At 63.0% G+C, this 56,969-nt stretch carries 52 protein-coding genes (1 of these 52 running past the window's edge); 27 read left to right on the top strand and 25 right to left on the bottom strand.

Annotated elements, in window-relative coordinates:
* Positions 1–165 carry the end of a nitroreductase gene (locus tag NKI96_RS28860; protein WP_023670762.1) on the top strand. 540 nt of this gene lie to the left of the window's left edge, so 165 of the gene's 705 nt are visible here — the last part of the coding sequence; its start codon lies beyond the left edge, outside the window; it ends in the stop codon at positions 163–165.
* A gap of 18 nt (positions 166–183) precedes the next feature.
* Here NKI96_RS28860 and NKI96_RS28855 read toward each other — a convergent pair whose 3' ends face one another.
* The 5 genes from NKI96_RS28855 to NKI96_RS28835 form a co-directional block, all read right to left on the bottom strand.
* The gene (locus tag NKI96_RS28855; protein WP_352807358.1) at positions 184–1,626 is read right to left on the bottom strand and encodes an MFS transporter; all 1,443 of its coding nucleotides are present in this window, start codon (positions 1,624–1,626) and stop codon (positions 184–186) included.
* 153 nt (positions 1,627–1,779) lie between these two features.
* The gene (locus NKI96_RS28850; RefSeq protein ID WP_050588071.1) at positions 1,780–2,397 is read right to left on the bottom strand and encodes a sarcosine oxidase subunit gamma; all 618 of its coding nucleotides are present in this window, start codon (positions 2,395–2,397) and stop codon (positions 1,780–1,782) included.
* Positions 2,390–5,383 (bottom strand): sarcosine oxidase subunit alpha, encoded by a 2,994-nt coding sequence (locus tag NKI96_RS28845; protein ID WP_352807355.1) that lies wholly within the window; start codon positions 5,381–5,383, stop codon positions 2,390–2,392. Before NKI96_RS28845 ends, NKI96_RS28850 begins: the two co-directional genes overlap by 8 nt.
* Positions 5,380–5,676, bottom strand: a complete 297-nt coding sequence (locus NKI96_RS28840) for a sarcosine oxidase subunit delta (protein WP_023670367.1) — start codon at positions 5,674–5,676, stop codon at positions 5,380–5,382. The genes NKI96_RS28845 and NKI96_RS28840 overlap by 4 nt, the downstream gene beginning before the upstream one ends.
* A gap of 11 nt (positions 5,677–5,687) precedes the next feature.
* Entirely contained in the window at positions 5,688–6,947 is a 1,260-nt protein-coding gene (locus tag NKI96_RS28835) for a sarcosine oxidase subunit beta family protein (protein ID WP_023670368.1), read from the bottom strand.
* A 319-nt stretch (positions 6,948–7,266) separates the two neighbouring features.
* Between NKI96_RS28835 and NKI96_RS28830 the strand changes: the two genes are divergently transcribed.
* The 14 genes from NKI96_RS28830 (at position 7,267) to NKI96_RS28765 (ending at position 24,619) form a co-directional block, all read left to right on the top strand.
* Entirely contained in the window at positions 7,267–9,756 is a 2,490-nt protein-coding gene (locus NKI96_RS28830) for a mechanosensitive ion channel family protein (protein WP_023670369.1), read from the top strand.
* 145 nt (positions 9,757–9,901) lie between these two features.
* Positions 9,902–10,165, top strand: a complete 264-nt coding sequence (locus NKI96_RS28825) for a hypothetical protein (protein WP_023670370.1) — start codon at positions 9,902–9,904, stop codon at positions 10,163–10,165.
* Positions 10,166–10,371: 206 nt separating this feature from the next.
* On the top strand, positions 10,372–11,805 hold the full coding sequence (locus NKI96_RS28820) for a UbiA family prenyltransferase (RefSeq protein ID WP_352807352.1): 1,434 nt from the start codon (positions 10,372–10,374) through the stop codon (positions 11,803–11,805).
* A 3-nt stretch (positions 11,806–11,808) separates the two neighbouring features.
* Entirely contained in the window at positions 11,809–13,161 is a 1,353-nt protein-coding gene (locus NKI96_RS28815; protein ID WP_023681795.1) for an FAD-binding oxidoreductase, read from the top strand.
* 124 nt (positions 13,162–13,285) lie between these two features.
* Entirely contained in the window at positions 13,286–13,729 is a 444-nt protein-coding gene (locus tag NKI96_RS28810; protein ID WP_023741597.1) for an EamA family transporter, read from the top strand.
* Positions 13,726–14,733, top strand: coding sequence for an NAD-dependent epimerase/dehydratase family protein (locus NKI96_RS28805; protein ID WP_023681794.1), 1,008 nt, complete (start codon positions 13,726–13,728; stop codon positions 14,731–14,733). Before NKI96_RS28810 ends, NKI96_RS28805 begins: the two co-directional genes overlap by 4 nt.
* Before the next feature lie 67 nt (positions 14,734–14,800).
* A complete protein-coding gene (locus NKI96_RS28800; RefSeq protein WP_245274147.1) occupies positions 14,801–16,231 on the top strand; it encodes an aspartate aminotransferase family protein in 1,431 nt (476 codons plus the stop codon).
* A gap of 33 nt (positions 16,232–16,264) precedes the next feature.
* Positions 16,265–17,491 carry a glycosyltransferase 87 family protein gene (locus NKI96_RS28795; RefSeq protein WP_023739099.1) on the top strand — a complete coding sequence of 409 codons (1,227 nt, stop codon included), beginning with the start codon at positions 16,265–16,267 and terminating at the stop codon, positions 17,489–17,491.
* Positions 17,488–18,243, top strand: a complete 756-nt coding sequence (locus NKI96_RS28790; RefSeq protein ID WP_023688101.1) for an FkbM family methyltransferase — start codon at positions 17,488–17,490, stop codon at positions 18,241–18,243. Before NKI96_RS28795 ends, NKI96_RS28790 begins: the two co-directional genes overlap by 4 nt.
* A gap of 154 nt (positions 18,244–18,397) precedes the next feature.
* Complete coding sequence (locus NKI96_RS28785) at positions 18,398–20,959, top strand: GcvT family protein (RefSeq protein WP_352807348.1); 2,562 nt, start codon at positions 18,398–18,400, stop codon at positions 20,957–20,959.
* Positions 20,960–21,050: 91 nt separating this feature from the next.
* A complete protein-coding gene (locus tag NKI96_RS28780) occupies positions 21,051–21,896 on the top strand; it encodes a DUF1194 domain-containing protein (RefSeq protein ID WP_352807345.1) in 846 nt (281 codons plus the stop codon).
* Between the two features lie 99 nt (positions 21,897–21,995).
* Positions 21,996–22,946 (top strand): ABC transporter substrate-binding protein, encoded by a 951-nt coding sequence (locus NKI96_RS28775; RefSeq protein WP_352807343.1) that lies wholly within the window; start codon positions 21,996–21,998, stop codon positions 22,944–22,946.
* A gap of 105 nt (positions 22,947–23,051) precedes the next feature.
* Positions 23,052–23,825: an ABC transporter permease gene (locus NKI96_RS28770; protein WP_352807340.1), complete on the top strand. Its 774-nt coding sequence runs from the start codon at positions 23,052–23,054 to the stop codon at positions 23,823–23,825.
* A complete protein-coding gene (locus NKI96_RS28765; RefSeq protein WP_352807338.1) occupies positions 23,822–24,619 on the top strand; it encodes an ABC transporter ATP-binding protein in 798 nt (265 codons plus the stop codon). The genes NKI96_RS28770 and NKI96_RS28765 overlap by 4 nt, the downstream gene beginning before the upstream one ends.
* Positions 24,620–24,632: 13 nt before the next feature.
* Here NKI96_RS28765 and NKI96_RS28760 read toward each other — a convergent pair whose 3' ends face one another.
* The 3 genes from NKI96_RS28760 to NKI96_RS28750 form a co-directional block, all read right to left on the bottom strand.
* Positions 24,633–25,571 (bottom strand): GlxA family transcriptional regulator, encoded by a 939-nt coding sequence (locus NKI96_RS28760; RefSeq protein ID WP_348524244.1) that lies wholly within the window; start codon positions 25,569–25,571, stop codon positions 24,633–24,635.
* Between the two features lie 349 nt (positions 25,572–25,920).
* A complete protein-coding gene (locus tag NKI96_RS28755; protein ID WP_023681787.1) occupies positions 25,921–26,055 on the bottom strand; it encodes a hypothetical protein in 135 nt (44 codons plus the stop codon).
* 363 nt (positions 26,056–26,418) lie between these two features.
* Entirely contained in the window at positions 26,419–26,604 is a 186-nt protein-coding gene (locus NKI96_RS28750; RefSeq protein ID WP_023681786.1) for a hypothetical protein, read from the bottom strand.
* Between the two features lie 202 nt (positions 26,605–26,806).
* Between NKI96_RS28750 and NKI96_RS28745 the strand changes: the two genes are divergently transcribed.
* Positions 26,807–27,706 carry a LysR substrate-binding domain-containing protein gene (locus NKI96_RS28745; protein ID WP_023670389.1) on the top strand — a complete coding sequence of 300 codons (900 nt, stop codon included), beginning with the start codon at positions 26,807–26,809 and terminating at the stop codon, positions 27,704–27,706.
* Positions 27,707–27,830: 124 nt separating this feature from the next.
* Here the strand turns inward: NKI96_RS28745 and NKI96_RS28740 are convergent, their stop codons facing one another.
* The 9 genes from NKI96_RS28740 to NKI96_RS28700 all read right to left on the bottom strand — a co-directional run bounded on the left by NKI96_RS28740 (position 27,831) and on the right by NKI96_RS28700 (position 36,200).
* Positions 27,831–28,796, bottom strand: a complete 966-nt coding sequence (locus tag NKI96_RS28740; RefSeq protein ID WP_023688109.1) for an alpha/beta hydrolase — start codon at positions 28,794–28,796, stop codon at positions 27,831–27,833.
* A 251-nt stretch (positions 28,797–29,047) separates the two neighbouring features.
* A complete protein-coding gene (locus tag NKI96_RS28735) occupies positions 29,048–29,215 on the bottom strand; it encodes a hypothetical protein (protein ID WP_196813564.1) in 168 nt (55 codons plus the stop codon).
* Positions 29,216–29,401: 186 nt separating this feature from the next.
* Entirely contained in the window at positions 29,402–31,531 is a 2,130-nt protein-coding gene (locus tag NKI96_RS28730) for an ASKHA domain-containing protein (protein WP_032902488.1), read from the bottom strand.
* Complete coding sequence (locus tag NKI96_RS28725; RefSeq protein WP_023670394.1) at positions 31,482–32,456, bottom strand: methyltetrahydrofolate cobalamin methyltransferase; 975 nt, start codon at positions 32,454–32,456, stop codon at positions 31,482–31,484. Before NKI96_RS28725 ends, NKI96_RS28730 begins: the two co-directional genes overlap by 50 nt.
* Positions 32,457–32,536: 80 nt before the next feature.
* Positions 32,537–33,628 carry a methylenetetrahydrofolate reductase gene (locus NKI96_RS28720; RefSeq protein ID WP_023744709.1) on the bottom strand — a complete coding sequence of 364 codons (1,092 nt, stop codon included), beginning with the start codon at positions 33,626–33,628 and terminating at the stop codon, positions 32,537–32,539.
* A complete protein-coding gene (locus NKI96_RS28715) occupies positions 33,625–34,248 on the bottom strand; it encodes a methylenetetrahydrofolate reductase C-terminal domain-containing protein (RefSeq protein ID WP_023688112.1) in 624 nt (207 codons plus the stop codon). The genes NKI96_RS28720 and NKI96_RS28715 overlap by 4 nt, the downstream gene beginning before the upstream one ends.
* Complete coding sequence (locus tag NKI96_RS28710; RefSeq protein ID WP_023670397.1) at positions 34,241–34,543, bottom strand: virulence factor; 303 nt, start codon at positions 34,541–34,543, stop codon at positions 34,241–34,243. The genes NKI96_RS28715 and NKI96_RS28710 overlap by 8 nt, the downstream gene beginning before the upstream one ends.
* Before the next feature lie 188 nt (positions 34,544–34,731).
* Positions 34,732–35,514: a formyl transferase gene (locus NKI96_RS28705; RefSeq protein ID WP_352807334.1), complete on the bottom strand. Its 783-nt coding sequence runs from the start codon at positions 35,512–35,514 to the stop codon at positions 34,732–34,734.
* A 110-nt stretch (positions 35,515–35,624) separates the two neighbouring features.
* On the bottom strand, positions 35,625–36,200 hold the full coding sequence (locus tag NKI96_RS28700; protein ID WP_023670399.1) for a DUF4893 domain-containing protein: 576 nt from the start codon (positions 36,198–36,200) through the stop codon (positions 35,625–35,627).
* Positions 36,201–36,211: 11 nt separating this feature from the next.
* On the opposite strand from NKI96_RS28700, the gene NKI96_RS28695 reads away from it, so the two are divergent.
* On the top strand, positions 36,212–36,850 hold the full coding sequence (locus tag NKI96_RS28695; protein WP_031198574.1) for a hypothetical protein: 639 nt from the start codon (positions 36,212–36,214) through the stop codon (positions 36,848–36,850).
* A gap of 15 nt (positions 36,851–36,865) precedes the next feature.
* On the opposite strand, the gene NKI96_RS28690 is transcribed toward NKI96_RS28695, so the two are convergent.
* A complete protein-coding gene (locus NKI96_RS28690; RefSeq protein ID WP_023733763.1) occupies positions 36,866–37,507 on the bottom strand; it encodes a DUF1638 domain-containing protein in 642 nt (213 codons plus the stop codon).
* A 65-nt stretch (positions 37,508–37,572) separates the two neighbouring features.
* Here NKI96_RS28690 and NKI96_RS28685 point away from each other — a divergent pair, with 65 nt between their 5' ends.
* Complete coding sequence (locus NKI96_RS28685) at positions 37,573–37,713, top strand: entericidin A/B family lipoprotein (RefSeq protein ID WP_023688117.1); 141 nt, start codon at positions 37,573–37,575, stop codon at positions 37,711–37,713.
* Between the two features lie 88 nt (positions 37,714–37,801).
* Here the strand turns inward: NKI96_RS28685 and NKI96_RS28680 are convergent, their stop codons facing one another.
* Positions 37,802–38,500, bottom strand: a complete 699-nt coding sequence (locus tag NKI96_RS28680; protein WP_023688118.1) for a cobalamin B12-binding domain-containing protein — start codon at positions 38,498–38,500, stop codon at positions 37,802–37,804.
* Positions 38,501–38,760: 260 nt separating this feature from the next.
* On the opposite strand from NKI96_RS28680, the gene NKI96_RS28675 reads away from it, so the two are divergent.
* From NKI96_RS28675 to NKI96_RS28645, 7 genes are all read left to right on the top strand, one after another.
* Entirely contained in the window at positions 38,761–40,335 is a 1,575-nt protein-coding gene (locus NKI96_RS28675) for a trimethylamine methyltransferase family protein (RefSeq protein WP_023739089.1), read from the top strand.
* Positions 40,336–40,424: 89 nt separating this feature from the next.
* Positions 40,425–41,111, top strand: a complete 687-nt coding sequence (locus NKI96_RS28670; RefSeq protein ID WP_023691016.1) for a hypothetical protein — start codon at positions 40,425–40,427, stop codon at positions 41,109–41,111.
* Between the two features lie 104 nt (positions 41,112–41,215).
* Positions 41,216–41,953 (top strand): dienelactone hydrolase family protein, encoded by a 738-nt coding sequence (locus tag NKI96_RS28665; RefSeq protein WP_352807330.1) that lies wholly within the window; start codon positions 41,216–41,218, stop codon positions 41,951–41,953.
* A gap of 95 nt (positions 41,954–42,048) precedes the next feature.
* Positions 42,049–43,227: a BaiN/RdsA family NAD(P)/FAD-dependent oxidoreductase gene (locus tag NKI96_RS28660; protein ID WP_023700323.1), complete on the top strand. Its 1,179-nt coding sequence runs from the start codon at positions 42,049–42,051 to the stop codon at positions 43,225–43,227.
* A 215-nt stretch (positions 43,228–43,442) separates the two neighbouring features.
* Positions 43,443–44,003: an RNA polymerase sigma factor gene (locus NKI96_RS28655; protein ID WP_023696454.1), complete on the top strand. Its 561-nt coding sequence runs from the start codon at positions 43,443–43,445 to the stop codon at positions 44,001–44,003.
* Between the two features lie 2 nt (positions 44,004–44,005).
* Positions 44,006–46,117, top strand: coding sequence for a vWA domain-containing protein (locus NKI96_RS28650; RefSeq protein WP_352807327.1), 2,112 nt, complete (start codon positions 44,006–44,008; stop codon positions 46,115–46,117).
* 240 nt (positions 46,118–46,357) lie between these two features.
* The gene (locus NKI96_RS28645; protein WP_023724232.1) at positions 46,358–46,624 is read left to right on the top strand and encodes a hypothetical protein; all 267 of its coding nucleotides are present in this window, start codon (positions 46,358–46,360) and stop codon (positions 46,622–46,624) included.
* A gap of 8 nt (positions 46,625–46,632) precedes the next feature.
* Here the strand turns inward: NKI96_RS28645 and bmt are convergent, their stop codons facing one another.
* A complete protein-coding gene (gene bmt, locus NKI96_RS28640) occupies positions 46,633–47,655 on the bottom strand; it encodes a betaine--homocysteine S-methyltransferase (RefSeq protein ID WP_023681769.1) in 1,023 nt (340 codons plus the stop codon).
* Positions 47,656–47,769: 114 nt separating this feature from the next.
* Positions 47,770–48,627 carry a helix-turn-helix domain-containing protein gene (locus NKI96_RS28635; RefSeq protein ID WP_023681768.1) on the bottom strand — a complete coding sequence of 286 codons (858 nt, stop codon included), beginning with the start codon at positions 48,625–48,627 and terminating at the stop codon, positions 47,770–47,772.
* Positions 48,628–48,850: 223 nt separating this feature from the next.
* Here NKI96_RS28635 and NKI96_RS28630 point away from each other — a divergent pair, with 223 nt between their 5' ends.
* Together NKI96_RS28630 and NKI96_RS28625 are read left to right on the top strand one after the other, a co-directional pair.
* Positions 48,851–49,861 carry a fatty acid desaturase gene (locus NKI96_RS28630; protein ID WP_031197693.1) on the top strand — a complete coding sequence of 337 codons (1,011 nt, stop codon included), beginning with the start codon at positions 48,851–48,853 and terminating at the stop codon, positions 49,859–49,861.
* 91 nt (positions 49,862–49,952) lie between these two features.
* Positions 49,953–50,780, top strand: a complete 828-nt coding sequence (locus NKI96_RS28625; protein ID WP_023681766.1) for a phosphate/phosphite/phosphonate ABC transporter substrate-binding protein — start codon at positions 49,953–49,955, stop codon at positions 50,778–50,780.
* Here the strand turns inward: NKI96_RS28625 and NKI96_RS28620 are convergent.
* From NKI96_RS28620 to NKI96_RS28605, 4 genes are all read right to left on the bottom strand, one after another.
* A complete protein-coding gene (locus NKI96_RS28620) occupies positions 50,745–52,052 on the bottom strand; it encodes a M24 family metallopeptidase (RefSeq protein ID WP_352807369.1) in 1,308 nt (435 codons plus the stop codon). The genes NKI96_RS28625 and NKI96_RS28620 overlap by 36 nt on opposite strands.
* A gap of 55 nt (positions 52,053–52,107) precedes the next feature.
* Positions 52,108–53,637 carry an ArnT family glycosyltransferase gene (locus NKI96_RS28615; protein WP_023670415.1) on the bottom strand — a complete coding sequence of 510 codons (1,530 nt, stop codon included), beginning with the start codon at positions 53,635–53,637 and terminating at the stop codon, positions 52,108–52,110.
* 84 nt (positions 53,638–53,721) lie between these two features.
* On the bottom strand, positions 53,722–56,292 hold the full coding sequence (locus NKI96_RS28610; protein ID WP_352807325.1) for a GcvT family protein: 2,571 nt from the start codon (positions 56,290–56,292) through the stop codon (positions 53,722–53,724).
* Positions 56,293–56,310: 18 nt separating this feature from the next.
* Positions 56,311–56,775, bottom strand: coding sequence for an endonuclease domain-containing protein (locus tag NKI96_RS28605; RefSeq protein WP_352807322.1), 465 nt, complete (start codon positions 56,773–56,775; stop codon positions 56,311–56,313).
* Between the last annotated feature and the right edge of the window lie 194 nt (positions 56,776–56,969).

Below are 56,969 nucleotides of genomic sequence, written 5' to 3'. Positions count from 1 at the left end.
GCCTTCGCGCCCTATCACCGGCAGATCCGGCCGGTGCTCAACATCCCCGACGAGGAGATCGTCGTCTGCGGCATGGCGCTCGGCCTCGAGGATACGTCGAAACCCGAAAACGACTTCCGCACCGACCGCGTGCCGCTGGAAGAGTGGGTGACGTTCAGCGGCTAGGCCTCGGCTACCGGGGCCTTATTCCACGTTCATCTGCGCGCCATGGCCGCTGACATGGGCACCGTCCTGCGGTGTCAGTCTGAGATAGGCGATCAGCGCGCACAACGTGATGACGCCCTCGACCACGAACAGGATGCGGAAATCGTTGGTCACCGCCGGCCTGCCGCCAGCCAGGAACGACAACAGCGCCGCCGCCAGGCCGACGCTGATCGCCACCCCCAACTGCCACAGTATGTAGTAGAGCGCGCTGAAGCGGGCGAGCTGGTCGGGCGCGATGTCGGAATAGGCGAGATTGCCGGTCGAAGCCCACTGCGCCGAGCGCAGAACGCCGAAGGCAAAGATATAGGCAAGCACGATCCAGACCGGCGTTGTCGCCTCAATCAAGGCGAAGCCCGCTACCATGGCAGCAACGATCGGCGTGTTGACGACCAGCACGCGGCGAAAGCCGAAACGGTTGAGCAGGCGCGGCATGAACACACGCATGATCAGCGAGCCGATTGCGGCGACGAAAGTCAGCGATCCCGCCTGCACCGCGCTCATGCCGAAGCCTAGCTGGAACATCAGCGGCAGCAGGAAGACGACCGAGCTCAGGCCGATCGTGTCCAGCCCACCACCGGTGAGGAATGAGATGCGAAAGGTGCGGATGCGCAGGAGTTTCAGGTCAAGCAAGGGGTTGCGGGCGCGCAGGCAGTAGAAGGAGGCAAGCGTCAGGATGACGATCGCCAGCGCCAGCTCGGCCGCGATCATGTTGCCGGCGGCGTCTTTGGCCGCAAGCGAATCCATGCCGAAGACCAGCAGGACCATGCCGCTGCCGACCAGCAGGAAGCCCGGGAAATCGAACGGCGTGCGCACCGGTTTGGTAACGGCCGGAAACAGCGACGCGGCAAGAACGGCCGCGGCCAGCGCGAACGGCACGTTGATGAAGAAGATCCAGCGCCAGGAAATGTAGGTCGTCAGCGCGCCGCCGACCAGCGGGCCGACCAGCGGTCCGGACTGGCCGGCCAGCGAAATATACATGTTGATCTTCAGCGTGCGGCTGCGCGGGAAGGTCGACAGGATGACGACCTGGCCGAGCGTCCCCATCAAGGCGCCGCCGAAGCCTTGCAGCGCGCGGGCGCCGACCAGCGTCCAGATGTCGTTGGACAATCCGCACAGCGCCGATGACGCGGCGAACACCAGCAAGGCGAAGCAGTAAACGTTGCGCAGGCCGAAGCGGTCGGCGGCCCAGCCGCCGAGCGGCATCGAGATGATCAGGCTGGCGACATAGACGGTGATCAACAGGCCGAGCTGGCTCGGCGGCCGGCCGAGGCTGTCGCTGATGCCGGGCAGGGCGGTGACCACGACATTCTGGTCGAGGCTGGTCATGAACACGCCGCAGGCGACCGTGAGCGGCAGCAGGAGCAAGGCTCTGGCCGACACATCGGCGCGATCCCTGGCGCCGGCGGATAGTTCTGCGGTCATGGGGATGTTCGAACCAAATGACGATGCCGACTCTGAGACGGGATCTTTGTAATCCCCTGGGCCGGTTGGGCCACGTTCCCCACCATGGGCTTCCATTGGAGCATTCTCTAGCGGCAGAACCGGCTGGCCTTGAGGCCAGAACGGCTGTCGGCCCTACTGAACCTCGTAGCCGACCTCCTCGCTGGCATGGCAGAGCGCCTTCCAGAACGAGCGGGCGAAGGAGCGGAAGACATAGATATCGAACTGGTCGGCGCCGGTGCGTTGGATCTGCGCAAAGACGTCGTGATGGGTGGTCGAACGGCCGGCGCCTATGGGGAAGGCAGGTAGGGCGAAGTCGATGGCGAAGAATTTCGCCAGCACCCATTCGGCCTTAGGGCCGGCGATGCGGATAGCGGTGCGGCCATGCGACAGGTCGGTGATCGTGCCGATTGCCGGGGTTACGTCCCCGGCAAAACTCGCCGCCAGGCCCTCGGCCTCGTCGACGACTGTGAATTTTCCAGGCGCGAAACCGAACACGGCCTTGCCGTCCTTGGCGAGACCGCCGCCGGCGCCATCGGGCAAATCGAGGCCGGTGACCTTGCCGATCACGTCGATCAGTTGCTTTTCCGCGCCCGGCCACGCGGCCAGCTGCAGGATCGAGCCCGGCCGGGTCTCGGTCAGGATGACTTCAACGCCATGCTCGAAATTGCCGTGCGAACCCGGATGGGACACCGGCTCGAGCGGCGAGAGGCGCTCGGGTGATTGGCGTTCGGGTGATTGGCGCTCAGCCATGCATGCGGCTCCCGTCCGGGTCGTAGAAATGGTTGGAGACGATCTCGACCGGCCCGAACCGCTTGCGCAGCGGATCGGAGACGAATGCCCGGGTGCCATGGCGCGCCTTGCCGCCCTCGACCAAAGCCAGCGCGATGTGCTTGCCCAGCGCCGGCGAGTAGCAGCAGGCGGTGATATGGCCGATGGAGTCGTGCGGATTGGCTTCGTCCAGTTCCTCGACGAGGTGGGCTCCGCCATTGAACGGCCGATTGTCGAGCGAGACTAGGCCGACCAGCTGCAGCCGCTCGGGCGCGATCAGGCCTTCGCGGTCCATCATCGCCGAGCCGATGAACGGCTTCTTCTTCGACAGCATCCAGTCGAGATGCAGGTCGCGCGCCGTAGTGCGCCCGTCGATCTCCGCGCCGGTGACATGGCCCTTTTCGATGCGCATCGTGCCCAACGCCTCCAGCCCGTAGGTGACCAGGCCGAACGGCTTGCCGGCTTCGATAAGGGCTTCCCAGACATGGGTGCCGTAGCCGGCGCCGCAATAGACCTCGAAGGCCATTTCTCCGGAGAAGGACAGCCGGCAAATCATCACCGGCACGCCTGATATCTCGCCGCGCACGATGCCCATGAACGGCAGGGCTGTGTTGTCGACCGCGGTGCCGGTGACACAGGCGGCGAGGATGGCCCGCGCCTTCGGCCCGCCGATGGCCGCGCCCGCCCATTCGTCGGTTACCGAGGTGACGTGCACTTTGAGCTCCGGCCAGATGACGTCGAGGAAATATTCCAGATGCTGCATCACCTTGCCGGCGTTGGCCGTGGTGGTCGTCATCAGGAAATCCTGTTCGCCAAGCCGCCAGGTGGTGCCGTCGTCGAAGGCCAGCCCATCCTCGCGCAGCATCAGGCCGTAGCGGGCCTTGCCGACGGGGAGGGTGGAAAACATGTTGGTGTAGACCCGGTCGAGGAATTCGCCCGCATCCGGCCCCTGAACGGCGATCTTGCCCAGCGTCGAGACGTCGACGATGCCGGCGCTTTCGCGCGTCGCCCTGGCTTCACGGACATAGGCCTGCTCGACCGTCTCGCCGGCAAGGCCGTAGATCATTGGTCGATACCAGAGGCCAGCGGAATACATCGTTGCGCCATTGGCGAGGTGCCAGTCATGCATGGGCGTCAGGCGCTCGGGTTTCAGATCGCCGAAGCGTTCGGCGGCAAGCGAGCCGATCGACACCGCGGAATAGGGCGGGCGGAAGCGCGTCGTTCCGACTTCGGGGATCGGTTTGCCCAACGCCTCGGCCATGATGGCGAGGCCCGGAACGTTGGAGTTCTTGCCCTGGTCGGTCGCCATGCCGAGCGTGGTGTAGCGCTTCAGATGCTCGACGGAGACAAAACCTTCGCGATGCGCCAGCCGCACGTCTTCAGCAGTCACGTCATGCTGGAAGTCGACGAAGCTTTTTCCCTTGGCTTTGATCTCGAACACCGGCGCCGGATCGGGGTTTCCCGGGGCTGCTTCGACATCCGGCAAAGCTGCCGGCGCAGCCGCTCCGCCCGCGGCGGACAGGCCGGCTGCACGGCCCTCAGTGATGGCTTCGACGGTCGAAAAGCTGCCGTTGAAAGCGCCGGCGCCAATCCATTGCCGAGTCGGTTTCGGCGGCAGGAAGGCCTGGCGGGCAGGGTTCCATTCGGCTCTGGCACCGGCCTGGCTGGCGAGATGGATGGTCGGCGACCAGCCACCCGACATCAGCAGGCTATCGGCGTGGATGCTGCGGGCGTCACCGCTGAGCGCGCCCGAGGTCATGTCGAAGCGCTGCACCTTGAGGCCGGAGAGCGCCTTGCCGCCTTCGGTGGCGACCACGGCATGGCCGGAGAGGATTTCGGCTTCGGCCTCGGTGGCGAGGCTGCGCATTTCGGCCGAAAGCTCGGGGCGCACATCGACGATGGCGACAATAGCCGCCCCGGCCTTCCTCAGCGCCAGCGCCGAGCGATAGGCGCTGTCATTGTTGGTGAACAGCGCGATCCTGTCGCCGGGCAGCACGCCATAATCGTTAGCATAGCGCTCGGCGGCATGCGCCAGCATGACGCCCGGCCGGTCATTGCCGGGGAACACAAGCGGCCGCTCGAAAGAGCCGGTGGCCAGCACCACCGTCTTGGCGCGGATCGCCCAGTAGCGATGGCGCGGCTCGCCCTTGCCGGGCGTTTCCTTGTGGTCGGTGACGCGCTCGAGCGCGGCTAGCGTGTTGCCGTCGTAATAGCCCCACACCGTGGTGCGCGGCAGCAGGCGGACCGTGTCATGTCCTTCGAGCTGGCTGACGGCGCGCGCCGCCCAGTCGGCGGCCGGCGCGCCGTCGATGGCCTCGCCGGACCAGTTGGCCGAGCCGCCGAAACGCGGCTCGAGTTCGGCCAGGATGACGCGCGCGCCCTGGTCGGCAGCGGCCTTGGCGGCTGACAGGCCGGCCGGGCCGGAGCCGACCACCAGCACGTCGCAAAACGCGTTCATGCGCTCGTAGCGCGAGGTGTCGGCGGCAATACCGGCGCGGCCCAGGCCGGCGGCGCGGCGGATGAAATGCTCGCAGAACATCCAGAATCTGGTGCCCTTCAGCGGGCCGAAGACCGGACCCATGAAGGTCTTGTAGTAGAAGCCGGCGGCCAGGAGCTTGCCGCCGAGCTGGTTGATGGCGTTGACGTCCCAGGCGAGCGAGGGAAAGCGGTTCTGGCTGACGGCCACCAGCCCGTCATAGATCTCGACCATGGTTGCGGCGATGTTGGGCTCGCGCACTTCGCCGCGCAGCACCGTCACCAGCGCGTTCGGTTCCTCGACGCCGGCCGAGAGCAGGCCGCGCGGGCGGTGGTATTTGAATGAGCGGCCGAAAAGCGTGACGCCGTTAGCAAGCAGCGCCGAGGCCAGCGTGTCGCCGGCATGGCCGGTGTAGGGCGTGCCGTCGAAGGTGAAGCGGATGGTGCGCAGCCGGTCGACGCGGCCGCCAGTCTCGGTGCGGCGCGGGCTCACGACTTGCCTCCGGCTTTGTGCCGGGCGGCGGCATTGTGGTCGCCGCGGGCGAAACCGGTGCTGGAAATCTCATGCGTGACCGTGTTGCGCACCATCCTCAGATGGGTGCGGCAGCCGCCCGAATGCTGCCAGATCTCATTGTGGTCGCCGGCCGGGTTCAGCCGATCGTAGACATAGGCGTTCCAGGCGTCGAGGTCCTGCGAGTTGGGCTGCGGGCGCTCGCGGTTGCCGTCGCCCTGATAGGTGAACTCGATGACGTCGCGCGGGCCGCAATAGGGACAAGTGATAAGCATTTGTTTGAACCCTAATGCAGCCGGGGCGTTGCGCCCTGGCCCTTGTCGTCAATCACTAGGCCGCGATAAAAACGGTCGAGCGTGAACGGCGCGTTGAACGCGTGCGGTTCGTCCTTGGCGATGGTGTATGCGAAGCACCAGCCCGAGGCCGGCGTCGCCTTGAAGCCGCCATAGCACCAGCCGCAGTTGAGATACATGCCGGGCAGCGGGCCGGTGGTGATGATCGGCGAACCGTCCATTGACATGTCGCAGACGCCGCCCCAGGAGCGCAGCATGCGTACACGCGCAAGGCCGGGAAACAGCGCCAGCATCTCGCTCATCACCTCATCGACGATGGGCAGGTTGCCGCGCTGAGCGTAGCTGTTGTAGCCGTCGATGTCACCGCCGTAGACGAGGCCGCCCTTGTCGGACTGCGACATGTAGAAATGACCCATGCCGAAGGTCAGCACCGTGTCGACGAAAGGTTTCAGCGATTCGGTGACGAAGGCCTGCAGCACATGGCTCTCGATCGGCATCCTGTCGATGCCGGCAAGCTGCATCACCCGTCCGGTGCTGCCGGCAACGGCCACGGCGACTTTCTTGCCGCGGATCTCTCCGCGCGTCGTCTGCACGCCGGTGATGCGGTCGCCGTCGCGCAGGAAGCCGGTGACCTCGCAATTCTCGACGATGTCGACGCCGCGTCGGTCGGCGCCGCGGGCATAGCCCCAGGCAACCGCATCGTGACGGGCGGTGCCGGCGCGCGGCTGCATCAGGCCGCCGACGATGGGAAAGCGCGCGGAGGCCGACATGTCCAGCGCCGGGACCAGGCGCGCGATCTCGGCGGTGCTCATCAGCTCGGCATCGACGCCGAGATGGCGCATGGCGTTGCCGCGCCTTGCCAGGTCGTCGAACTGGCCCGGCGTGTGAGCCAGATTCAGGCAGCCGCGCTGCGAGAACATGACGTTGTAGTTGAGGTCGTGCGAAAGGTTCTCCCACATCTTCATCGAATGTTCGTAGAAGCGGGTGTTGGACGGCAAAAGGTAGTTGGAGCGCACCGCCGTGGTGTTACGGCCGACATTGCCGGAACCCAGCCAGCCCTTTTCCAGCACCGCGACATTGGTGATGCCGTGCTCCTTGGCCAGATAGTAGGCCGTCGACAGGCCGTGGCCGCCGCCACCGATGATGATGACGTCATAGGAAGCCTTGGGGTCGGGCTTGCGCCAGGCCGGCTTCCAGTCCTTGTTTCCCTTGAGCGCGTTCGTGAGAAGCGAAAGGGCTGAATATTCCGCCATTCTTCATGTCATCCCTAGAGCATGATGCCGAAAAGTGTGAAGCGGTTTTCGGACGACATCATGCTCTATATCTTTGATTTTTAGAGCCGGATGATTTCATGTCCAACAGACCTGAAGCCATCCGGCTCGGGTGCGATGCGGCAGACTATAGAGCAGGCGGCGTGCGCAAAGCCAAGATTGCGCCATGGCTTTTCGACTGGCCGACTCCCGCAAGGCGCCTAACTGTCATGACTTCGCCACGACTTGCCCCACGGGATGAGCGTCTCTATCAAGGACCGCTTTAGAAGCGGCCTTTGCCGCCCTTTGAGTCGCCACCATTATGTCTTTTCGCTTCTTTCGCCTGATCTTGGTCCTCGCGCTCGTTGCCTTGGCGCCGCATTCGTTCGGCGCGATGGCGCAGGGGCTTGGCCAGGCGCCTGCCGGGCTGGTCGCCGACCAGCAGAAAATCCTGCAGGGTTTGACGACGAAAACCGACGCTCTGGAGAAGAAGGTCCAGGAGGACGGCGTCGACGACACCACCCTTGTCGAGATCCGCCTGCAGTTGGAAGAGCTGTCGCGCGCTGCGCTGAACAGCGCGCTGGCGTTTCGTTCGCGGCTGGGAGAGATCAATTCGAGGCTCGAGCAGCTTGGCGCCCCGCCGGCTGCCGGACAGCCCCCTGAACCGGACATCGTGACCGGCGAGCGCCAGGCGCTGGCGTCGGAAAAGGCGGAGATCAACGCCGTCATCGCCGGGGCGCAGAACCTGTCGATTCGCATCAATTCGCTGATCGAGAAGATCGGTAATATGCGCAGCGAGCTGTTTCGCAGCGGCCTAACCAAGCGCTATGTGCTGTCCGATGCACTGAGCCCCCAGGTGTTTTCCGACGCAAGGGACGAATACGCCAACTTCTACAGGGCGGTGTCATCGTGGCTGAGCTTTGCCTTCAAGTTCAAGTTCCAGGCGATGCTCGCGGCGACCCTCATGGCGCTTGCTTTGGCGGTGGTGCTTCTGGTCGGTGGGCGCCGCCTGTTTGGGCGCATCTTCGAGCCCGACGCGTCGGTTGAAGATCCGACATATCTCAGTCGCCTGTCGGTGGCGTTCTGGTCGACTTTGCTGCCGACGCTGGCGGTCAGCGCCTTCCTCGCCTCGACGGTGTTCCTGTACAACTACTACAATGTGCTGCGCGGCGACATAGGCGTTTTCCTCAACGCGCTGGCAGCCGTCATCGCCATAGTGTTCTGTGTCAACCGCCTGACCAATGCGGCTCTGTCGCCCAGCATGCCGAACTGGCGCCTGATCCAGGTCGAGACCGGCCCGGCGCGTTGGCTGGTGCGGCTGACGACGGCCATGGCAGTCGTCATCGGCATCAACAATTTCCTGTCGATCGTCAACGACAAGATGGGCTCGCCCCTGTCGCTGACGGTGGCCAGGAGTTTTGTCGCCACCGTCATCGTGGGCGTCATCCTGATCCTTATGGCGCTGCTGAAGCCTTACAAGGACGCCGACGGGCGCTGGCGCCCCTGGCCGGCCTGGCTGCGCTACACCTGTGTCGCGCTCGGCCTGTTCACGATTGCGGCGGCACTGTTCGGCTATATCGGTCTTGCCATCTTCGTCTCGTTGCAGGTCGTGGTCACCGGCACCATCCTGCTCACCGCCTATATCGGCTTCCTGTCGGCGCGCGAGATCGGCGAGGAGGGTGGTTTCGCCGGCACGTCCATCGGGCGCTGGCTGAAGACCAATTCCAGCTATGAGGACACCGCGCTCGACCAACTCGGCCTCGTCGTCAGCGTCGCCATCAACCTGATGATCGTGCTGGTGTTCCTGCCGCTGATCCTGTTGATGTGGGGCTTCCAGCCCGGCGATATCCAGGCCTGGGGCTATAAATTGGCGACAGGCGTCACCGTCGGTTCGGTGACGATTTCGGTCACCGGCATCCTCACCGGCATCGTCGTTTTCATCATCGGCTATTTCCTGACCCGCTGGTTCCAGGGCTGGCTCGACGGCTCGGTAATGGCGCGCGGCAAGGTCGATACCGGCGTGCGCAACTCGATCCGGCTGGCGGTCGGCTATGCCGGCGTCGCGCTCGCTGGGCTCGTCGGCATCTCGGCGGCGGGCATCGATCTCTCCAACCTGGCGCTTGTTGCCGGCGCACTTTCGCTGGGTATCGGCTTTGGCCTGCAGAATGTCGTGTCCAACTTCGTGTCCGGCCTGATCCTGCTCGCCGAGCGGCCGTTCAAGGTCGGCGACTGGATCGTCGCCGGCGACACATCAGGCACGGTCAAGAAGATCAGCGTGCGCGCCACCGAAATCGAGACCTTCCAGCGGCAATCGGTGATCCTGCCCAATTCGAACCTCATCAACAACGCCGTCGGCAACTGGACGCACCGCAACAAGCTCGGACGTGTGGAGATCAAGGTCGGGGTCGCATATGGCAGCGACGTCAAGCGGGTACACGCGGTCCTGCTTGAGATTGCGCGCGGCCATGCGCTGGTGCTGAAGAACCCGGAACCCTTCGTCCTGTTCACCAATTTCGGGCCGGCAGCACTCGAGTTCGAGATCCGCGTGTTCCTGGCCGATGTGCTGAACGGCGCCATCGTTCAGAACGATATCCGCTTTGCCGTTCTCGATGCTTTTGACGCCGAGCACATAGAAATCCCCTCGACGCCGCGCGCCGAGGTCAAGGTCAAGCAGACCGACGCATGGCCGATCGACGACGACAAGATCGAGGTCGAGTTCGCCGAGAAGGAGCAGGCGGAGGCCAGAGCCGCCGCCGAGGCGAAGCGGCTGGCCAAAACTGGTCGCAAGGCCCGCAAACCCGATCCCAGCTAAGGCCCCAAGCTCCTCCCAAACCAATTGCGGCATGAATGCGGCATTCAGTTGCGGTTCAGCTTGCATCTCCTATAAGCTCACATGCAAAGGCGAGAATGCCTTGCGAAATGCAACAGAGGCGGTGTGGAAACACCGATATTGCAAAATGTGGAAGTCGCTCGTCGTCGCCATCGCTCTTACCGCAGCGAGTGGCTCGGCCTTTGCCGCCAGCGCGGTCAACAAGGATGCTGAGACCCGTACGCTGATCGTGACGGAAGGCGGCGGCAAGACGGAGCTGGCGCTGGCCGCCGGCGAAACCGTGGAATTCTGCCCGAACGGCTGTTTCGTCACCTTGCCCAATGGTGACCTCGAGGCCCTGACCGGCTCGGAAACGGTCGAAATCTCAGGTGGCGTTGCCCGCATCAAGTAAAGTCGGCAAGCAGATGTAGTAAAGGCCGGGCAATGCCCGGCCTTTTATTGTTCGCGGTAGCGATTGCTTAACAATGACGCGGGAAATATCGTGGCGCCTACCGGCTGCAACCGTGCGTTTTAACGTTCAATACGCCGTTCCGCCGCTATACCGGTGCGAAGACGCCGAAACACGGCGCAACCGGTTATGAATAGGGCAGAACGGACATGGATGCGCGGTCGGACAAGAACGCAATCCCGCTTGCGGTCGACCTCGACGGCACGCTGATTGCGACCGATCTTCTTTGGGAAGGCCTGTTCATCCTGCTCAAGAAGAATCCGCTCTATGTTTTCCTGGTCCCGTACTGGCTGGCCGCCGGCCCGGCGCGGCTGAAACAAGCCATCGCCGACCGCATCGATATCGATCCGGCCTCGCTGCCCTATCGCGAAGCGCTGCTGCAGCGGCTGCTCGCCGACCATAGCGACGGACGCAAGATCGTGCTGGCGACCGGTACGCCACGCAAGTTCGCCGAGGCGATCGCGGCGCATCTGGGCGTCTTCGACTATGTGCTGGCGACCGACGGTCCCCACAACATGACCTCGGGCCGCAAGCGCGACGCGCTCATCGCCGCCTATGGCGACGGCGGTTTCGACTATGCCGGCAACAGCCGGCACGACCTCAAGGTTTTCGGAGCCGCACGCAACGCCATCGTCGTGGCGCCCGACCGCCATGCGAGGCGCTGGCAGGCCGCGCATAGCGCCGAAAGGATGCCGGCGCCGAAAAGGACATTGAAGACATTCGTCAAGATGCTGCGGGTGCATCAGTGGCTGAAGAATTCGCTGATAGCGGTGCCGATGGTGCTGTCGCATGAATACTTCAACATCAACATGATCTGGCAATGCCTGCTGGCGTTCGTCTCCTTCAGCGCCGTGGCTTCCGCCATCTACATCCTCAACGATTTCTTCGACCTTGCGCTTGACCGCAAGCACCCGACCAAACGCAACCGGCCTTTCGCCAGCGGCGCGCTGTCGATACCGTTCGGTCTCGGCGCGATGGCCGCTCTGCTGACGATCGGCATCGCCGCCGGGCTTCTGTTGCCGATCGAGTTCCTGGGCGTGCTCGCCGGCTATCTGGTGGTGACCACAGCCTATTCGCTGTCGTTCAAGCGCATGCTCCTGGCCGACGTACTGACGCTGGCGGGGCTCTACACAGTGCGTGTGCTGGCAGGTGCTGCGGCGACCGGGGTCGAAGTCTCGTTCTGGCTGCTCGCCTTCTCGATTTTCTTCTTCCTGTCGCTGGCGCTGGTGAAGCGCTATGTCGAACTGCGCACCACAGCCATTCCGGTGGGCGAGCGCATTGCCGGTCGCGGCTACCGCATCGAAGACCAGGAGATCGTCGCCCAGGCAGGAATGGCGTCGGCCTTCTCCTCGGCGCTGGTGCTGGCGCTGTACATGGACAGCGTCGCGGTACGCGAACTCTATCCGCATCCCTGGCTGGTCTGGCCGCTGGCGCCGATCGTGCTGTATTTGACCATGCGGGTCTGGATCCTGGCGCGCCGCAACGAGATGAATGACGATCCGGTCATCTTCATCATTCGCGACTGGCGAAGCCAGATCGTCGTGGTGATCGGCGCCGCCCTTCTGGTCGCGGGAGGCTGGTAGGGGATGGCCGGCGAACGGTACCGGAGTTTTGGCCTCGCCACGCCGGCCGCAAAGCGAGCCATCGCGGCCGACGATGCCATCGCGCTGATGCGAAGCGGCAAGGCGACAAAGAACGCTCTGCTCGCCTATGGCAATGGCCGCTCCTACGGTGATTCCTGCCAGAACGGGCCAGGTGCGGTCGTGGACATGCGGCCGCTGAACCGCATCGGCGCCTTCAATGCCGAGACCGGCCTGCTCGAGGCGGAGGCCGGCGTGTTCCTCTCCGATATCATTGCGCACACTGCACCTTACGGTTTCTTTCCGACTGTCGTCCCAGGCACCCAGTTCGTCACCCTTGGCGGCGCGATCGCCAATGACGTCCATGGCAAGAACCATCACCGGCGCGGCACCTTTGGCTGCCATGTCGAGTCGTTCACGCTGCTGCGCTCGGACGGGCGGACCTACACCTGCTCGGCAACCGACAATGCAAGGCTGTTTGCGGCGACGATCGGCGGCATGGGGCTGACCGGCCTGATCCTGTCGGCCTCGATCCGGCTGATGCGGGTGCATTCGCTCGACATCGCCGAGAAGGTAACGCGGTTTGCCGATCTCGGCGAATTCTTCGAACTGGCCGAGGCCGCCGACCAGGCCAATGAATATGCCGTCGCCTGGATCGACCAGCTTGCCGGCGGCCATGGCCGCGGGCGCGGCCTGTTGTTGACAGGCAATCATGCCGAGTATGGCTCGCATGCGGCGTCTCGCGCCGGCTCCCGTTTTTCAGTGCCGTTCCAGCCGCCGTTCAATGTGCTCAACCGGCCGTTCCTCACCGCCTTCAACGCCGCCTATCGGTGGAAGAAGGGGCGCTCGCCGGGGCCGAGCCAAACCGGCTACCAGGGCTTTTTCTTTCCGCTTGATGGTGTCGGCGACTGGAATCGGCTGTATGGCCCGAAAGGTCTCTACCAGCACCAGAGCTTGGTGCCGGAAAATGTCGCGCGTCAGACCGTGCCGGCGCTGCTCGATGCGGCGCGACGGGCCGGGCAGGGCTCTTTCCTCACCGTGTTGAAGCGCTTCGGCTCGATCCGCTCGCCGGGGCTGCTGTCCTTTCCGCGGCCAGGCTTCACGTTGACGCTGGATTTCCCCAATCGCGGCGACAGGACGCTGGCCCTGCTCAGCGAACTCGACCGCATCACGGTCGCGGCCGGCGGCGCGGTCAACCCGTACAAGGATGCGCGCATGGGCGCTGATACTTTCGCGGCCTCCTTCCCGAATTGGCAGCGGCTTGAAGCGCTGCGCGACCCGGCTTTCGTGTCCAGTTTCTGGCTGCGGACGGCGAAAATGCTCAACGTCCGGCCAAGGCGTGTCGAGGCAGCTGAATAGGTACAATCCGAATAAGTCATGGTGAATAGATCGTAAGTTCCGTAGTTTACTCAAAGCATTGTCGTGACTTCACGAAATGTTTGCAGGTTAGTAATAGGACCGTTGCGAGTGGCGGGTGCAAAATATGAAATACATCGTCTTCATTCTGTTCACGGTCATGACCAATGCCGCCGCGCAGCTGATGCTGAAGCAAGGCATGATGTCGCTCGGTCCCATTTCGTTCGAAGGCACCAATCCGCTGTTGAGGCTGTTGCAGGTCGTTTTCAGCCCATGGGTGTTTCTCGGCCTGTGCACCTTCGTCATCTCGATGGCTTCGCATCTCTACGTGCTGTCCAAGGTCGAGCTCAGCTTTGCGTATCCGTTCCTCAGCCTTGCCTATGTCGCGGTTGCGATCTTCGCCTATTTCATCTTCCGCGAGGACCTCAATGCCTGGCGCATTGCCGGCATCGCCTTCATCTGCGTCGGCACCGTGCTGATCGCGCAAAGCGGTCGAGACTTGGGCGGGCGCGGGCATGACGACCAAACCGCTTCCATCATCCCCGACAAGACCAGCGAGATCGTTCGATGAGACATGTTATTTTCGGCGGCGACGGCTTCGTCGGCCGTCATCTTGCCCCGAAGCTTGTGGCCGATGGTGAAGAGGTTGTCGTTGCCGACATCGTCAAGAGCGACCTGACGCACTATCGCAACGTTCGCTTCGTCACCTGCGATGTCACGGATACGGCCTCGGTGGCTAACATCGGATTGAAGGCCGACGACATGATCTACAACCTGTCGGCCAAAATGCTGTCGCCGATCCAGGTGCGGGCCAAGCGTCACGACTTCTTCTTTCCGGTGAATTTCCATGGCACCGAACACATCATGCAGGCGATGGACAAGGCCGGCGCGTCCAAGCTCGTCCACTACACCACCGACATGATCTACGGCCACACGGTCACCCAGCCGATGACCGAGGAGCACCCGGTCGCACCGCTCGGCGAATATGGCTGGTCGAAGCAGAAGACCGAGGAGCTCGCCGCTCAATGGCGCAAGCGCGGCATGTCGATCTCGCTGTTTCGCCCGCGTCTGATCATCGGTCCCGGCCGGCTCGGGATCCTGGAAAAGCTGTTCAAACTGATCGACTGGAATTTTCCTGTGCCGATGATCGGCTCGGGCAAGAACCCCTATCAGTTCATCTCGGTGTTCGATTGCGCGGAAGCTGCCCGCGCGGCCTGGAAGGCAGGCGTGCCCAACCAGGCCTATAATCTGGGCTCCCTCAATCCGCCGCCGGTGAAGAAATTGCTGGGCGACCTGATCAAGCATGCCGGCTCGAAGTCGCTGCTGATCCCGACGCCGGGCTGGGCGGTCAAGCGCACCCTCGACCTGCTCGATCTCATGAACATGCCGATCATGGATCCCGAACAATATCTGATCGCCGATGAGGAGTGCGTGCTCGACGTATCCAAGGCCGAGCGCCAGCTCGGCTGGGTGCCGCAATATCGCGACGAGGACATGCTGATCGCCGCCTACAGCGAATACCGCGCCAAGAAAGACGGGCTTGCCGTCACCGCAAATCATGTCCCCGCCGAATAGGTGGGACGACCAGGAGAACTCCGAAATGACCGTCATGGCCAAGCCTGAGCAGACGAACGCGCGCACCATGGTCGGCGCGCCGGCGTTGTCGCCTACCGCCATCGCCAAGCCCGACCTGATCAGCGTCGAGCAGGCGAAGGCGATGGATGTCGCGCGCATGACCGACCTGTTCAAGGCGCATCTCAATCCGGGCCAGCTGCATTTCATGAAGCTGCTCGGCTTCCACAAGATCAAGATCGAGCGTGCCGAAGGCATGTTCTACATCGACCAGAACGGCCGCAAGATTCTCGACTTCTTCGGCGGCTTCGGTTCGCTGGCCTTCGGCCACAACCATCCGCGCATCCTGGAGGCCCGGCGCAAATTCCAGGAGGAGAAGCGCCAGGAAATCGCCATCGCCTTCATGTCGCAATATGCATCGGCGCTGGCGCACAACATCGCCAAATGCTCGCCCGGCGATCTCGACATGGTGTTTCTGGGCTCGTCGGGTTCGGAAGCGATGGAAGCGGCGGTGAAGCTCGCCGAGCGCGCCGCCGGGCCGAAGAGGCCAAAAATCGTCTATGCCGAGAATTCCTTCCACGGCAAGACCAAGGGCGTGCTCGGCATTACCGATGGCCAGCTCTACCGCGCGGACTTCAAGATGGCTGAGAACACCGTTCGCATTCCGTTCGCCGATATCGAAGCGGTCGAGCGGCTGTTCCGCTCCGACCCGGAGGTCGGCGTCATAGTGCTTGAGACAATCCAGGGCGGCGGCGGCATCATCCAGGCAGAGGCGCAATACTGGCAGAAATTGCGCGTGCTCTGCGACCAGTATGGCGTGCTGTGGGTGGCGGACGAAGTGCAGTGCGGCTATGGCCGTTCGGGACGCTTCTATGCCTTCGAGCATTATGGCGTCGTGCCCGATGTGACGGCGCTGGCGAAATCGCTCGGCGCCGGCAAGGCGGCGGTCGGCGCGATGATCGCCCGGCGCGAGGTCTATATGAAGGCCTATGGCACGCCGAAGACGGCGATGATCCATGCCATGGCCACCTTTGGCGGCATGGGCGAGGCCTGCGTCACCGCGATCGAGGGCATCAACGTGCTCTATGATGAGGGGCTGATCGACAACGCCGCCACTACCGGCGACTATCTGCTTCAGCGCCTGCAGGCGCTGAAGCAGAAGTACCCGAAGATCATGAAGGATGTGCGCGGCAAAGGCTTTATGGTCGGGCTCGAGTTCCACGACTTCTCGCAGACCTTGCCGATGGTGCTGCGTCCGATCGTCAGCGTCCTCGACGACAAGCTGAAGGGCTCGCTGTCGGGCTTCGTCGGCGCGCTGTTGCTGCGCGACTATGACGTGCTCGTCGCCTTCACCGAATACAACCGCAACGTCATCCGTCTCGAGCCGCCGCTGATCTGCCAGCGCGAGCATGTCGACCATTTCGTCGATGCCTTCGATAGCCTGCTGTCGCGCGGCATCGTGGGGATCGTGAAGGATTTCGTCAAAAGCCAGGTCCGTTAAAGAAGTCCGTTGAGCGAAGTCCCGAGTCCGACAATGCTGAGCAAGTCTCCCGCCCCGCAAAACACACTCGACCGGCTGACCGCGGCCGCTCTGGCGTGGGGCGAGGGGATTTATGCGCGATGGGCCGCGCCAATCGGCGCGATCGCGTTTTCGCTCTATATCCTGCTTACGGCGTTTACCGCCTGGACGATGCCCGATGCCAATTGGGACATGCTGCCTTATCTCGCAATCGCCGAGGAGGGCGCTTACCCCGATGCGCAGGCATTGCATGACTATGCCTACAGGACGGTCCAGGCCGGCGTTTCGGCCGCCGACTACAAGGCGCTGACAGACGATGGCGGCGGCTTCCGCAGCCATATGGCGCAAAATGCCGCCGACTTTCACTCGCTGCTTGGCATGTACCGGATCAAGTTCCTCTACGCCGAGATGCTGTCGACGATGAGTTCGGTGATGTCGCCGGTCGAGGCGATGCGGGTGCTGCAGGTGGTCTCGGTGCTGCTGTTCGGGATGATCACGCTGCTCTGGTTGCGAACCGAAGGCGCGTTGGCGCTGGCGCCGGTGGCCGGCGCGGTGCTGATCATGGCCGATTTCGGCGACGCGGCACGCGCCTCGACCCCGGATCTGTTGTGCTCGGCCCTGTTCCTCGGCGGCCTACTTGCCTATATGCGCGGCCGCGAGGCAGCGACCGCTGTCCTGCTTTTCCTCGCCTTCATGGCGCGGCCGGACAACATCGTGTTCCTGGCCGTTTTCGCCGTGCTGCTGCTGGTCTTCCGGCAGCGGGCGTGGGGCGCGCTGGCCGGCTTTGCCGCGTCCTTCGTCGCCTATTTCGCGATTTCGCACTGGGCCCAGCATCCCGGCTGGTGGCCGCATCTGTGGTTCTCCAGCATCGAGCAGCACTACAATATGGATGGCTTCGAGCCGCCGTTCTCGGTTGGCGCCTATCTCAAGGCGTTTGCCGCATCCTTCATTCGCGCTATCAGCATCAACAGCTGGGTCGGGGTCTCGGTTCTGGCGCTGGCCGCGTGGTTTGCGCTCGGCCGCGCCGGCTTCCGGCTCGATCGCCGCGCCGGCATCCTGCTTGCAGCACTGGTGCTCGGCGTGCTGGCGAAATTCACCGTCTTTCCGATCCACGACACCCGCATCTACTTCCCGAACCTTCTGCCGCCCTACCTTTTGCTTGTCGGCCCGATCATGGCGCTGTGGGCGTCGGCAAGCCTGAATGGAAGGCGGCCCATCGCCATACCTGGAGGTAAGCCATGAGTTCCATTTCCGGGCTGGCGCGCATCGCCCTTTCGCTCGGCCTGCCCGCCGGCCTGCTCGATCGGGGGCCGGCGTTGCGTGGCACGAAATTCCTGGCCAAGGCGGCGCTGAAGGCGCGGTTTGGCGGTGGGCAAGCCTTCCAGATGGTCAATGTCGGCGCTTGCGACGGCGCGCTGTTCGACGACGTCACGCCGTGGCTGCACCGCATTCCGCGGGCGCGGGCCGTGCTGGTCGAGCCGATCCCGTACAATCAGAAGCGGTTGCGGGCCAACTATCCCGACACGGAACGCTTCGTCATCGAACCGGTCGCGGTGACGAAGACCAAGGGCACGATCACCGTCCACACTTTCGATGCCGCGGCACTCGAGGCCGGCACGCTGCCGATCGAGTTCATCGGCTGCTCGTCGGTCACCGACACCAATCTGATGTCGGGCAAGAATGCCTGGGGCGAGGACGACGCCAATTTCAACAAGTTCGCGCCGCACGTGAGGGATATCGAGGTGCCGTCGGAAACGCTGCAGACGCTGCTCGACCGCAACGGCATCACGCATATCGACGCCTTCCTGGTCGATTGCGAGGGCGCCGACTGGATCGTCTTCGAACAGCTCGATCTCAAGCGCTATCGTCCGGGCATGATCAAGGTCGAGGTCGGCGCGCTGCCGGCGGCCGAAATCGGCGAGGTAGTGGTCAAGCTCAAGACATCAGGCTACCAGGTCGGCTTCCAGGCCGAGGACATCTGGGCCTTCGCCTGAGATAGATCGCCACTGGCGGCACGCCGGCGCGCCGGGTCGCGTCGCATCCGCGACGTGTCGCAAACAGGCGGTAGCTCCATCCACGTCCTCTGCATATTGTGCGCCATTCGAACGGGCGCGGACACGCCCGCTTTATCCCCTTGGAGTCGCGGCAATGGCAGAGTTTCCGAAACAGGCGAAGGTCGTCATCGTCGGCCTGGGTGGCATTGTCGGCGCGTCGATCGCCCATCATCTGATCGAACGCGGCTGGACCGACATTGTCGGCATCGACAAATCGGGCATCCCGACCGACATCGGCTCGACGGCGCATGCCTCGGACTTCTGCTACACCACCAGCCATGATTTCCTGTCGTGCTGGACGACGCTCTACTCGATCGATTTCTACGAAAAGATGGGCCATTATGCCCGCATCGGCGGCCTCGAGGTGGCGCGCGTCGGCGACGACAGCCGCATGGACGAGATCAAGCGCAAGATCGCCTCGGCCAAATCCTTCGGCACCCGCGCCCGGCTGATCGAACCGGCCGAGATCAAGGAAAAATTCCCGCTGATCGAAGAGTCCATGGTGCAGGGTGGCCTTTGGGATCCCGATGCCGGCCTGGTCATCCCGCGCTCGCAGACCGTCGCCGGCAAGCTGGTCGACCAGGCGGAAGCTACGGGGAAACTCAAATCCTTCGCGAACACGCCCGCCAAATCTCTCATCGTCGAGGAAGGCCGCATCAAGGGCGTCGTCACCGACCGCGGCACGATCATGGCCGATTATGTCATCGTCTGCGCCGGCATCTGGGGCCGGCTGATCGCCGAGATGGTCGGCGAAGACCTGCCGGTCATGCCGATCGACCATCCGCTGACCTTCTTCGGGCCTTACAATCAATTCGCCGGCACCGGCAAGGAGATCGGCTGGCCACTGTTGCGCGACCAGGGTAATTCGGCCTATATGCGCGACACCGGCGACCCCAGGACCGCCGAAGGCGGCCAGATCGAATGGGGTTACTACGAAGAGACCAATCCGCGTCTTTGCCATCCGCGCGATTTGCTGGAAAAGGATCAGGCGCGGCTGTCGCCGTCGCAGCGCGATCTCGACATGGAGCAGATCCTGGCGCCGCTGGAGCGCGCCATGGAACTGACGCCGATCCTGGGCGAACTCGGCTACAACGAAAGCCATTCCTTCAACGGCCTGTTGCAGGTGACCGCCGATGGCGGCCCGTCCATGGGCGAGAGCCAGAAGGTGAGGGGCCTCTGGTACGCCGTCGCCATCTGGGTCAAGGACGGCCCCGGCATGGGCAAGCTGATCGCCGACTGGATGACGGACGGCCGCACGGAAATCGACCATCACGCCATCGACTATGCGCGCTTCTATCCGCACCAGACGAAAGAGCAGTTCATCTGGGATCGCTGCACCGAGACGGCGATGAAGGTCTACAATCCGGCGGTGCATCCGCGCGAGCCGTTCTCCAAAGGTCGCAACATCCGCCGCTCGCCGTTCTGGGAGCGCGAGAAGGAACTCGGCGGCTACTTCATGGAGTTGGGCGGCTGGGAGCGCGCGCATGGCTATGCCGCCAACGAGCATCTGCTGGAGAAGTATGGCAACCGGGTTCCCATACGTGAGAACGAGTGGGACAATCGCCATTTCTGGCGGGTGTCCAATGCCGAGCACCTGGCGATGAGCGAGGATTGCGGCATCGTCAACCTCTCGCATTTCTCGATGTACGAGATCGAAGGGCCGGATCATGTCGCGCTGCTGGAGTGGCTGTGTGCGGCCAAGATCGGTGGCGACAACAACATCGGCAAGGGTATCTACACCCACTTCCTCGACGAGGAAGGCATGGTGCGCGCCGACTTCACCGTCATCCGCATGGCCGACCGCTGTCGGCTGATCGACGGCGCCGACGCCGGTCCGCGCGACTTCCGCTACATGCAGCGCACCGCGCAGGATAAAGGCTTTGACGTCACCATCACCGACGTGACGGAAAAATATGTCACCATCGGCATCTGGGGACCGAACGCCCGCACGACGCTGCAGAAAGTGGTCGAAAATCCGGATGGTCTCTCGCTCGAGAACTTCCCGTTCGCGGCGATCAAGCCGGTCAGGATCGGCGGCAAGGACGTCACCGCCTTCCGCATCTCTTATGTCGGCGAGCAGGGCTGGGAACTGCACATGCGCTACGAGGACGGCCTGGCCGTTTGGGACGCGCTGCGCTCGACCGGCGTCATGCCGTTCGGCGTCGAGACCTATGCCAACACGCGGCGCATGGAAAAGAGCCTGCGCCTGCAGAACGCCGACCTTCTGACCGAGTACAATCTGCTCGAGGCCGACCTTGCCCGACCGAAGGTCAAGGAGAACGATTTCTGCGGCAAGGCCAAACATGTCGAATACCGCGCCCGCGAGCACCAGCCGGCGATCCTGTGCACGCTGGTGATGACCGAGAACGTCGATGCGAAAGGCGTTGCCCGCTATCCCGTCGGCACCATGCCGGTGATGGATCCGAAGACCGGCGAGACGCTGGTCGACGAACTCGGCCGCCGGTCTTTCACCACGTCGATGGCCTATGGCCCGACCATCGGCAAGAACATCGGCCTCGCCTATCTGCCCTGGGCCCATGCCCAGGAAGGCCGCAAGTTTGCCATCGAATATTTCGGCGAGACCTACCCGGTCGAGGTGGCTGCCGTCGGCTACAAGCCGCTCTACGATCCGGAGAATTTGAAACCGCGGAGTTGAGCGTCATAGGTTCCAACCAACACATCGAAAAGCCCGGCACCTCGCCGGGCTTTTCGCTTTGTCAGCAGCCGATTTTCGCTTACCTTCGGGCATGTCTGCATTTTCTTGCGCACGACATTTGTTTTCAGGCAGCGCCGCACTGGCGCTGGTGCTCTGGCTTGTGCCGCCGGTTCAAGCCGCCGAGCCGGTCGACGTCGAGCTGGTGCTGGCCGTCGACGTGTCGCTGTCGATGTCGCCGGGCGAACTTGAAATCCAGCGTCACGGCTATGCTGCTGCGCTGACGCACGACAATGTTCTGCAGGCCATCGCCGATGGCGCCTACGGCAAGGTCGCCGTCACCTATGTCGAATGGGCGGGAGCGACCACGCAGCAGGTCGTCGTGCCGTGGACGGTGATCGCCAGCCGGGCCGATGCCGAGCGGGTGGCCGCGCAGCTTTCCGCCCATCCGCCGGCCAGCGCCCGGCGCACCTCGATTTCCGGCGCGCTGGAATTCGGCAGCGATCTGTTCGCCGAAAGCGGTTTTCAGGGGACAAAGCGCGTCATCGATATTTCCGGCGACGGGCCCAACAACCAGGGCGCGCCCGTCGACATCACCCGCGACGCGGTGGTCAAGCAAGGCATCATCATCAACGGCCTGCCGCTGATGACGCGCGGCGGGTTCGGCGGCGCCTATGACGTCAACAATCTCGACCGCTACTACAGCGACTGCGTCATCGGCGGTCCCGGATCCTTCATGATCCCGGTCAATGACTGGACGCAGTTTCCCGAAGCCATCCGCCGCAAGCTGGTGCTGGAGCTGGCCGGCGCCGCTTCGCCGCAACGGGCGCGCGAGGAGGCCGGGCATCCGCCGGTGGTGCTGGCGCAGAACCGGCCGACCGACTGCCAGGTCGGCGAAAAGATGTGGCGCGACCGCAGCTGGATGTTCGATGCGCGTTAGCGTGCGCATCATCACGCTGCCGTGAAGGGCCGGCTTCATTGACAAGCCCATGGGCGTCTGTGACACAATTTGACATCCGAAAAAACAAGGGGAACCGACATGAACAAGACCATCGTCGCTGCCGCGGCATTGGCGCTTGCGGCTGCAATATCCGTGCCGGCCGAGGCTGCCACATCGGTCACCATCGGCATCAGCGGATGGACCGGCTTTGCGCCGCTGACGCTCGCCAAGCAGGCCGGCATCTTCGAGAAGCATGGCCTCGACGTGACCCTGAAGAAGGTGCCGCAGGCCAGCCGGCCGCTCGCCATCGCCAGCGGCGACCTGCAATGCGCCGCCACCACGGTCGAGACCTGGCTGGTATGGAACGCCAGCGGCGTCACCACCAAGCAGATCTTCCAGCTCGACAAATCCTATGGCGCCGACGGCATTGTCGTGCGCAACGACGTCAAGACCGTCGCCGACCTCAAGGGCAAGAATGTCGCGTCCTCGGCGCCGGGTACGTCGCCCTATTTCATGCTGGCCTGGGTGCTGAACAAGAATGGCCTGTCGACCAAGGATGTGACCGTCGTCAACCTGGAACCGGATGCGGCGGCGCAAGCCTTCCTCGCCGGTCAGAACGATGCGGCGGTCACCTATGAGCCATTCATCTCGGCGGTGCGCGACAAGTCCGACCAAGGCCACATATTGGCGACCACGCTCGACTATCCGATGGTGCTCGACACGGTCGGCTGCACGCCTGAATTCCTCACCGCCAATCCCGACGCCGCCAAGGCGCTGGCCGACAGCTATTTCGAAGCGCTCGACCTGATCAAGAGCGATCCGCAGAGATCCTACGAGATCATGGGCGCCGACGTGAAGCAGTCTGCGAAAGAATTCGAGGATTCGGCGAAATACCTGAAATGGGCCGACAAGGCGGAGAACAAGCAGTTCTTCACCAAGGAATTCCAGGACTTTTCCAAGACCGCCGGCGAGCTTCTGCTGCAGATGGGGTTGATCAAGGAAGCGCCAGATGTTGCAGCGCTTGCCGATACCAGCGCGGTGGCGAACTGATAGTCCGGCCTTTGACCATCATGCGGCGGTGCCAGCGCGCCGCCGCTTTCTACCGGGCAACGCGATTGAGCATGGGGACGATCTGACGATGCGGACGATCTGAAGATGCGCCCCTTGCATCCGGTGTCGCCGGGCACTCGAACCGTGCTTGGCATTTCCTTCTTCGTGCTGTTCGTTGCCTTCTGGGCTTGGATCACGCTTGGCGGCCACGTCAACCGCATCTTCCTCGCCGATCCGCTGTCGATGCTGCGGGATGGTTGGCGGCTGCTGGTCGAGGACCGCTTCTGGCTCGACATATTGATCACCATCTGGCGGGTCTTCGGCGGGTTCCTGCTGGCGTCGATCGTCGCCGTGCCGATCGGCATCGCCATGGGCGCCTGGAAACCAATAGAAGCGTTTCTGGAGCCGTTCGTCTCCTTCGCCCGCTACCTCCCGGCTTCGGCCTTCATTCCGCTGCTCATCCTGTGGGCCGGCATTGGCGAGCTGGAAAAGCTGCTGGTCATCTTCGTCGGCTCGGTGTTCCAGATCATCCTGATCGTCGCGGTCAAGGTGGGCTCGACGCGGCGCGACCTGGTCGAGGCGGCCTATACGCTGGGCTCGACCAACAGCGGTATCGTCAAACGGGTCATCATGCCGGCCAATGCGCCCGAGATTGCCGAGACGCTGCGGCTGGTGCTCGGCTGGGCTTGGACCTATGTCATCGTCGCCGAGCTGATCGGTTCGTCCTCAGGCATCGGCTACATGATCATCAACAGCCAGTCGCGGCTGGCGACAGGGCAGATCATCTTCGGCATCATCGTCATCGGGCTGATCGGACTGTTGTCCGACTTCGCCTTCAAGGCGTTCAATCGCTGGCTCTTTCCCTGGAGCCTGGCATGAGCAAGTTGCTTATCGAAGGCGTCTCGCGAACCTTCGCCGGCGTGCGCGGCGGGCAGCCGGTCAAGGCGCTGATGCCGGTCGACCTTGCGGTCGCGGCCAACGACTTCATCACCATTCTGGGGCCGTCCGGCTGCGGGAAGTCGACGCTGCTCAGGATCGTTGCCGGCCTGGAAGCGCCGAGCGAAGGCCGTGTGCTGCTCGACGGCAAGGCGGTGACGCGGCCGGGACCGGATCGCGGCATGGTGTTCCAGTCCTACACGCTGTTTCCGTGGCTAACGGTGGCGCAGAATATCGCCTTCGGCGTGCGCGAACGTGGCATGGCCGAAAAGGAGCGAGACGGGATCGTCGCTTCCTATGTCGACCTCGTCGGGCTCAAGGGCTTCGAGAACCATTGGCCAAAGCAGCTGTCCGGCGGCATGCAGCAGCGCACGGCGATCGCCCGGGCGCTGGCCAACGACCCCGAAATCCTGTTGCTGGACGAGCCGTTCGGTGCGCTCGACCACCAGACGCGCGGACTGATGCAGGAACTGCTGCTCGGCATCTGGGAGCGGCGCAAGAAGACAGTGCTGTTCGTCACCCACGACATCGAGGAGGCGATCTTCATGGCTTCGCGGGTGATCGTGATGAGCGCGCGGCCAGGCCGCATCAAGTCGGATGTCGCCATCGACCTGCCGCATCCGCGTCACTATACGCTGAAGACCAGCCGGGAGTTCTCGGCGCTCAAGGCGCGGCTGACCGAGGATATCCGCGTCGAGGCGATGCGCACAGTACAGGCGCAGCCCGCCGAAGCCTGAGTGCGTTTTCGGATCAGGCCGCCAGCAATTGCTTGCGGTCGACGCGCTCCTGCTGCGGCGAGCGGGCATAGAGTTCGCGGTAGCATTTGGAGAAATGCGACGCCGAGACGAAGCCGCAGGCGACCGCTACCTCGACCACCGGCATCGACGACTGGATCAGCAGGTGCCGGGCGCGGTCGAGGCGGATTTCCAAGTAGTAGCGGGCAGGGGATCTGCCCATCTCGGTGCGGAACAGGCGCTCGATCTGGCGGCGCGACAGGTCGACATGGTCGGCGATCTCGATCAGCGACAGCGGTTCGGAGAGATTGCCTTCCATCAGTTCGATGATGGTCAGCACCTTGGAATTCTGCACGCCGAGGCGGGCGCGCAGCGGCAGGCGCTGGCGGTCGGTGGGGCTGCGCACGCGGTCGGTCAGCACCTGCTCGCACACGCGGTTGACCAGATTGTCGTCGAAATCGTCGCCGATCAGCTTGAGCATCATGTCGAGGGCGGCGGTGCCGCCGGCGCAGGTGTAGATGTTCTGGTCGATCTCGAAGAGGTCGGCAAAGACGTTGGCCTTGGGAAAGGCCTCGGAAAAGCCCGGCAGGTTTTCCCAATGGATGGCGCAGCGCTTGTTGGAGAGCAGGCCGGCGGCGGCAAGGATATGCGCGCCGGTGCACAGGCCGCCGACGGCGACGCCTCTGTTGTATTCCTCGCGCAGCCAGGCGAAGGCCGACCTATTCTGGTAGCGCTCGACATTCATACCGCTGCAGACGATGGCCATGTTCGGCCGATCCGGCCCGGCCATTTTCTTGCGCTCTTCCTCGAGCGAGGTGTTGACGGCGCATTCGACGCCGTTGGAGGCGCGCACCGGCTTGCCGTCGATGCTGGCGAGGCGCCAGCGATAGGCCTCATAGCCGAGCATGCGGTTGGCCGAGCGCAGCGGGTCGAGCGCCGTCGCAAAGGCGATCATGGTGAAGTCCGGGACAAGGAAGAATACAAACGATCGCTTGATCGGATGCTTTACGGCGTTCAAGGGAACCTCACGCGGCCATGGCGCGAACAGGATGTCGCGAACAGCACAGCGACATCAGGAAAAACCATTCCTGTCAATCGGCTAGGGGGCTAAGCGGAAACTATATTTGCGACATGGGTCGCAAATGAGCAATCGTCCGGGATGACAGGCACGGGCTGCCGACGGATTGGGCATGGTGGCGGCGGCATAGGTGCCAAAAATGAGAAACGCCGCTTCGGTCAAGCCGAAGCGGCGCTGTTATCGACTATCGGCAGCGGCAGGGAAGCGCTGAGCGCTAGCCGTTATCTCAGGCAACGAAACCGAGGCGCACCGCATTCATGGCACCGGTCTGGCCGGGCATGGTATTGGCAAGGCGCTGGCGCTCGAGAGCGGTCGTCAGGTTCATTTCGCGGCGGGCAAAGAGGCGGGCAAAAAGCTTCATCATCATCTCCTATCGGTTGCTCAGACGGGTCGCCTTCGCTTGATGGAGTGGGGCAGCTCGTTTGCTGACGGTGATATAGGCCTGCGTGAGCAGAAACTAAATCGCAAATGCGAAGCGCTTGAATGGAAATGCGACATCGTTTGCGACATTATTGGGCATGGTGCCCAAAATTTACGATTACTTACAGTGTGTTACCGGCGACATTGAGGCGCCATGCAAGTGACGCATATGCGCCATGCAGCGGCGACACGGCTCTGAAAATCATTTGAGTGCAAATAAGTTGGAGAAAGCCTGCAGGGCCAATAGAGAAGGCCTGCCGGGCTGGTCTGCGCGGCAGGCCTTCAGCACAAGGTACACAATGGTTTACTTTGCTCCAGCCCAGGATCCGACGCCGTGGCGTGCACCGGTCTTGGTGTCGGCAGCTTCAGGCCAGCCGATATCCTTCTGCAGTTCGATCGGCAGCGAGCGGATCGCACGTTCGGTCTGGAAGCGGGCGCGGGCCGCGCTCAATTCGGTCGCAAGCCGACCGATGGATGACAGGATAGACATTTCATTCTCCTTTGGTTGTGGCACGTCCCGCATGAACGCGTTCCGTCGCCTGGATATTCCGCATCGAGTGCAATTCCGTGTCAGGAGCGTTGGAGCCATGGCACGTCCTGCCTTCGATGGAGTTGACTATCCTCTCAATCTGATGTTCAATCAAACGAAATGGAATGATGCTTCACATCAGAAAAATTGAAGGTCGATCCCGATGAACGCCCCACTCAATCATCCGCTGCCGCTGCTCGATCTCGACGTTTTGCGCACCTTCGTGGCCATTGCAGAGACCGGCAGTTTCACCACGGCGGCCAATGCGGTGTTCCGCACGCCGTCGGCGGTCTCCATGCAGATCAAGAAGCTCGAGGACATTCTCGGGCGCTCTGTTTTCGCGCGGGATGCGCGCTCGGTGACGCTGACCACGGATGGCGAGATGCTGCTCGGTTATGCCCGCCGGCTGTTGTCGATCAACCGCGAGGTGGTGTCGAAGTTCATCATCCCCGAGATCGTCGGCGTGGTGCGGCTCGGCTCGCCGGACGACTATGGCGAGCGCGTGTTGCCGCATGTGCTGAAGCGTTTCGCGCAGTCGCATCCGTCGATTGCCGTCGACGTCACCATCGACCAGAGCAGCAATCTGCGCCGCCGCATGGACGACCGGGCGCTCGACATCACGCTGCTGACCAATTCCTACAAGACCAGCGCACTCGGCGCCGAGGTGCTGCTCACCGAGCCGATCGTCTGGGCCGGCGCCAAGGGCGGCAGCGCGCATCTGCGCGAGCCTTTGCCGGTGTCGCTGTGGGAAGAGGGCTGCGCCTGGCGGGCCGGCGCGCTCGATGCGCTGAGCCGTGAAGGCCGCAATTACCGCATCGCCTATATGAGCGCCCACACGGCAGGCCAGCGCGCCGCCATCATGTCGGATCTCGCGGTTGCACCGTTGCCGAAGTCGTTCCTGGGCAACGACATGGTCGAGCTTTGCCCGAAGGACGGCATGCCCGATATCGGCACCTACAATCTGGCGATGGTGGTGTCGCCGGACGCCAGCGCGCCGGTCAAGGCCGTCGCCGACCATATCCGTGCGACGTTCGAGCTTTTCCGCGAAACCGGCAAGTTCTAGAGCGGTTCACCGTTTCACGGAAACGGCGAGCCGCTCTAACTCCTTGTTTTGACTCAATTCCCAAGGGAAAGCGCTACACGCTTTCCCGGGAAAACCGTTTTACACTTTTCCTGGAATTGCTCTGCTATTCCGCTGCTTGGGCGGGGCGCGCCGCGAGAGCGGGTCGCGCCGTGCGCCGCGCAGTTGCGCGCCGCTTGGTGGGCTCACCTTCAAGGAAGGCGACGATGCTGTCCCTGGCGCGACGCGCCTCCGGCATCTCGATCAGCGGCCAGACGTGGAACATGCCTTCCTCGTAGACGACGTCGATATCGACGCCGGCAGCGCGTGCCTTTTTGGCGAAGATCAGATTGTCGGGGCTGAGCAGGTCGTGCGAGCCGGTCAGAAGCAGGGTCTGCGGCAGCACCGAGAGGTCGCCATAGAGCGGACTGATATGCCAGTCCCTGCGATCGATGCCGGCACTGTACATGCGGATCGCTTCCAGCCCGCCGGAAATGCCGAGCCACGGATCGTTGCGTTCCGCCTCGAACACTTCGGGGTTGGACAGCGACATGTCGAGGCCGGGTGAAATCAGCACGTGGCGCGACGGCAAGGGCAGGCCTTCCTCAGCCGCCATCATGGTCAGCACGACGGCCATGTTGCCGCCCGCGGAATCGCCCATGAAGACGATGTCTTCAGCGTCGGTCTCATCCAGCATCTGCCGGTAGACGTCGCCGACCATGCCGAACATGGCGTGGAAATCATGCTCCGGCGCGATGGGATAGATCGGCACGGTGATGCCGAAACCCAAGCGCTCGGCCACCTCGGCGATCAACCCCCAATGATAGGATGTGATCTGGAAGACATAGGCGCCGCCATGCATGTAGAGGATGCGCCTGCGTTCGCCGGCCTTCGGCGCGATTTCATAGACAGGGAAGCCATCGACGCTGCGCTCGGTGATATCGAGCTGCTCCCGCAGCAATGCCGGGGGATGATGATCCTCGGTCTTGCGGGCATAGGCGATCCAGCGCTGCAGGTTTTCCGGGCTGGCAAATGCCTTCTTGCGGCTGTGCCGGAGGATGAAGGAAACGAGGTGGCTTTTGAAACTGGGCATTCGCGTACACAAGCTCGGCCGCAGCCGACTAAGAGAATTCCCCCACTGTCTCGAAGATCGTACCTCCAGCCGAAATGTCAAGATTCTGGCCCAAGCCAACACGGTTGTTTGATCAGCCAGGTCCGCTGTTTTGCGCAGCGCGGCTCAGCGCCGGGGCAGCAGCGCGGCGCGCAGCTTGACGTCGGTCGCAGCCGGGACCATGCGGCGGCCCCGGCGCTTGGTCAGCAATTTGCACTTGTCGGCGAAGGTCATCAGCGGCCCGAGCCCAGGATCAGACGCGACAGGTTGGTCTGGGCGTCGATGCGCGGCGACACGGGCCAGCCGATGTCCTTCTGGATTTCGGGTGGCAGGTTGTTCATGGCGCGCACGGCCTGTGCATTCTTCATGGCCGCACGAAAACGGCCCAGGGTCTCGAACATCTCTATTCTCCTTTGGAGCGTTGTGGCGGCGGAATAGTCCGGTCCGCCATTCGATGTCCGTTAAATGCTTCACGTCTGTATCGGACGGATTGCGCCAAAACAGCGTTTCGGTTTCCAGATCGGTGCGATCTGGAAACATTTGCATACAAATGAAATTGGGCGAATTGGCGGCCTTCGTAAGGCGGCTTATTCCCGGCTGCGCCTGGCGGCATGGCCTTCGCGCGAACGCCGGCGCGGGGCGGCGTCGCCGGCGACGCCATCCTCGCTGACGGTCTTGCGTGGCGGCAATTTCACCGCCGCCGACAGTTTCGGGAACGGATCGACCTTGTTGGGAAGCGCCATGGCGTAGACGAAATGCTCCTGGAATTTCGGCTCCAGTGCGGTCTCGATCTTCTCGATGTGGCTGACCGTGTCCTCGATCTCGCGGCGATAGCCGCGGTTGAGCAGCGCCATCCGCGCGCCGGCACCGGCGGCGTTGCCGACGGCCGAGACCTTGTCGAGGTCGCAGTCCGGGATCAGCCCAAGCACCATGGCGTATTTCGGATCGATGAACGAGCCGAAGGCGCCGGCGAAATGGATGCGGTCGACGTGTTCGGTGTTCTGCTTTTCCATCAGAAGCTTGGTGCCGGCATAGAGCGCCGCCTTGGCAAGCTGGATGGCGCGCACGTCGGTCTGGGTGATGGTGATCTTGGGTTCGCCTTCCTTCAAGACATAAGAGAAGGTGCGGCCGTTGACCGTGACGCGCGGCGACCGCTCGGCCAGCGACCCGTCGATCACTCCATCCTCGGAGATGATGCCGGCGAGGTACATTTCGGCCACGATCTCGATGATGCCGGAGCCGCAAATGCCGGTGACGCCGGTCGCCTGCACGCTGTCGAGGAAGCCGGGATCGTCGGACCAGAGTTCAGAGCCGATGACGCGGTATTTCGGCTCCAGCGTATCGGGGTCGATGCGCACGCGTTCGATGGCGCCGGGGGCAGCGCGCTGGCCGCCGGAGATTTCCGCGCCCTCGAAGGCGGGACCGGTGGGCGAGGAGGCTGCGACAACCCGCTTGCGGTTGCCAAGCACGATCTCGGCATTGGTGCCGACGTCGACGATCAGCATCATCTCGTCCTGGCGATGCGGGCCTTCCGACAGCGTCACGGCCGCCGCATCGGCGCCGACATGGCCGGCAATGCAAGGCAGCATATAGAGGCGGGCGCCCTGGTTGAGTTTCAGGCCGATATCGGAGGCCTTGATGCGCACCGCGCCCGAGACGGCGAGCGCGAAGGGCGCGCCGCCGAGTTCGGTCGGATCGATGCCGAGGAACAGATGGTGCATGATCGGATTGCCGACAAAGACGGAATCCAGGATGTCGTTGCGCTGGACATTACCTTCCGCGCAGACCTTGTCGACCAGGCCCGAGATCGCCTCGCGCACGGCGACCGTCATGCCTTCGCGGCCGTCCGGGTTCATCATCACATAGGAGACACGGCTCATCAGATCCTCGCCGAAGCGGATCTGCGGGTTGGAGGTGCCCGACGAAGCGGCGACGCGGCCCGACAGCAACGATACCAGATGCATGGCGATGGTGGTCGAGCCGATGTCGCAGGCCAGTCCATAGGCCTCGTTCTTGAGGCCGGGCCAGAGTGCTATGACGCGGGCGATGTCGCTTTCGGCATCCTTGTGGATGGCCGCGGTCGCGGTCCAGTTACCCTTGCGCAGTATGCCTTGCACCTGCGGCATCAGGTAGAAGTCGAATTCGAGGTTTTTAAAGCCCCAATCCTTCATCAAGGCGATCTTGAGGCGGTCGAGATCGCCCAGCGGCTTGTGCATGTCGGGCTCTTCGATCTCGACATAGCACATGCGGATCGCCGCATCGCGGGCGATGACGCGCGTGTCGGCATCCTTGCGGATGGTCTGGGCGTTGATGACCGTGTCCTGCGGCACGTCGATGACGAGGTCGCCGAGAATCTGCGCCGAGCAGGACAGGCGGCGCCGCTCGGGCAGGCCGCGGACGCGCTCATAGCGCTCTTCCTTGGCGCCCTTGGGCGAGATGTGGTCGTTGGACGAGACGATCTTGTGCTTGGCGAAATTGCCTTCCTGCACTTCGATCTGGCAGCGACCGCAGGTGGCGCGGCCACCGCAGACGCTCTCGACATAGACGCCGAGCTGACGTGCGGCATCGAGCACCGGTGTGCCGACGGGAAACCGCCCGCGCTTGCCTGACGGCATGAACAGCACGAGCGGATCAGTAATGTTTGCAGGCGAGTTCACGATTGCGCGCTTATCCCCTGGCCATGCGGGCTTCACGGCCGCCGCGACGGCGCCCGCCATTGCCGCCGCCTTCGCCCGGAGCGTTAACGGCGGTGGGCGCTGCGACCGCCTGGCCGCCTTCGGCCGGTTTGTAATCCTTGTAGGTGCGGATCCAGTTGGTGCAGTTCTCGTCGGTGCCGTTGAGCACGTTGGCGCCGCGCACGGCTTCCATTTCCTGCGGGCGCACCGGGTTCATGATAGCGCTCGTCATACCGGCGCCGATCACCATCGGGATGAAGGCGGCGTTGATGCCGTGGCGGTGCGGCAGGCCGAACGAAATGTTGGACAGGCCGCAAGTGGTGTTGACCTTGAGCTCTTCGCGCAGACGGCGCAGCAACGCGAAGACCTGGCGGCCGGCATCGCCGAGCGCGCCGATCGGCATCACCAGCGGGTCAACGACGACGTCATGCGCCGGAATGCCGAAATCGGCGCAGCGCTGCACGATCTTCTTGGCGACGGCGAAGCGCACATCCGGATCCATCGAAATGCCGGTCTCGTCGTTGGAGATCGCGACGACCGGAACATTGTACTTCTTGACCAGCGGCAGGATGGCTTCGAGCTTTTCCTCTTCGCCGGTCACGGAGTTGACCAGCGGGCGGCCCTTGGCGACCTTGAGCGCTGCCTCGATGGCGGCGGTGACCGACGAGTCGATCGACAGCGGCAGGTCGACCAGGCCCTGGACGATCTCCAGCGTCTGCACCAGCAGGCCGGGTTCGGTTTCGTTCGGATTAACGGAGGTGACGCCGGCATTGACGTCGAGCATGGTGGCGCCGCAGGCGGCCTGTTCCAGCGCATCCTTGATGACGGTCTCGAAATTGCCGGCGATCATCTCGGCGGCCAGCTTCTTGCGGCCGGTCGGGTTGATGCGCTCGCCGATGACGCAGAAAGGCTGGTCGAAGCCGATGATGATCTCTCGTGTCGCCGAGGCGACGATGGTCCGGGTCATGAAGTCTCTCCGCCTGATATAAAGATTTCTTTATATCGTTGTCTGGTTTCATTCAAGCAAATGGCTGGCCGTCCGCGCTGTCAGTGCGCGGTCTTCACCATATCCACCTGCGTTTCGGTAATGTCGTCGTGCAGTATGCTCTCGAGCCGGTCGGCGACCATCTGATCGTCGTGGCGGATCTCACGTTTCCATGGCTGGCGGCCTTTCAGCACACCCGATTCATCGACGATCTCGGCGACATATTCCTCCTGGCGGTAGGCCATCACATGGATGCCGGAGACACCAGGAATTTCCTTCACCTCGTTGATGATGTCGGTGCAGAGCTGCTTGCCTTCCTTCTTCTGGTCCTGCGCGCCTTCCAGCCGTTTGATGATGGTATCGGGAATATGAATGCCCGGCACGTTGGAGCGGATCCATTTGGCCGTCTTGGCCGAAGCCAGCGGGCCGACGCCGCACAGGATGAAAACTTTTTCCGTATGCCCCAAGTCCCGCGCCCTCTGCATGAAGGTTCTGAACATCGGCACGTCGAAGCAATACTGCGTCTGCACGAACTGCGCGCCGGCGGCGATCTTCTTGCCGAGATGGATCGGGCGGAAATCGAAGGGTGGCGCGAAGGGGTTGACGGCGGCGCCGAGGAAAATTTGCGGCGGCGTCGTCAACTTGCGGCCGGACAGGAACTTGCCGTTGTCGCGCATGATGCGGCAGGTTTCCAGCAACGACATGGAATCGAGGTCGAAGACAGGCTTGGCGCCGGGCTGGTCGCCGGCCTGGACGCCGTCGCCGGTGAGGCACAGCATGTTGGCGACGCCCATCGCCGCACCGCCCAGCACGTCGCCCTGGATGGCGATCCGGTTCCTGTCACGGCAGGCAATCTGCATGATCGGGGCATAGCCCATGCGGGTCAAAAGCGCGCAGATGCCGACCGAGGACATGTGGCAGTTGGCGCCGGAGGCATCGACGGCATTGATGGCGTCGACCCAGCCGTCGAAGATTTTCGCGCGGTTATAGACGTCTTCGGGATCGGCGCTGTCGGGCGGGTTGAGCTCGGTGGTAACCGCGAATTCGCCGCGCCGCAGCACACGCTCCAGTCGGCCACGTGAGGAGTGGCCGGGCAGGGGATCGAGCGGCAGATGGATGCCGGCCGGGTTTTCATCGCGCTGGCGGCCGATCACGCGGCCGCTCCAGTGTTGGCTTTGGCCGCTGCTTCACGGGCCGCTGCCGACTGCGCCGTCACCCGCAGCCAGGCCGAGGTTTCGCGCAGCGACTGGTCGACCGGCTTCTGCACGGTCAGGATCCTGTCGCCATGCTCCATGTTCCGCGAGCCTTCCCAGGCCTTAACCCAGACGCAAGGCATATCGGGCTCGACCTCGCAATTGCCGTTGGCGCGCACACCGCCGCAAGGGCCGTTGCGCAGCTGCTTGGGGCAGTTCATCGGGCACGACATGCCGGTAGAGGACAGGATGCACTGGCCGCACATGCGGCAGTCGAACATGAAGCCCTTGACGCGCCTTTCGACAAACTTGATCGGCGCCTCGACGCGCCCATAGCCGAGGCCTTTCCAAAGCGGATGAAGAAGCAGGAACATGTCGGCGAACCTGGAGTAGAACCATTCGAGCAATCGCGAGTGCCGAATGGACCACAGCCTGATGGCAAACGACCGCTGCACGCGCCGCTGCGGCGACACGTCGGCCGGCTTGTAGTCGGATTTCGGCGCTGCTTTCTTGACCTGAGTGGCCTGGGTAACCGGCTGGGTAACCCTTGGCCCCTCTTTGGCAGGAGTGGTTTCAGACATTTTCTTTCCCGCCCGCCTTGACCAGAGCGACCAGCCGCTCGCGGTCGTATTTCGCGTCGATGTCGCTGAATGCCTTCTCGACCTCGGCTTCGAGGTCGTCGCCGACCGGGATCGGATCGGCCTTGCGCCATTCGGCGAGGTAATCGTCGGTGCCGCCGGCGCCGGTGCGCATGGCGCACATATCGATCGCCTCGGTGAAGCGCAGCGGCAGTTCGCGCTTGGCGTTCTGCCGGCCCTTCTTGACGATGACCTGGGCGGGGATGTCGCGCCAATAGACGACGATCAGATCGGCCATGAATTCTCTCACTCCCTGTAGAGCGCCGTGCGTCCATGAGGGAAACGACGCTCCACCACTTTGTCCAGCAGGTGCGAGCATTGCCGGATGCGCAGTGGGGCTGCTTGTTATGGGACGACGCGCGCGCATTCAAAAGCGACGCTATTGAGAGTCGCAAAAAGAAAGGCGAGATTCCGAGGGAAGGCTGGCTACCAAACCCGCTTGGTCAGGCCGGTCCAGAGATAGAACCAGATCGTCGGGTGGTACCATTGTTTCGAGGGCAGGTCCGGCTTGATCGTGGCCAACTTTCCGTCCAAGGCGTCGCGGACCGCCTCGACGCAGATGTCGCGCGAGAACGCCGCCTGGCGCAACGCATAGCTCGAAATCGTGTCGCCGGGCTCCGGCTTGCCGCGCGCCTGTTTCAACACGCCGCCGGCGTCGCCGCCGGCGTCGACCAGATGCACGGTGGTGCCGAAATTCTGGAGATCGCCGGAGGCCAGCGCCCAGTAGCCGCCATTCATGCCGCGGTATTTGGGCGCGATGCCGGCGTGGTAGTTGAGCACCGGGCAGGGCATTTGCGCCAGCGTCTGCCGGGACAAAATCCGGCAGCCGGCGAGCAGCACCACGCCCGGGCGGATGTCGGCGACCGCCTGCAGGCAATCGGGCCCGTCGGCGGAGGAGACGTGGATGATCTTTTGTCCCGGCCTCGGCTCTGTCTGCAGTTTTTGCGCTGCGATCAGCCGCTCCGCGTGCCCGGCGAAGAAGCGTTTGCCGAGCCTGGTCAGCACCATCGTGCCAAGCTGGCCGATGGCCGAAAACAAGCCTTGGCGGCGCGCCCGGCCGAGCAGCAATTGTTTTTTGGATTCAGGGCTTTCGAGGATGACGCTGACAGGACCGAACTGGTCGGCGATGGCGTTGACGATGGCCCAGATGTGCGGCCCGCCTTCGGTGACGATGACGATCGCAGCACTTTTTTCAACCGCTGATGCCATGGCGCGCTTTCTTGCCGGCGCGCAACCATTTGCCGTGCGCTGCCCGGCTCAATTCTGTGCCGGGCGAGGTTAAATCTTGATGACCGCCCGGCCAGCGATAGACCAACGGATCAGCGCTTGAACTCGATGATGTCAAGTTTCGATTCGTAGTAGGGCGCCGGGAATTCGATGCGCCATTCATTGGCGCTGGTGCGGAAGGCATAGCCGACCTGGTCGCTTTCCGGGCCGCTGCCATAGGGTTTTGGCTTGTTGTCATTGACATAGCCGGAGCCGAGATAGATCGCGCGTTTTTCGCTATCGTCGAAGAAACGGCCCTTGGTGCGTTGCGAGCCGCTGACCTTTTCCAGCTGCCAGCCGGAGCCATCGTCCGTGACCTTGCACTTGAACCAGCCATAGATGACCAGCGGGCCGGTCAGGCCCACCTTGATGGTTCGGCATTGCCAGTTGCCGCTCAGGTCCTTGTCGGAAAAGGCCACTATCGGCTTTGCCAGCAGCGCGTCGAGTTGGCTGACCTCAGCCGGGTCTCCCGCTTTTGCCTCGGCCAGCGCCGCCTTGCGGGTCTCGCCATATTTGTCGAGGCGAACCTTGTCGGCAGGCGTGATGATCTTCTGCACCTCGCCGTCGGCGCGAGCGGGCAAGACGAGGCAGAGGAGGCCAAGGGCGGCGAGCAGGACGCGAGGGGTCATCGGTGGTATCCATGTTGGCGCGGCTGGAGCAGCCGATTCTATCTTCCAGTGCACACTTACCCATTCGCGGCGGCCTGTCATCCGTGCTTAAACAGCGGTATGTTCCGCGGGAGGTGCGCGTGGGGGTTACAATCCATTTTGAGGGACAACTGCGCGGAGAGGAACAATATCTTGCGCTGTTGCAGGAAGTTGAAGCGCTTGCCATCGCTCGAGACTGGCGATTTCGGCCGATAGACGAGGCCGAAATGGTTCTCAACCGGGTCATCGACGAACGCAGCGTTGACTATATCGGCCCGGTCATGGGGATAGAATGCCTGCTGCATCCCAAGTCGGATCGCCTAAGGTTCGAGTTCGACAGGGACCTCTTCATGCAGCAATATTGCAAGACCCAGTTTGCGGGGTCGGAGGCGCATATCGAGATCATCGAGTTGCTTCGCAAAGTTGCTCCTTTTTTCGACAAGTTCGACGTCTTCGATGAAGGCGAGTACTGGGAACTGGGCGACCGCACAATTCTGCAGGTCAATCTCGACACAGTCGACGCTCTGCTTGCAGAGGCTTTGCGCAAGGATCCAACTGCAAGAGGGCCGATCCGGTTAGACAACGGCCGCGTTGTCAATTTCGTGTCGGATCCGCAACCGGAGAGCAAATAATCCGAAGTCGGGCGCCTAACGCAATTCTTCTGGATGTGCCGCCACCCGCGCCAATTCAGCCGTCAGGTCGCCATAGCCGGTCGAGCGGCGCTCATAGGCGAGGCCAAGCATCTTCGCGGCCTTCTCGGCGACCTTGTCGAGTTCCGGATCGTCGGTCTGGGCGATGTAGATCAGCTTCTGGTAGTTGCCGAAATAGTCCTTGATCAGCTCCGGGTGCTTGTCGAGGCCGAGCGGCTTCATGAAGAAGGCGTCGAACTGGCGGCACAGGAAATCGGTCATGTAGAACGACATCATGTCGTCGTCGGCGACCTTCGCATAGGCGTCCATGCCCTGGTAGAAGGCAAAGCAGTGCGGCCCGGCCATGCGCTCGACGCCGTGCTTCTCCAGGACCCGGTCGAGCATGCCGCCGGTACCGCAATCGGCATAGCCGACGAAGATGTTGCTATAGCCTTCCGCCTTGGCCTTTTCGATCGCCTTGTCCATCGCCGGTGCGATGCGGTCGGGGTAGAAATGGAACTCCGCCGGCAGGCAGGTCAGGTCGAGATGGTCGAGCTTGAGCTGCTCCTTGACGGCCAAAACTTCGCGCGCAATCATTCCACAGGCGATGACCAGCAGCCTGTCGTCTTGATTCGGTTTCGTTTTTTGCATTCTGGCCATGGAACCCGGTCGAAGCGGCCTTCGTTGCTGTGGGGCGAATCTATCGAGAGAGGGATAAACCGTCCATGAAACTGTTACGCGTTGCGCCGATTGCAATCCTTGCCTGCATCCTGGCGCTTACGGCCTGTGCCAACACCGTCCGTGGCGTCGGCCGGGATATCAAATCGACTGCGAAAGCCGTCGACGACACCGTCACCAAACCCTGACGCAGCCATCCGTTCCAATAGCTGGAACAAAAAAGCCGCGCTGCAAGGCGCGGCTTTCTATTGTGGGCCAGACGCCTTGCGGAACAGATCAGGCTGAAGCGCGCACGTTATGCTTGCGCTTCATGAAGTCCTTGGCGGTCTCGACCGCCACAGCCGCGTCGCGGCAATAGGCATCGGCGCCGACGGCCTTGCCGAATTCCTCGTTGAGCGGCGCGCCGCCGACCAGGACGACATAGTCGTCGCGGATGCCCTTTTCCTTCATCGTGTCGATGACGACCTTCATGTAGGGCATGGTCGTGGTCAAAAGCGCCGACATGCCGATAATGTCGGGCTGGTGCTGCTCGATGGCGTCGAGGTATTTTTCCACCGCATTGTTGATGCCGAGATCGATGACGTCGAAGCCGGCACCTTCCATCATCATGCCGACGAGGTTCTTGCCGATGTCGTGGATGTCGCCCTTGACGGTGCCGATCACCATCTTGCCCTGCTTCGGCGCGCCGGTGGCGGCCAGCAGCGGGCGCAGGATGAACATGCCGGCCTTCATGGCGTTGGCCGACAGCAGCACCTCGGGAACGAACAGGATGCCGTCGCGAAAGTCCTCGCCGACGATGCGCATGCCTTCGACCAGAGCTTCGGTCAGCACCTTGTAGGGCACCCAGCCGCGCTCGAGCAGGATGTTGGTGCCTTCCTCGATCTCTTCCTTCAGCCCGTCATAGAGATCGTCGTGCATCTGCTGCACCAACTCGTCGTCGGAAAGCTCGGAGAGGATGATCTCGTCGTCGGCCATTTTTCTCGGGCTCCTTGCCGCGCGGATGCGATCACGGCGGCTTAAAATAATCGCGTCAATACCTAACCCGGCGGGGGCAGGTATCCATAGCTGATTTGCGACTTCCCGCAAAAGGAAAGCGACCGCAAATCTATTGGAATTCTTGTCGATTTTGCGACAGGCGTTGGCGCTGGCGGGCCGTTTCGAATAGGGTGCATGGCTACGATCCGGGCGAGAAGCCGCCATACGCGGCCGCAAACGGTTTTTAGGGAAAAACGATCATGAGTGAAAACGCGTCAGTCGACCAGGAAGCGTCCAATGCGCGACGTGGACGTGCTGCCAGCGGCGGCGCGGCTGCAAGGCGGGCGGCGCGCTCGGGCGGCGGACCGGGCACCCAGCTCACCTATATCAAGCGCAAGATCAACATCTATGAGGTCCTCAACGAGGAAGGCCTGGCGATTATCGAAAACAACACCGATACGGTGCTGGAAGAGATCGGCATCATCTTTCGCGACGACGCCGAGGCGCTGCAGCTTTGGAAAGAGGCGGGCGCCGACGTCAAGGGCGAGCGCGTGCATTTTCCCAAGGGCCTCTGCCGCTCGCTGCTGAAGACCGCGCCGCCCATCTACACCCAGCATGCGCGCAACACCGAGCGTTCGGTACAGATCGGCGGCAACGCCACGGTCTTCGCGCCGGTCTATGGTCCGCCCTTCGTGCGCGATCTCGACGGTGTCAGGCGCTACGCGACGATCGAGGATTTCCGGAATTTCGTGAAGCTCGCCTATATGGCGCCGTCGATCCACCATTCGGGCGGCACGGTGTGCGAGCCGGTCGATGTGCCGGTCAACAAACGCCACCTCGACATGATCTACAGCCACATCAAATATTCGGACAAACCGTTCATGGGTTCGGTGACGGCGCCAGAGCGGGCCGAAGACACCGTCGCCATGGCCAAGATCGTGTTCGGCGACGATTTCGTCGAAAACAACACCGTGCTGACCAGCCTGATCAACGCCAATTCCCCGATGGTGTTCGACGAAACCATGCTGGGCGCGCTGAAAGTCTATTCGCGCCACAACCAGGCTTGCATCGTCACGCCGTTCATCCTTGCCGGCGCGATGAGCCCGGTCACGGTGGCCGGCACGCTGACGCAGGTTCTGGCAGAGGTGCTGGCCGGCGCCTCTTTCACGCAGTTGATCCGTCCCGGCGCGCCGGTGCTGTTCGGCACCTTCGCCTCGTCGATCTCCATGCAGTCGGGTGCGCCGACCTTTGGCACGCCGGAGCCGTCGCTGGTTTCCTACGGCGCCGCACAGCTTGCCCGCCGGCTCGGTCTGCCGTTCCGCACCGGCGGCTCGCTCTGCGCCTCCAAGGTTCCGGACGCGCAGGCCGCCTATGAGAGCGCCAACACGCTCAACTCGACCATTCTTGCCGGCACCAATTTCGTCCTGCATTCGGCCGGCTGGCTCGAAGGCGGACTGGCGTCCTGCTACGAAAAATTCATGATGGACATCGATCAGCTCGGCATGACGCAAAAGTTTTCCGAAGGCGTCGACCTCTCGGAAAACGGCCAGGCGATGGACGCCATCCGCCAGGTCGGCCCGGGCAGCCACTATCTCGGCTGCGACCACACCCAGGCCAATTTCCAGACCGCCTTCTACCGCTCCAGCATCGCCGACAACAATTCCTACGAGCAGTGGCTGGCCGAGGGCGAGAAGACAGCGCCGCAGCGCGCCAACGAACTCGCCCGCCGCTGGCTGGAGACCTATGAGGCGCCGTATCTCGATCCGGGCATCGACGACGGGCTGAAGGACTACATCGCGACGAAGAAGGCGTCGATGGCTGACGCCTTCACCTGAAAGGAGCCCGAGTCAGGCGGGGCTAAAGTCGCCAACATCATCCACAAGGAAGTCTGGCGGAGCGCTTTCTCCGACCCGGACAAGAAGGGATGATTGCGCGGCGCCGGGCTGACGAGATAGCGGCCGCGCTTTCCGCCGACGGCCTCATCCTGCGCGGCGGCTTCAATTTCGCAACAAGCGAAACGCCGCCGCATGGCCCTTCAGTTGCCCCCGCCAAATCCGTGCTGTTGGTGGGGCAGGCGGGAGCGGCACCCTGGCCGCATTTCCTGCGCTGGCGCGACCGGCAACCGCAAACCATTGCTAATCCGCTCGACACATGGTCGCGCGCAGTGATCGGTGCGGTGGCGGAGAAATTCGGCGCGCGCGCCGTTTCGCCTTCGGACAGACCTTATCTGCCGTTCCAGCAATGGGCGATGCGAGCGGAGGGGCTGAGACCGTCGCCGCTGGGCATCCTGATGCATCCGCAGTACGGGCTCTGGCATGCCTATCGCGGCGCGTTGCTGTTCGAGGATGAGATCGCGCTTCCTGAACGTCGCGAAGCGATTCACCTTTGCGACGCCTGTGTTGCAAAACCTTGCCTGAAATCCTGTCCGGTTGACGCCTATTCCGCGGATGGTTTCGCTCATCAGGCTTGCCTGGCGCATGTGCGGGGATCGAAGGGCGAACCATGCCGCGGCGGCGGCTGCCTCGACCGCAACGCCTGTCCGTATGGCACGGCCCATCGCTATCCGCCTGAGGTTCAGGCCTTTCACATGACGGCGTTTGCCGGCCTGTAGCCGGGTCGAAAGCCCGCACAAAGTGTTGAACGGGATTGTCAGGGAACGGCTTGCCCTGACAATGCCTGCTTATATGTATCACACGACAATCAACGGGGCGCGCCATGGCGAAGCAGGACATTGAGATAAAAACCGAGGACGGCGTGGCGAAAGCCGGGCTGTTCCGCTCGGCGACCGCTTCCTCGTCCAGGGCCGGCATCATTCTCTATATGGACGCTTTCGGTCCGCGACCGGCGCTCGACGCAATGGCGGAACGGCTGGCAGGCGAGGGCTATGCCGTGCTGGTGCCGGATCTTTTCTATCGCAAAGCACCCTACGGGCCGTTCGAGCCCAAGACCGCTTTCGTCGTCGAGGAGACCAAGGTCGCGCTGACGGCGTTGGTCCACGGCACGACACAGGACATGACCATCCGCGACAGCAGGGCGTTCCTCGACACGCTTACCGCTGAAGGTGTCACCGGACCGGTCGGTGTCGTCGGTTACTGCATGGGCGGGGCGCGGGCTATGAATGCGGCTGCAACCTATCCCGATCGCATCGTGGCGGCGGCGAGCTTCCATGGCGGCAATCTGGCCAGCGATGCCGCCGACAGCCCGCACCGCAAGGCCGCAATGATCAAGGCGCGCGTCTATGTCGGGACATCGGGCGTCGACCGCAGCTTTCCGCCGGAGCAGTCGGCGCGGCTGGTCGAGGCGCTGCGCGTGGCGGAGGTCGACCACGCCATCGAAAACTATGCCGGCATGGCGCATGGCTGGTGCGTGTCGGACCACAGCGTCTTCAACGCGGCCGGCGCCGAACGTCATTGGAAGCGACTGACGACGCTGTTCGCCGAGACGCTGATCTAACGAGGCGTTGCCTGAAGTCGCAACGAACGGGTAGAGACTGCACGATTGGCGCGGCCTGTTAAAACAGCGCCAGTCGAGCGGGAACGAACAGCCTGATGCAATCCTATGATGTCGTGGTGATCGGCGCCGGTGCGGCCGGAATGATGTGCGCCATCGAGGCGGGCAAGCGCGGCCGCTCGGTCCTGGTGCTCGATCACGCGGCAAAGCCCGGCGAGAAGATCCGCATCTCCGGCGGTGGCCGCTGCAATTTCACCAACATCCACACCAGCCCGAAGAATTTCATCTCCGGCAATCCGCATTTCTGCATTTCGGCGCTCAGCCGCTACACGCAAGGCGACTTCATCGCGCTCGTCGAACGCCATGGCATTGCCTATCACGAGAAGACGCTGGGACAGCTGTTTTGCGACGGCTCGGCGCGCCAGGTCATCGACATGCTGGTTTCCGACATGCAGGATTGGGGTGTGGAACTGGCGTTGTCGACCGAGGTGAGGAACGTCAGCAAGACCGCGGACGGGTTTGTGCTGACGCTCTCCGCTGGCAGCGTCGCTTGCAGCTCGTTAGTCGTGGCTTGCGGGGGCAAGTCGATCCCCAAAATGGGCGCGTCCGGTTTCGGCTACGAGCTTGCGGCGCAATTCGGCCTTGCGGTGGTGGAAACACGGCCGGCGCTGGTGCCGCTTACCTTCGACGCAAGAACGCTGGAGCGGCTGGCGCCTTTGGCCGGCAATGCCGTCGATGCCGAAGTCGCCTGCGGCAAGACGCGGTTTTCAGAAGCGATGCTGTTTACGCATCGCGGCTTGAGCGGGCCTTCCATCCTGCAAATATCGTCCTATTGGCGCGAGGGCGACGAGATCCGCATCGCCATGCTGCCGGGGAGGGATGTGGCGGAACTGCTTCGCGCCGCCCGGCGCGTCAACGGCAGGCAAGCGGTGCAGACGGTGCTTGCAAACCATTTGCCGAAGCGCCTTGCGCAAGCAGTCGCCGAGCGCAGTGGGATCGATGGCAATCTCGCTGATTTGACAGACCTGCAAATGAAAACCGTCGAAGCCGCCGTCAACGACTGGCGCATCAAGCCGGCCGGCTCCGAGGGTTACCGCACGGCGGAAGTGACGCTTGGCGGTGTCGATACCAACGGGCTCGATCAGAAGACGATGCAGGCGAAATCCGTGCCGGGGCTGTTTTTCATCGGCGAAGTCGTCGATGTCACGGGCTGGCTGGGCGGCTATAATTTTCAGTGGGCTTGGTCGTCCGGCTGGGCCTCGGGCCAGGTGTGCTGATATTCAGGTGAGGCCGGCCTGCAAACGACGGCTTTCAGTGCTTCCGGTGCTCGCGTACCAAAAGTACGCTCCACTCCGGTTCTCGAAATCCATCGTTTTCGGCTCGGCCTCACCTGAATCTCAGCGCACCTGTTGCGCGTGCATCCGTCGCCTCGGAAAAAAATCTTTCCATAACCCCAAGGATTGGCCATTAGCCTTCGTCCAACAGGCAAATGATGGCGATGATGCTGGATGAAAGCGAAGCCTCCGACGCCGAATTGATCGGGCGGGCGAAGGGCGGAGACAGGGGTGCCTTCGGCAAATTGCTGGAGCGGCACTACGACTTCGTCTATCGCGCCGCCTATCGCTGGTGCGGAAAGAAGGCCGATGCCGAAGACATCGCCCAGGAGGTCTGTGTCCGTCTCGGCAAGGCGATCCGCGACTACCGCGGCGGCGGCGCGTTTACGACATGGCTCTATTCCGTGACGCTGAACGCGGCGCGCGACATGATGCGCAAGACGACGCGCGAAAACGTCAAGACCGAGGCTTTCGGCGCCTACAGCATGATATCGGGAGAGGCATCCGCCGAGCCCGAAGATCCGACTGAGGCGCTCTGGGCAGCGGTGCGGCAATTGCCGGACAAGCAGCGCGATGCAGTACTTCTGGTCTATGGCGAAGGTTTGAGCCATGCGGCCGCCGCCGAGGCGATGGCAATCTCGGAGACGACGGTTTCCTGGCACATCCATGAAGCGAAGAAACGGCTGAAGACGTTGATGCGTTCAGCCGGGGAAGTGTGACCATGGTCGACGACAACGAACTCAACAGGCTGCGCGACGCAGCAGTACCGGCGCCGGGCGAGAGCGCGAAGACACGCGCCTTCGAAGCCGCCATGCGCGCCTATGATCAGGAAAATATTTCTGCCGTCACCCAAGGATCGGTCGGCGGGCTTCGTCTCACAGAGCGAGCACAAAAGCTCTGGAGCGAGATCATGCAAAAGAAACTCATCGCCACGCCAGCCATTGCCGGGCTCGTCGCCCTGCCGATCGCCGGATACGCCACCTTCCACATCCTGAGGGAACAGCCGTTGCCGTTCGGTAGCGACGAGAAGATCACTGAGACGCTGGCCGACAAGCCGGCAACCAATGGGCCGGCGATCAACGCGCCGGTAAAAGAAAAGCAGGCGCCTGAAGGCGACAAGAAGGCCGACGCCGATGTGCGAAGCCGCGACACCACTACGACGCTTACGCCGCCCGCGCCGCCGAAGCCCGAATCGACCGTTGCTGTCGCCCCTGCGCAGCAGGATGCGCTGGGGCGCGGCGTGTTGGCCGAGCCTGCGCCAGTTGAGAGCCGCGAGTTTTCGCTTGACGGCACCGCTGCTCCGGCCGGCGGCGCGCGGGTCGACCGCATGGCCGGCGCGACCGAGTCCAAGTACCTGGCGCAGCCTTCGACGATGCCGGCCGACCAGATAGCGCCGCAGGAGCCAAACCGCGACCGCGTCGAGGATTTCAAGACCAATCCGGTGCATGCAGCCCTTCAGGATCCGGTCTCGACCTTCTCGATCGACGTCGACACCGCTTCCTATTCCTTCGTCCGCGGCTCGCTGAAGCAGGGCTACCTGCCGCAGGCCGACACGGTGCGCGTCGAGGAGATGGTCAATTACTTCCCCTATGACTGGAAGGGTCCGGACTCGGCTTCGACGCCGTTCAACTCGACCGTAAGCGTCATGCCGACGCCGTGGAACGGGCACACCAAGCTGATGCACGTCGCCATCAAGGGCTTCGACATCAAGCCGGTCGAGCAGCCGAAGGCCAATCTGGTGTTCCTGATCGACGTCTCGGGTTCGATGGATGAGCCGGACAAGCTGCCGCTGCTCAAGTCGGCTTTCCGGCTGCTGGTCAGCAAGCTCAAGGCGGACGACACCATCTCGATCGTCACCTATGCCGGTGATGCCGGCACCGTGCTGATGCCGACCAAGGTCACCGAGAAGGACAAGATCCTCAACGCTATCGACAATCTGCAGCCGGGCGGCTCGACGGCCGGCGAGGCGGGTATCAAGGAAGCCTACAAGCTTGCCCAGCAGTCCTTCGTCAAGGACGGCATCAACCGTGTGATGCTGGCCACGGACGGCGACTTCAATGTCGGCCAGACCGATGACGACGATCTGAAGCGACTGATCGAGCAGGAGCGCAAGACCGGCGTCTTCCTGTCGGTGTTCGGCTTTGGACGCGGCAATCTGAACGACCAGATGATGCAGACCATCGCCCAGAACGGCAACGGCACCGCCGCCTATATCGACACGCTGGCCGAGGCCGAGAAGGTTCTGGTCGAGGATGCTTCCTCGACGCTGTTCACCATCGCCAAGGACGTCAAGGTCCAGGTCGAGTTCAATCCGGACAAGGTCTCGGAGTACCGGCTGATCGGCTATGAAACCCGCGCCTTGAACCGCGAGGACTTCAACAATGATCGCGTCGATGCCGGCGATATCGGCTCCGGTCATTCGGTGACCGCCATCTACGAGATCACGCCGAAGGGCAGTGGCGGCGAGCAGATGGATCCGCTGCGCTACGGCCAGGCGACGGTCAACAATGGCGGTGTCGCCAATGCCGACGAATATGCCTTCGTGAAAATCCGCTACAAGCTGCCGAACGAAGACGTCTCGAAGCTGATCACCACGCCGGTGACGTCGGCCAACGAGGTCGCGTCCTTCGACCAGGCCAGCACCGACCAGCGTTTCTCCATCGCTGTCGCCGCCTTCGGCCAGAAGCTGCGCGACGAGGATGCGACCGCGAAGTTCGGCTACGACAAGATCATGGAGATTGCCACCGCCGCCCGAGGAGCCGACCCGTTTGGGTACAGGTCCGAGTTCCTTTCGCTTGTGCGCCTTGCCTCGGCGCTCGGCGGTAACCGGTAGTGGCAATACAGCCGGTTCCTTTCAGACGGGGGTCGTTCTGATACGGGGAACCGGCTACGGGCGGGTGAGGCAGGCCGGCGGGGGAAACCCTGCCGGCCTTTTTTCGGATCGATTGATCCGAAGCGCACAGATGATCCGCCTGATCGTTAAATTGCGCGGCTTTTCCGGAACGTCATCGCAATGCCCTGCTATTATTGCATGGGGTCGGGACTGGGCTTGGGGAGCCGGGAATTGCAGATCATGAACATTGGAAACACGACGCCGGCGGTGAGACACACGCAGGCGTCGGGAACGCTGTCGCCAGAATCCAGGCGCATCATGGATGACGTCGACGCAGCCCGGAATACCGCAAAGTCGGCGCTGACCAATGACCGCTTTCGCGTCATGCTGGAGCAGATCGGCAATCCGCAGTCGTCGGGTGACCTGGTGACGATGAATGAAAGCGCCGACAGCACCGCCCTGGATTTCACGACGGCGCTATCGCGTTACGCTGAAAACAGCGAATAAGTTCGATATCAGGCCCGGCTGCGGCGGCGTTCGCGGCGGGCTTCGCTGGTCTCGGCGGTGTTTTCCGTCGCCACCTTGTTGCGCATCGGACCGATGCGCTCGATGATCCCCGCGACGGTCGGGCGTTCGGATTTGGTGTGCGCGTCGAGCGCCTTGCGCATGGCGGCAAGGTGCTGGAACGAGGTGCCGCAGCAGCCGCCGATGATCTTCGCGCCGCCATCCACCGCCAGCCGGACATAGTCGGCCATCAGCTCCGGCGTGCCGGAATAATGGATCTCGGTGCCACGAAATTCGGGAATGCCGCAATTGCCCTTGACGATCACCGTCGCTTCCGGCTTCGCCTCGGTCATGTCGAGCAGCGAGGCCAGGATGTCGGAGGCGCCGACACCGCAATTGGCGCCGACACCGAGCGGCGTCTCTGAAAGTCCGTCGGCGACGCCGTGGATATCCCTGGGCAGCAGGCCCATCATGGTGCGGCCGGCAGTGTCGAAGGAGCCGGTATAGGTGTAGGGCAGGCCGACGCGGATAGCGGCTTGCGCCGCGGCGCGGATCTCGTCCGGCGCCGACATGGTCTCGATCCAGGCGACTTCGGCGCCGCCTTCCTTCAAGCCTTCGATCTGTTCGGCGAAGGCCTCGACCGCCTCGTCATAGGTCATGGCGCCGAGCGGCACCAGCAACTCGCCGGTCGGCCCGACCGAGCCGGCGACGATGACTTTCCTGCCGGCCTTGTCGGCGACCGCCCGGGCAATCTCTGCGGCGCGCTTGTTCAGCGCATGCACGCGGTCCTGCGCATGGTGCAGCTTCAGCCGGTGGCGCGTGCCGCCGAACGAGTTGGTGAGAATGATATCGGCGCCAGCGTCGACGAAATTCTGGTGCAGGCTGGTGATGGTATCGGGCGCTGTCTCGTTCAGCAACTCCGGCGCTTCGCCGGCCTCCAGACCCATGGCGAACAAATTGGTGCCGGTGGCGCCATCGGCGAGCAGCACGCCCTTTTCGGCCAGCAGAGCATCGATGGGATTGTTCGCGGTCATCGGATCGACTTTCAGATATTTGAATGGAATAAGGATATAAAGAAGTCTTTATGTCCAGTCAATGTGTTTGCAACCTGCAATGCCGCGCGGCGCACCTTTCCGGGGCGTTGGCGATCAGGCAGAACCCGATGGAAATGACGCGCCGGCCAGATTGCGCGCGTAGGCGGCGGCCTCATGCGGGTTGATGTCGGCGGCCCGGATCAGATTGTCGAAATGCTGGGTCAGCGCTTGGACCGGCTGGGTGGCGTTCAGCACGACATACATGTCGCCGACATAGATGGCGGCGCGATAAGGGCCGAAGATGGTCAGCGGGATGGAATAGCGCATGCGGCCGTCATAGAGGAACAGGCGGAAGGTGGGGTAGAGATCGTCAAGCAGCGTCGCCATATGGGCAAGCTGCTGCCGGCGGTCAGCCTCGGGAAAGCGGTCCCAGACGCCCAGGCCGCGGGCAAAGATCTCAAGCGTATGGCGCGGCATGCAGACCTCCATGTCGGTCTCAGGGCGCCGGTTGTACTCGATGCGGTACTGCGTCTCGCTGGCCTGCGCCAGACGGCTGCGGTTGGTGATGTTGGCTTCGTAGTCGACCAGCTGGCGTGTGCGCAGGAGATCGGGAATGCCGGCCGGCACATAGCGGATCTTGGTGCCTGCGGCCTCGGCGAACCATTTGGCGAGCAGCGTGCGGTCGAAGCCGTCGGGCGCCTCTTCGATCTCCAGGCTTTCGCGGATTTCGCCGGTGACGCCTTCATCCTGGGAGAGGCCGAGCAGCCAGTCCAGCGAGATCTTGAATTCGGCGGCGATGTTGAGCAGCGTTTCGGCACGTGGCAGGCGCGTCGAGGCGCCGGACATCAGTTGCGACAGCGCCGACCGGTCGATGCCGACTGCTGACGCGAAAGCCGACTGGTTGAGATCGGACCGTGTCAGGAGCAGCTTCAGGCGCTCCCGGAAGATTGCCGAAAGGTCCCGTTTGTCCACTGTTCGTTCTCCGCACTCTCTTAGGAAAAATTTGCGCCCGAGCCGTCGAATCAGCACTTCCAGCGTAAATGAATCCGTAGGGTTGTTTACAATGCATAACATCTGCGGTCAAAAATGCGCAATCGCAACATTTTGTACACTTTGTCTCGTTGAGCGGAATCGCTTCTCCTGACACTATGCTGTCAGGAACAATTCCGGCGACTGAGGGACAGTGGTCGATAGCATGACAGGCAAGCGCATCAAGCGACGCGACGCAGCGGCCATCGAGTGGCCGACCGTGGTCCTCGCTTTCTTCTGTTACGGAATGTGGCTCGCTGCCGGGCTCCTGCTCTGGCCCTCTTATCCGACCCCGGCACTTCTTCTCCTCGGCTTCATCCTGGCCTTGCAGTCGTCGATCATGCACGAAGTGCTGCATGGCCATCCGACGCGCAGCGCGCTCATCAACGAAGCCTTCGTCTTCCTGCCGATCGGCCTGGTCTGGCCGTTCCGTCGCTTCAAGACGCTCCATTTGCGCCACCACGCCGACGAGCGCCTGACCGATCCGCTCGACGATCCCGAGAGCTATTACCAGGCGTTGTGGATGCATGACGATCTGCCGCCGACGATGAAATTCCTGCTCAAGATCAACAACACCATGGCCGGCCGTTTCTTTCTCGGCCCCTGGCTGTCCTGCATCGGTTTCTTCGTCGACGACGCCAGGCATGTGATTGCCGGCGACAAGGTGATCGGCAAGGCATGGCTGCTGCATGCGATCGGCCTCGCCATCGTGGTGCCGATCGTGCAGTTCGGCTTCGGCATTCCGGTATGGCTCTACATTCTGGTGCCGGTCTGGCTCGGCCAGTCGCTGATCGCGGTCCGGACTTTCGCCGAACATCAGTGGTCCGAGCACCCTGAAGGACGCACGGTGATCATCGAGCGCTCGCCGCTGTCGTTCCTGTTCCTCAACAACAATCTGCACTTCGTTCACCACAAGACCCCGACCGTTGCCTGGTACAGGCTGCCAAAACTGTTTGCCGACCGCCGCGACGAGTGGCTGCGGATGAACAATGGCTACGCCTATCCGAACTATTTCGCACTGATCAAAGCCTACGCCTTCAAGGCCAAGGAGCCGATCGTGCACCCGGTGCTGCGCCGCCAGCCCGAGCCGGGCAGGGCGTTCAAGCCGCGCATCAGGGCGCGCAGCATCAGCGGGCTTGGCAGCGCGCCGGTTCCGGCCGAGCCGCCGAAGGAATAATCCCCGGACTTCCCGAACCCGTGTCGGCCAATTCTGATTGGACGCCGCGTTTTTGCGATCCTTCCCCGAGCCATGATGATTGAGTGTCGGCATGAGTGATTTGGTTGCGGCATTGCCGATGTACGACTGGCCCGAAGTGCGCGGCGAGGTCGACGCGCAATGGGCAGCGTTGCGCGATGCTTTTCGGCACAAGGGCGTCGATGGGCCGCAGACAATCGTGCGCCGCAATGGCGACCTGCCGCCGGTGCCGGGCGGTATCCACGACGCCGAGGGCAGACTGATCGCGCCCGATCCGGCGACACTGCCGCCGGACGAACTCGACCATCACCAGCTTTGGCTGCATCCGGCGCTGCTGTTCGCGCAGACCTGCTGGGGGCCGATGGAACTCGGCCTGAGCAAGCATGTGCAGGTGGTCGGCCAGCCGAGCTACGACGCTTACGAGGGCGGCGAAGGCGAACTCTATTCGAGCGCGCTGGTGATGCGGACGGGCGAGGGACCGGAGGTTCGCTCGCCCGCGGATGGCAAAGCCTTGCTGCCGCTCGATCTGATGCGTGGCAAGTGTTTTACCTACAACAGCCTCGATTCGATGTCGGGCATCATCGCGCTGACGCGCGATCTGCAGGCCGCCGGCGAAAGCCTGGATATCTTTTCCTCGCGCAGCGAAAGCGGTGGCCATCGCGGCTCGATCGTCGCGGTCGCCGAGGGCAAGGCGGATATAGCTGCCATCGACTGTGAGAGCTGGGCGCTGGCGCAGCGTTTCGAACCTGCGGCAAACGCCGTGAAGGTCGTCGGCTGGACGGCAAGGCGCAAAGGCCTGCCCTACATCACCGCCAGGACGACGCCGGAAAAGACGCTCAAGGCTCTGCGCGAGGCGCTTGCCGGATCAGCCGAGCAGCCTCGCATCCAACGGGTAGGTTGAAAGCTGCTCGTTACCGGTCTCGGTGATCAGGATCTGTTCCTCGATCTTGACGCCCTCATGGCCGCCGAGACGGCCGATATAGCTTTCCACGCACAGCACCATTCCCGGCTCCAGCACGCCATCGGGCGTGTCCGGCGTCCAGTCGCTGGCATGTGGCAGGGTTGGATACTCGTCGGCGAGGCCGACGCCGTGATAGAGCACGCCGTAGCGCGCCGGGAAGCAATCTCCCGGCGGCACCACGGAGCGTTCGACCAGGTCGCGAAAGGACATGCCGGGCTGCATCAATTGCGTGTTGTGGGCGATCTGGTCGGCGGCGATGCGGAACAGGTCGCGCTGCTCGTTCGATGGCCTCGCATCGCCGCAAAGCCAGGTGCGCGAGAGATCGGCGCAGAAGCCGTAGGGACCGATCAGGTCGGTGTCGAAGGCGACGAGGTCGCCTTCCTCGATCACCCGCGACGAGCATTCCTGGAACCACGGATTGGTGCGCGGCCCCGAGGCAAGCAGCCGGGTTTCGATCCATTCGCCGCCGCGCGCAATGTTGCCGCGGTGGAGTTCGGCCCACAATTCGTTTTCGGAAATGCCCGGCGTCAGCGCCTTCTCCATTTCACCCATCGCCGCTTCGCAAGCGACGATTGCGCGGCGGATGGCGAGGATCTCGTCCGGCGATTTGATCAGCCGCGCATTTTCCATCACCGCTTCGCCATTGCCAATCGAGATGCCGAGCCGGGCGAGTTCCTCGACGCCTTCCGGGTTGATGTGGTCGACCGCAATGCGGCTGTTGCCGCCGCCATGCTCCTTGACCAGATCGGCGATGCCGGCCGCCCAGCGGCGGACTTTGTGCTCGGTCAGCTCACCGCCATAGAGGTACATCCACGACACTGCCGGCCGCACCTCGTCAACGACGCCGGAATGGTCGGACAGATGCTCGCAGGAGAAATAGTCGAACAGCACCACGGGTCCCTCAGTGGCGATGAAGCAGTGGCGGGTCGGATTGTGCGCGACCCACAGCTGCATGTTGGTCGAATCGGTGGCGTAGCGGATGTTGACGGGGTCGTAGAGCAGCGCGCCGGCGTAGTTTCGGCGCCTCAGTTCGGCTCGGATGCGCTCGAGCCGGTATTGGCGCATAGCGGCAAGATCGGGCGCGGCGATGCCTGCCGCTTGCCATTCGGTTTCAGCCAGCGCGCCATAGCCCAGCACATGCTGGTTCAGCGACGCCGCTTTCTGGCGCGAGGCGTCGCGCAAGGCTTCGACGGAGCCCGGCTCGAACGGCATGATCTTGCGGTGACGGCCGAACCCTTGTTTCTCCACCCGACGCCTCCCTGCCGACTTACTGTGGCGCTGCGCCCGCGGCCGCTTTCTTCAGCCGCGTGACCGTCAGCGTGCGGGTGGGCGGCTCGCTGTCGAACAGCATCGGGACGACCAACTGCTGCGGCGAGCCGTCAGCGACATAGCCGGCCTCGCTCAAGGCCCGCAGGATGCCCTCAGGAGGTTCCTTGTCATTGGCCATCACGAGCACCGCCGGCTCGATCAGCAAATGGCCGAAGTCCGGCATCTCGTCGTCGAGCACGACCAGATCGGGATCGACAAGACGCAGATTTCCCACCCAGTGCCAGCTCGATATCGCCGTGCGAACCGGACCGTTTGCCGTCAGCTGGCCATAGAGCGACTGGTAGTCGACACGCACGATGCTGCCGCGGCTGTCGCCGCCATTGAGGTGCGTGTACCAGGTCACCGGCAGCACGAGGATGGCAAGCGTTGCGCCGACAAAGACGACGACGTCCTGCACCTTCCTTCCCTTGTCGCCTCTGGCATCCATCCGCAAGGCCAGCGCGACCGGCAGCAACACAAGGATGGGAAGCATCCAGCGATCGCGAAATTGCGTCGTCCCGCTCGCCAGGACGAGCACGATGGTCATCGCCAGGGCAAAAGCGATGGTGCGCCACACCAGTTTCTCGGTCCATGGCGCCGGTTGCAGAGCCGGCGCCGGCTTTTTCCATGCGATGAGCAAAGCCGCGACGAATATGCCGGCCGGCAACACGGCGAAATACAGGATAGCCTTGCCCAGTCCGCGCATTCCGTAGAATGCGGTTTGTATGGCGCTTTCTCCTCTGCCCATGCCGAAGCCGCCGCTGTGCGACAGCAACTGGTCGGTGTAGGTCAGGTTCCAGTAGAGCGTCGGCAGGCAAAGCAGCACCGCCACGACAAGGCTGATCGAAAACCGGCGGTTGAGGATGACGCCGCGCGTTTCGCGCAGCGACAGGGTGGACAGCATCAGCGCGCCGAGAAAGATCGCGTTGTTGTATTTCGACAGGATGGCGGCGGCCATCGCCACGCCAAACAGCACATAGGTGGCCAGCGAACGCCGCTGCACCAGTTCAACGAGCGCAAGAAACAGCACCACTGAAAAACAGAAAGCGGCGATCGAGTGGGTGAGGGCGTGCTGCATCTCCCACACCATCTGCGGAAACAACAGCAGGCCGAACAATGCGGCGGCGCCAGCGCGGCTGGAATAGCCCAGGCGGCGGACAGCGATGAAAACCGACGCCAGCGCCGCTCCGATCAGCAGGTACTTCACGATCTTGAGCGCCAGGATGTTCGTTCCGACCACGGCGGCGACGAGGCGGGCAAGCCAGGTGTAGAGCGGCGGCTGCGAGCCGCCATAGCCAGCCCAGAGGTAGTGCATGTACATCAGCTGTTCGGAATCGTCGACGCCGACACCGGTTCCTACGACATGGGACAGCAGCGCCATCACCACGATCTGGACGACGCAATAGACCGCGACGCAGACCAGTGCGGCGTTGAAGGGACCGACCTTGCCTTCGCCGAGCCAGTCCGTCCATTTCTCTAGATACTGCAAGGGGATCGTCTTCTCATCGAGGGAAAATGCCTGCGGCCAACTGCCGAAGGCCCCTTACACGATCTCACGCTCCCTGTCGCCTTTTCAGGTCCGCATCTTCTCGCCGCTGGGGTCGAAGGGCGCCTCGACATTGATGCGCGCCGGACGCCGGTGGCCGAGGATCTCGATCTCGAACAGTCCGGCACTTTCGTCCTCGGCGAGTGCCGCCGGCACATAGCCCTGCGCCATCGACTTCTGTACAAAGTGCGCATAACCGCCCGAGGTGACCCAGCCGACCACGCGCCAGTCGCCGTCGACGATGCCGCGCACGGCGGAAGCGCCTTTGGCAGCCTTCGAGCCACGCACTTCCTTGCCCGCCATGTCGAAGCGCGGCGCGCCATAACCATGCGGCTTTTCCACCGTGCCATAGTCCTTGCCGACCTTGGCCCAGATCGGCTCGTCGCCCATGACATCGGCGTCGGCCGCATCGACGATGAAGGAGACACGGCGCAGTTTCGGCCCTTCCGCCTGTTCCTTGGCGGCGGCCTCGCGGCCGATGAAGTCGTTCTTCTCCAGCTTGATGAAGCGGTCCATCCCGCCTTCGAACGGGCCGTAGATCGGCCGCAGTTCGCGGTACCAGGTCGGGAAGTTCTTCTCCAGGCGCATGGAGAGCAAAGCGCGCATGCCGAAATCGACGAGGCCGAACTCCTCGCCGGCGTCCTTGATCGCCTTGTAGACCAGGCGCTCATAGGCCGGCGCCATCCAGATTTCATAGCCGAGATCGCCGGTATAGGTGATGCGGTTGACCATGCAGGGCGCGCCGCCGACCGCCATTTCGCGGAAATCCATGAAGCGGAAAGCTTTCGTCGAGATGTCGACATCGACCAGCTTCTGCAAGAGGTCGCGCGATTTCGGCCCGGCGATCGACAGGCCGACGAGCGTCTGATCGAAGCGGTGGATGCGCACCGAACCATCCTTCGGCAGGTGCTTTTCGAACCAGCGCATGTGGTATTTCTGCGCGGCGGAAGAGCCCCAGATCATAAATCTGTCTTCGCCTGCCTTGGCGATGGTGAAGTCGCCGATCAGCTTGCCGAATTCGTTGATCATTGGCGTCAGCACGATGCGGCCGATCGTCGGCATGCGGTTGGTCATCAGCCGGTTGAGGAAATCCTCAGCCGCAGGTCCCGACACTTCGTATTTGGCGAAGTTGGCGATTTCGGTGACGCCGACGCGTTCGCGCGTGGCGCGCACTTCCTCGCCGATAGGACCGAAATCGTTTGAGCGGTGGAAGGAGACGACGTCCTTCGGCTCCTTGCCCCTCGGCGCGAACCACAGCGGGGTCTCCAGGCCCCAGCTATCGCCCATGACGGCGTTGTTGGCGAGCATGGTATCGTAGAGCGGCGTCGTCTGCGCCGGACGCGCAGCCGGCAGCTCTTCATTGGGGAAGCGGATGGAGAAGCGGCGCGAATAGTTTTCGCGCACCTTTGCGTTGGTGTAGCGCAGGCCGGCCCACTCGCCGAAGCGGGCGACATCCATGCCCCAGACGTCGAAGCCGGGATCGCCATGCACCATCCAGTTGGACAGCGCGAGGCCGACGCCGCCGCCCTGGCTGAAGCCGGCCATGACGGCGCAGGCGCACCAGAAATTGGTCAGACCCTGCACCGGCCCGACCAGCGGATTTCCGTCGAGCGCGAAGGTGAAGGGGCCGTTGATGATCTGCTTGATGCCGGCTTTCTCGATGCCGGGGAAATGCTTGAAGCCGATCTCCAGCGACGGCGCGATGCGGTCGAGGTCGGGCGGCAGCAGTTCATGGCCGAAATCCCACGGCGTGTTGACCGGCGACCATGGCTTGCAGGCCTTTTCATAGGTGCCGAGCAGGATGCCGTTGCGCTCTTGTCGGGTGTAGATCTCGCCCTTGAAGTCGAGCACGCCGATCATCTCGCGGCCGGTCGATTTGTTGAACTCTTCGACCTCGGGCATCGGCTCGGTGAGCAGGTACATGTGCTCCATGGCCAGCACCGGCAGTTCGACGCCGACCATGCGGCCGATCTCGCGCGCCCACAGGCCGCCGCAGTTGACGACATGCTCGGCGTGGACGGTGCCCTGTTCGGTGACGACGTTCCAGGTGCCGTCAACTTCCTGCGTCAGTTCGACGACGCGGTTGCGCAGCACGATCTCGGCGCCCAGCTTCTTGGCCGCTTTGGAGTAGGCGATCGTCGTGCCGGAGGGATCGAGATGGCCTTCGACCGGATCCCACATGGCGCCGACGAAATTGGTCTCGTCCATCAGCGGGAACATCGCCTTGGCTTCGGAGGGCGTGATCAGCTCGGTGTCCATGCCGAGATAGCGGCCCTTGGCGTGGGCCAGGCGCAGAAAATCCATGCGCTCGGGCGTATCGGCCATCATCACGCCGCCGGTCAGATGCAGCGAGCAGGACTGGCCGGAGATTTCCTCGATCTCCTTGTAGAGCTGCACCGTATAGGCCTGCAGCTTGGCGACGTTGGGATCGCCGTTCAGCGTGTGGAAGCCGCCGGCTGCGTGCCAGGACGAGCCGGAGGTGAGCTCGGAACGCTCGATCAGCATGATGTCGGTCCAGCCGGCCTTGGCCAGATGGTAGAGCACCGAGCAGCCAACGACGCCGCCGCCAATGACAACCGCTTTAACGTGAGATTTCATGAGAGATAGGTCCGTTTTTTAAGAGATTGAATCGAATGGGCGTGGCGTGAAAACAAAGCGGAGATCGGCCGCAGCGACGTTCTCGGCCAACCTGCCATCAAGCGCGGCAAGGATGGTTTCGCAGACGGAAGTGCGATGGTTCAGGACGTCATGGTTCCAGAGACGCAGGATCGAATGGCCTTGCGCTCGCATGAAATCGTCACGGCGACGGTCATAGGAGCTGCCGGCGTGTTGATGGCCGTCGATTTCCACGACAAGCCATTTTTCGCGGCAGGCGAAGTCTGTAAAAAAGGGTCCGATGGAAAACTGGCGGGTGAAGCGATAGCCGCCAAGCTTGCGCGCCTTCAATTCAAGCCATAGCAATGCTTCCGCCTGATTGCCGCCTTGCCTCAGCGTTCGCGCGCGTTGGGTGGTGCCCATCTTGCGGCGACTGCGGGTTTCATGAGCGCCGTCCCCCACTCCGTCGCCGCTTCGCGGCGCCACCTCTCCCCCCTCCGGAGGGAGAGGAAGGGAGCCAGCCCGCATAAATTCGCGCCCTTGCATAGGCTCGCGCCTTTCCTCTCCCCCGTCGATCGGGGGAGAGGTGTCGAGGGCGGGGGGCCGGCGGGGGGGGGGGGGGGGGTTGGACAAAAATTTTAATAAAAAGGTGGGCGCGCGCCCGGGGGGGGGGGGGGGTT

The organism is Mesorhizobium sp. M0292, assembly GCF_040321695.1.
Classification (GTDB): Bacteria; Pseudomonadota; Alphaproteobacteria; order Rhizobiales; family Rhizobiaceae; genus Mesorhizobium.
Note: the sequence above shows the minus strand (reverse complement) of the source record. Positions and strands in the feature narration are given on the sequence as shown.

Excerpts from the sequence above, each read along its gene's own strand:
- NKI96_RS28610 (WP_352807325.1), bottom strand. The coding sequence starts at position 56,292 with ATGAAATCTCACGTTAAAGCGGTTGTCATTGGCGGCGGCGTCGTTGGC.
- NKI96_RS28690 (WP_023733763.1), bottom strand. The coding sequence starts at position 37,507 with ATGGCCAGAATGCAAAAAACGAAACCGAATCAAGACGACAGGCTGCTG.
- NKI96_RS28830 (WP_023670369.1), top strand. The coding sequence starts at position 7,267 with ATGTCTTTTCGCTTCTTTCGCCTGATCTTGGTCCTCGCGCTCGTTGCC.
- NKI96_RS28740 (WP_023688109.1), bottom strand. The coding sequence starts at position 28,796 with ATGCCCAGTTTCAAAAGCCACCTCGTTTCCTTCATCCTCCGGCACAGC.
- NKI96_RS28650 (WP_352807327.1), top strand. The coding sequence starts at position 44,006 with ATGGTCGACGACAACGAACTCAACAGGCTGCGCGACGCAGCAGTACCG.
- NKI96_RS28765 (WP_352807338.1), top strand. The coding sequence starts at position 23,822 with ATGAGCAAGTTGCTTATCGAAGGCGTCTCGCGAACCTTCGCCGGCGTG.
- NKI96_RS28755 (WP_023681787.1), bottom strand. The coding sequence starts at position 26,055 with ATGAAGCTTTTTGCCCGCCTCTTTGCCCGCCGCGAAATGAACCTGACG.
- NKI96_RS28700 (WP_023670399.1), bottom strand. The coding sequence starts at position 36,200 with ATGACCCCTCGCGTCCTGCTCGCCGCCCTTGGCCTCCTCTGCCTCGTC.
- NKI96_RS28625 (WP_023681766.1), top strand. The coding sequence starts at position 49,953 with ATGAGTGATTTGGTTGCGGCATTGCCGATGTACGACTGGCCCGAAGTG.
- NKI96_RS28745 (WP_023670389.1), top strand. The coding sequence starts at position 26,807 with ATGAACGCCCCACTCAATCATCCGCTGCCGCTGCTCGATCTCGACGTT.
- NKI96_RS28680 (WP_023688118.1), bottom strand. The coding sequence starts at position 38,500 with ATGGCCGACGACGAGATCATCCTCTCCGAGCTTTCCGACGACGAGTTG.
- NKI96_RS28750 (WP_023681786.1), bottom strand. The coding sequence starts at position 26,604 with ATGTCTATCCTGTCATCCATCGGTCGGCTTGCGACCGAATTGAGCGCG.
- NKI96_RS28835 (WP_023670368.1), bottom strand. The coding sequence starts at position 6,947 with ATGGCGGAATATTCAGCCCTTTCGCTTCTCACGAACGCGCTCAAGGGA.
- NKI96_RS28620 (WP_352807369.1), bottom strand. The coding sequence starts at position 52,052 with ATGCCGTTCGAGCCGGGCTCCGTCGAAGCCTTGCGCGACGCCTCGCGC.
- NKI96_RS28645 (WP_023724232.1), top strand. The coding sequence starts at position 46,358 with ATGAACATTGGAAACACGACGCCGGCGGTGAGACACACGCAGGCGTCG.
- NKI96_RS28730 (WP_032902488.1), bottom strand. The coding sequence starts at position 31,531 with ATGGCGGGCGCCGTCGCGGCGGCCGTGAAGCCCGCATGGCCAGGGGAT.
- NKI96_RS28770 (WP_352807340.1), top strand. The coding sequence starts at position 23,052 with ATGCGCCCCTTGCATCCGGTGTCGCCGGGCACTCGAACCGTGCTTGGC.
- NKI96_RS28795 (WP_023739099.1), top strand. The coding sequence starts at position 16,265 with ATGCTGAGCAAGTCTCCCGCCCCGCAAAACACACTCGACCGGCTGACC.
- NKI96_RS28810 (WP_023741597.1), top strand. The coding sequence starts at position 13,286 with ATGAAATACATCGTCTTCATTCTGTTCACGGTCATGACCAATGCCGCC.
- NKI96_RS28685 (WP_023688117.1), top strand. The coding sequence starts at position 37,573 with ATGAAACTGTTACGCGTTGCGCCGATTGCAATCCTTGCCTGCATCCTG.
- NKI96_RS28630 (WP_031197693.1), top strand. The coding sequence starts at position 48,851 with ATGACAGGCAAGCGCATCAAGCGACGCGACGCAGCGGCCATCGAGTGG.
- NKI96_RS28675 (WP_023739089.1), top strand. The coding sequence starts at position 38,761 with ATGAGTGAAAACGCGTCAGTCGACCAGGAAGCGTCCAATGCGCGACGT.
- bmt (WP_023681769.1), bottom strand. The coding sequence starts at position 47,655 with ATGACCGCGAACAATCCCATCGATGCTCTGCTGGCCGAAAAGGGCGTG.
- NKI96_RS28840 (WP_023670367.1), bottom strand. The coding sequence starts at position 5,676 with ATGCTTATCACTTGTCCCTATTGCGGCCCGCGCGACGTCATCGAGTTC.
- NKI96_RS28705 (WP_352807334.1), bottom strand. The coding sequence starts at position 35,514 with ATGGCATCAGCGGTTGAAAAAAGTGCTGCGATCGTCATCGTCACCGAA.
- NKI96_RS28815 (WP_023681795.1), top strand. The coding sequence starts at position 11,809 with ATGGCCGGCGAACGGTACCGGAGTTTTGGCCTCGCCACGCCGGCCGCA.
- NKI96_RS28695 (WP_031198574.1), top strand. The coding sequence starts at position 36,212 with ATGTTGGCGCGGCTGGAGCAGCCGATTCTATCTTCCAGTGCACACTTA.
- NKI96_RS28785 (WP_352807348.1), top strand. The coding sequence starts at position 18,398 with ATGGCAGAGTTTCCGAAACAGGCGAAGGTCGTCATCGTCGGCCTGGGT.
- NKI96_RS28800 (WP_245274147.1), top strand. The coding sequence starts at position 14,801 with ATGGTCGGCGCGCCGGCGTTGTCGCCTACCGCCATCGCCAAGCCCGAC.
- NKI96_RS28735 (WP_196813564.1), bottom strand. The coding sequence starts at position 29,215 with ATGTTCGAGACCCTGGGCCGTTTTCGTGCGGCCATGAAGAATGCACAG.
- NKI96_RS28715 (WP_023688112.1), bottom strand. The coding sequence starts at position 34,248 with ATGTCTGAAACCACTCCTGCCAAAGAGGGGCCAAGGGTTACCCAGCCG.
- NKI96_RS28725 (WP_023670394.1), bottom strand. The coding sequence starts at position 32,456 with ATGACCCGGACCATCGTCGCCTCGGCGACACGAGAGATCATCATCGGC.
- NKI96_RS28805 (WP_023681794.1), top strand. The coding sequence starts at position 13,726 with ATGAGACATGTTATTTTCGGCGGCGACGGCTTCGTCGGCCGTCATCTT.
- NKI96_RS28855 (WP_352807358.1), bottom strand. The coding sequence starts at position 1,626 with ATGACCGCAGAACTATCCGCCGGCGCCAGGGATCGCGCCGATGTGTCG.
- NKI96_RS28760 (WP_348524244.1), bottom strand. The coding sequence starts at position 25,571 with ATGATCGCCTTTGCGACGGCGCTCGACCCGCTGCGCTCGGCCAACCGC.
- NKI96_RS28660 (WP_023700323.1), top strand. The coding sequence starts at position 42,049 with ATGCAATCCTATGATGTCGTGGTGATCGGCGCCGGTGCGGCCGGAATG.
- NKI96_RS28670 (WP_023691016.1), top strand. The coding sequence starts at position 40,425 with ATGATTGCGCGGCGCCGGGCTGACGAGATAGCGGCCGCGCTTTCCGCC.
- NKI96_RS28790 (WP_023688101.1), top strand. The coding sequence starts at position 17,488 with ATGAGTTCCATTTCCGGGCTGGCGCGCATCGCCCTTTCGCTCGGCCTG.
- NKI96_RS28825 (WP_023670370.1), top strand. The coding sequence starts at position 9,902 with ATGTGGAAGTCGCTCGTCGTCGCCATCGCTCTTACCGCAGCGAGTGGC.
- NKI96_RS28850 (WP_050588071.1), bottom strand. The coding sequence starts at position 2,397 with ATGGCTGAGCGCCAATCACCCGAACGCCAATCACCCGAGCGCCTCTCG.
- NKI96_RS28655 (WP_023696454.1), top strand. The coding sequence starts at position 43,443 with ATGGCGATGATGCTGGATGAAAGCGAAGCCTCCGACGCCGAATTGATC.
- NKI96_RS28780 (WP_352807345.1), top strand. The coding sequence starts at position 21,051 with ATGTCTGCATTTTCTTGCGCACGACATTTGTTTTCAGGCAGCGCCGCA.
- NKI96_RS28820 (WP_352807352.1), top strand. The coding sequence starts at position 10,372 with ATGGATGCGCGGTCGGACAAGAACGCAATCCCGCTTGCGGTCGACCTC.
- NKI96_RS28710 (WP_023670397.1), bottom strand. The coding sequence starts at position 34,543 with ATGGCCGATCTGATCGTCGTCTATTGGCGCGACATCCCCGCCCAGGTC.
- NKI96_RS28775 (WP_352807343.1), top strand. The coding sequence starts at position 21,996 with ATGAACAAGACCATCGTCGCTGCCGCGGCATTGGCGCTTGCGGCTGCA.
- NKI96_RS28665 (WP_352807330.1), top strand. The coding sequence starts at position 41,216 with ATGGCGAAGCAGGACATTGAGATAAAAACCGAGGACGGCGTGGCGAAA.